At 54.4% G+C, this 57,186-nt stretch carries 54 protein-coding genes and 1 riboswitch (2 of these 55 running past the window's edge); of the genes, 28 read left to right on the forward strand and 26 right to left on the reverse strand.

Translation table 11 applies throughout. The features are described 5' to 3' along the window. Nucleotides 1-1,180, reverse strand: partial view of a TonB-dependent vitamin B12 receptor BtuB gene (gene btuB / locus AC6I8J_RS18000; RefSeq protein ID WP_161733038.1) — the 5' portion only. It extends 698 nt beyond the left edge of the window; 1,180 of the gene's 1,878 nt are visible here — the first part of the coding sequence; its start codon is at nt 1,178-1,180; its stop codon lies beyond the left edge, outside the window. A gap of 70 nt (nt 1,181-1,250) precedes the next feature. Continuing rightward, nucleotides 1,251-1,433: riboswitch (cobalamin riboswitch) on the reverse strand. Nucleotides 1,434-1,543: 110 nt separating this feature from the next. Here btuB and trmA point away from each other — a divergent pair. Further along, nucleotides 1,544-2,647, forward strand: coding sequence for a tRNA (uridine(54)-C5)-methyltransferase TrmA (trmA, locus tag AC6I8J_RS18005; protein WP_222924846.1), 1,104 nt, complete (start codon nt 1,544-1,546; stop codon nt 2,645-2,647). A 40-nt stretch (nt 2,648-2,687) separates the two neighbouring features. On the opposite strand, the gene AC6I8J_RS18010 is transcribed toward trmA, so the two are convergent. Together AC6I8J_RS18010 and fabR are read right to left on the reverse strand one after the other, a co-directional pair. Further along, the gene (locus AC6I8J_RS18010; RefSeq protein WP_161733034.1) at nt 2,688-3,041 is read right to left on the reverse strand and encodes a YijD family membrane protein; all 354 of its coding nucleotides are present in this window, start codon (nt 3,039-3,041) and stop codon (nt 2,688-2,690) included. Between the two features lie 14 nt (nt 3,042-3,055). Further along, on the reverse strand, nt 3,056-3,703 hold the full coding sequence (gene fabR / locus AC6I8J_RS18015) for an HTH-type transcriptional repressor FabR (RefSeq protein ID WP_013359449.1): 648 nt from the start codon (nt 3,701-3,703) through the stop codon (nt 3,056-3,058). 192 nt (nt 3,704-3,895) lie between these two features. On the opposite strand from fabR, the gene sthA reads away from it, so the two are divergent. After that, on the forward strand, nt 3,896-5,296 hold the full coding sequence (gene sthA / locus AC6I8J_RS18020) for a Si-specific NAD(P)(+) transhydrogenase (protein WP_013359450.1): 1,401 nt from the start codon (nt 3,896-3,898) through the stop codon (nt 5,294-5,296). Here the strand turns inward: sthA and oxyR are convergent. Next, nucleotides 5,279-6,196 carry a DNA-binding transcriptional regulator OxyR gene (gene oxyR / locus AC6I8J_RS18025; protein WP_033734435.1) on the reverse strand — a complete coding sequence of 306 codons (918 nt, stop codon included), beginning with the start codon at nt 6,194-6,196 and terminating at the stop codon, nt 5,279-5,281. The genes sthA and oxyR overlap by 18 nt on opposite strands. Before the next feature lie 124 nt (nt 6,197-6,320). Between oxyR and AC6I8J_RS18030 the strand changes: the two genes are divergently transcribed. The 3 genes from AC6I8J_RS18030 (at nt 6,321) to AC6I8J_RS18040 (ending at nt 8,292) form a co-directional block, all read left to right on the forward strand. Then, entirely contained in the window at nt 6,321-7,055 is a 735-nt protein-coding gene (locus tag AC6I8J_RS18030; protein ID WP_161733032.1) for a glutathione peroxidase, read from the forward strand. 531 nt (nt 7,056-7,586) lie between these two features. Next, nucleotides 7,587-7,892, forward strand: a complete 306-nt coding sequence (locus AC6I8J_RS18035; RefSeq protein ID WP_161733030.1) for a DUF5862 family protein — start codon at nt 7,587-7,589, stop codon at nt 7,890-7,892. Nucleotides 7,893-7,986: 94 nt separating this feature from the next. Then, nucleotides 7,987-8,292 (forward strand): DUF5862 family protein, encoded by a 306-nt coding sequence (locus tag AC6I8J_RS18040; RefSeq protein WP_202604887.1) that lies wholly within the window; start codon nt 7,987-7,989, stop codon nt 8,290-8,292. A gap of 177 nt (nt 8,293-8,469) precedes the next feature. Here AC6I8J_RS18040 and argH read toward each other — a convergent pair whose 3' ends face one another. From argH to argC, 4 genes are all read right to left on the reverse strand, one after another. Beyond that, nucleotides 8,470-9,843 carry an argininosuccinate lyase gene (gene argH / locus AC6I8J_RS18045; RefSeq protein ID WP_222924845.1) on the reverse strand — a complete coding sequence of 458 codons (1,374 nt, stop codon included), beginning with the start codon at nt 9,841-9,843 and terminating at the stop codon, nt 8,470-8,472. A gap of 90 nt (nt 9,844-9,933) precedes the next feature. Beyond that, a complete protein-coding gene (locus tag AC6I8J_RS18050) occupies nt 9,934-11,151 on the reverse strand; it encodes an argininosuccinate synthase (protein WP_253420441.1) in 1,218 nt (405 codons plus the stop codon). Nucleotides 11,152-11,175: 24 nt separating this feature from the next. Continuing rightward, nucleotides 11,176-11,952 carry an acetylglutamate kinase gene (gene argB / locus AC6I8J_RS18055; protein ID WP_161733024.1) on the reverse strand — a complete coding sequence of 259 codons (777 nt, stop codon included), beginning with the start codon at nt 11,950-11,952 and terminating at the stop codon, nt 11,176-11,178. A 14-nt stretch (nt 11,953-11,966) separates the two neighbouring features. Beyond that, on the reverse strand, nt 11,967-12,971 hold the full coding sequence (argC, locus tag AC6I8J_RS18060; protein WP_161733022.1) for an N-acetyl-gamma-glutamyl-phosphate reductase: 1,005 nt from the start codon (nt 12,969-12,971) through the stop codon (nt 11,967-11,969). A 167-nt stretch (nt 12,972-13,138) separates the two neighbouring features. On the opposite strand from argC, the gene argE reads away from it, so the two are divergent. Next, entirely contained in the window at nt 13,139-14,287 is a 1,149-nt protein-coding gene (gene argE / locus AC6I8J_RS18065; protein ID WP_497825614.1) for an acetylornithine deacetylase, read from the forward strand. A 352-nt stretch (nt 14,288-14,639) separates the two neighbouring features. Beyond that, nucleotides 14,640-17,291 (forward strand): phosphoenolpyruvate carboxylase, encoded by a 2,652-nt coding sequence (ppc, locus tag AC6I8J_RS18070; RefSeq protein WP_161733018.1) that lies wholly within the window; start codon nt 14,640-14,642, stop codon nt 17,289-17,291. Between the two features lie 95 nt (nt 17,292-17,386). Here ppc and metF read toward each other — a convergent pair whose 3' ends face one another. The 3 genes from metF to metB form a co-directional block, all read right to left on the reverse strand. Further along, nucleotides 17,387-18,289, reverse strand: coding sequence for a methylenetetrahydrofolate reductase (gene metF / locus AC6I8J_RS18075; RefSeq protein ID WP_253420451.1), 903 nt, complete (start codon nt 18,287-18,289; stop codon nt 17,387-17,389). Between the two features lie 202 nt (nt 18,290-18,491). Continuing rightward, a complete protein-coding gene (locus AC6I8J_RS18080) occupies nt 18,492-20,927 on the reverse strand; it encodes a bifunctional aspartate kinase/homoserine dehydrogenase II (RefSeq protein ID WP_161733014.1) in 2,436 nt (811 codons plus the stop codon). Nucleotides 20,928-20,929: 2 nt separating this feature from the next. Then, nucleotides 20,930-22,090: a cystathionine gamma-synthase gene (gene metB, locus AC6I8J_RS18085; RefSeq protein WP_161733011.1), complete on the reverse strand. Its 1,161-nt coding sequence runs from the start codon at nt 22,088-22,090 to the stop codon at nt 20,930-20,932. 273 nt (nt 22,091-22,363) lie between these two features. On the opposite strand from metB, the gene metJ reads away from it, so the two are divergent. From metJ to AC6I8J_RS18100, 3 genes are all read left to right on the forward strand, one after another. Next, a complete protein-coding gene (metJ, locus tag AC6I8J_RS18090) occupies nt 22,364-22,681 on the forward strand; it encodes a met regulon transcriptional regulator MetJ (protein ID WP_009088019.1) in 318 nt (105 codons plus the stop codon). 286 nt (nt 22,682-22,967) lie between these two features. Beyond that, complete coding sequence (locus AC6I8J_RS18095; protein ID WP_497825615.1) at nt 22,968-24,683, forward strand: ShlB/FhaC/HecB family hemolysin secretion/activation protein; 1,716 nt, start codon at nt 22,968-22,970, stop codon at nt 24,681-24,683. Nucleotides 24,684-24,749: 66 nt separating this feature from the next. Then, nucleotides 24,750-26,354: a filamentous hemagglutinin N-terminal domain-containing protein gene (locus AC6I8J_RS18100; RefSeq protein ID WP_497825616.1), complete on the forward strand. Its 1,605-nt coding sequence runs from the start codon at nt 24,750-24,752 to the stop codon at nt 26,352-26,354. Nucleotides 26,355-26,429: 75 nt separating this feature from the next. On the opposite strand, the gene rpmE is transcribed toward AC6I8J_RS18100, so the two are convergent. Continuing rightward, nucleotides 26,430-26,645 carry a 50S ribosomal protein L31 gene (rpmE, locus tag AC6I8J_RS18105; protein WP_003851227.1) on the reverse strand — a complete coding sequence of 72 codons (216 nt, stop codon included), beginning with the start codon at nt 26,643-26,645 and terminating at the stop codon, nt 26,430-26,432. A 225-nt stretch (nt 26,646-26,870) separates the two neighbouring features. Here rpmE and priA point away from each other — a divergent pair, with 225 nt between their 5' ends. From priA to rraA, 6 genes are all read left to right on the forward strand, one after another. Continuing rightward, complete coding sequence (priA, locus tag AC6I8J_RS18110) at nt 26,871-29,066, forward strand: primosomal protein N' (protein WP_161733005.1); 2,196 nt, start codon at nt 26,871-26,873, stop codon at nt 29,064-29,066. 164 nt (nt 29,067-29,230) lie between these two features. Beyond that, nucleotides 29,231-30,268: a DNA-binding transcriptional regulator CytR gene (gene cytR, locus AC6I8J_RS18115; RefSeq protein WP_161733003.1), complete on the forward strand. Its 1,038-nt coding sequence runs from the start codon at nt 29,231-29,233 to the stop codon at nt 30,266-30,268. 152 nt (nt 30,269-30,420) lie between these two features. Then, nucleotides 30,421-31,434, forward strand: a complete 1,014-nt coding sequence (gene ftsN, locus AC6I8J_RS18120) for a cell division protein FtsN (protein WP_497825617.1) — start codon at nt 30,421-30,423, stop codon at nt 31,432-31,434. An 88-nt stretch (nt 31,435-31,522) separates the two neighbouring features. Further along, the gene (hslV, locus tag AC6I8J_RS18125) at nt 31,523-32,053 is read left to right on the forward strand and encodes an ATP-dependent protease subunit HslV (protein ID WP_003851234.1); all 531 of its coding nucleotides are present in this window, start codon (nt 31,523-31,525) and stop codon (nt 32,051-32,053) included. 10 nt (nt 32,054-32,063) lie between these two features. Further along, nucleotides 32,064-33,401: an ATP-dependent protease ATPase subunit HslU gene (gene hslU, locus AC6I8J_RS18130; protein ID WP_013359469.1), complete on the forward strand. Its 1,338-nt coding sequence runs from the start codon at nt 32,064-32,066 to the stop codon at nt 33,399-33,401. Nucleotides 33,402-33,559: 158 nt separating this feature from the next. Continuing rightward, a complete protein-coding gene (rraA, locus tag AC6I8J_RS18135) occupies nt 33,560-34,045 on the forward strand; it encodes a ribonuclease E activity regulator RraA (RefSeq protein WP_009088032.1) in 486 nt (161 codons plus the stop codon). A 53-nt stretch (nt 34,046-34,098) separates the two neighbouring features. Here rraA and zapB read toward each other — a convergent pair whose 3' ends face one another. Next, entirely contained in the window at nt 34,099-34,338 is a 240-nt protein-coding gene (gene zapB, locus AC6I8J_RS18140; RefSeq protein WP_003851242.1) for a cell division protein ZapB, read from the reverse strand. A gap of 405 nt (nt 34,339-34,743) precedes the next feature. On the opposite strand from zapB, the gene AC6I8J_RS18145 reads away from it, so the two are divergent. The 3 genes from AC6I8J_RS18145 (at nt 34,744) to glpX (ending at nt 38,247) form a co-directional block, all read left to right on the forward strand. Continuing rightward, the gene (locus tag AC6I8J_RS18145) at nt 34,744-35,598 is read left to right on the forward strand and encodes an MIP/aquaporin family protein (RefSeq protein WP_010258182.1); all 855 of its coding nucleotides are present in this window, start codon (nt 34,744-34,746) and stop codon (nt 35,596-35,598) included. A 30-nt stretch (nt 35,599-35,628) separates the two neighbouring features. Further along, complete coding sequence (gene glpK / locus AC6I8J_RS18150) at nt 35,629-37,140, forward strand: glycerol kinase GlpK (RefSeq protein ID WP_033734465.1); 1,512 nt, start codon at nt 35,629-35,631, stop codon at nt 37,138-37,140. A 96-nt stretch (nt 37,141-37,236) separates the two neighbouring features. Beyond that, nucleotides 37,237-38,247, forward strand: coding sequence for a class II fructose-bisphosphatase (glpX, locus tag AC6I8J_RS18155; protein WP_497825618.1), 1,011 nt, complete (start codon nt 37,237-37,239; stop codon nt 38,245-38,247). Here glpX and emrD read toward each other — a convergent pair. Continuing rightward, on the reverse strand, nt 38,237-39,430 hold the full coding sequence (gene emrD, locus AC6I8J_RS18160; RefSeq protein WP_013359474.1) for a multidrug efflux MFS transporter EmrD: 1,194 nt from the start codon (nt 39,428-39,430) through the stop codon (nt 38,237-38,239). The genes glpX and emrD overlap by 11 nt on opposite strands. Nucleotides 39,431-39,703: 273 nt before the next feature. Between emrD and fpr the strand changes: the two genes are divergently transcribed. Next, nucleotides 39,704-40,450 carry a ferredoxin--NADP(+) reductase gene (gene fpr / locus AC6I8J_RS18165; RefSeq protein ID WP_253420464.1) on the forward strand — a complete coding sequence of 249 codons (747 nt, stop codon included), beginning with the start codon at nt 39,704-39,706 and terminating at the stop codon, nt 40,448-40,450. On the opposite strand, the gene AC6I8J_RS18170 is transcribed toward fpr, so the two are convergent. Beyond that, the gene (locus AC6I8J_RS18170; RefSeq protein WP_222924837.1) at nt 40,441-40,875 is read right to left on the reverse strand and encodes a DUF805 domain-containing protein; all 435 of its coding nucleotides are present in this window, start codon (nt 40,873-40,875) and stop codon (nt 40,441-40,443) included. The genes fpr and AC6I8J_RS18170 overlap by 10 nt on opposite strands. 98 nt (nt 40,876-40,973) lie before the next feature. Between AC6I8J_RS18170 and AC6I8J_RS18175 the strand changes: the two genes are divergently transcribed. Then, a complete protein-coding gene (locus tag AC6I8J_RS18175) occupies nt 40,974-41,564 on the forward strand; it encodes a DUF1454 family protein (protein ID WP_161732993.1) in 591 nt (196 codons plus the stop codon). Nucleotides 41,565-41,684: 120 nt separating this feature from the next. Continuing rightward, nucleotides 41,685-42,452, forward strand: a complete 768-nt coding sequence (tpiA, locus tag AC6I8J_RS18180) for a triose-phosphate isomerase (RefSeq protein WP_497825619.1) — start codon at nt 41,685-41,687, stop codon at nt 42,450-42,452. Between the two features lie 28 nt (nt 42,453-42,480). On the opposite strand, the gene AC6I8J_RS18185 is transcribed toward tpiA, so the two are convergent. From AC6I8J_RS18185 to cpxP, 6 genes are all read right to left on the reverse strand, one after another. Continuing rightward, nucleotides 42,481-43,254 carry a CDP-diacylglycerol diphosphatase gene (locus AC6I8J_RS18185; RefSeq protein ID WP_260060011.1) on the reverse strand — a complete coding sequence of 258 codons (774 nt, stop codon included), beginning with the start codon at nt 43,252-43,254 and terminating at the stop codon, nt 42,481-42,483. 160 nt (nt 43,255-43,414) lie between these two features. After that, nucleotides 43,415-44,404: a sulfate ABC transporter substrate-binding protein gene (locus AC6I8J_RS18190; protein WP_161732987.1), complete on the reverse strand. Its 990-nt coding sequence runs from the start codon at nt 44,402-44,404 to the stop codon at nt 43,415-43,417. Between the two features lie 142 nt (nt 44,405-44,546). Further along, nucleotides 44,547-45,509 carry a 6-phosphofructokinase gene (gene pfkA / locus AC6I8J_RS18195; RefSeq protein ID WP_003851263.1) on the reverse strand — a complete coding sequence of 321 codons (963 nt, stop codon included), beginning with the start codon at nt 45,507-45,509 and terminating at the stop codon, nt 44,547-44,549. 207 nt (nt 45,510-45,716) lie between these two features. Beyond that, nucleotides 45,717-46,619 carry a CDF family cation-efflux transporter FieF gene (gene fieF, locus AC6I8J_RS18200; RefSeq protein WP_161732985.1) on the reverse strand — a complete coding sequence of 301 codons (903 nt, stop codon included), beginning with the start codon at nt 46,617-46,619 and terminating at the stop codon, nt 45,717-45,719. A 237-nt stretch (nt 46,620-46,856) separates the two neighbouring features. Further along, nucleotides 46,857-47,012, reverse strand: coding sequence for a con-10 family general stress protein (locus AC6I8J_RS18205; RefSeq protein ID WP_010258211.1), 156 nt, complete (start codon nt 47,010-47,012; stop codon nt 46,857-46,859). Nucleotides 47,013-47,468: 456 nt separating this feature from the next. Next, nucleotides 47,469-47,978: a cell-envelope stress modulator CpxP gene (gene cpxP / locus AC6I8J_RS18210; RefSeq protein ID WP_161732983.1), complete on the reverse strand. Its 510-nt coding sequence runs from the start codon at nt 47,976-47,978 to the stop codon at nt 47,469-47,471. 148 nt (nt 47,979-48,126) lie between these two features. Here cpxP and cpxR point away from each other — a divergent pair, with 148 nt between their 5' ends. Genes cpxR through trmL form a run of 3 tightly spaced genes read left to right on the forward strand, consistent with a single transcriptional unit; the run spans nt 48,127 to nt 50,710 of the window. Next, a complete protein-coding gene (gene cpxR, locus AC6I8J_RS18215) occupies nt 48,127-48,825 on the forward strand; it encodes an envelope stress response regulator transcription factor CpxR (protein WP_009088062.1) in 699 nt (232 codons plus the stop codon). Next, nucleotides 48,822-50,201: an envelope stress sensor histidine kinase CpxA gene (cpxA, locus tag AC6I8J_RS18220; RefSeq protein ID WP_013359484.1), complete on the forward strand. Its 1,380-nt coding sequence runs from the start codon at nt 48,822-48,824 to the stop codon at nt 50,199-50,201. The genes cpxR and cpxA overlap by 4 nt, the downstream gene beginning before the upstream one ends. A 35-nt stretch (nt 50,202-50,236) precedes the next feature. Then, on the forward strand, nt 50,237-50,710 hold the full coding sequence (gene trmL, locus AC6I8J_RS18225) for a tRNA (uridine(34)/cytosine(34)/5-carboxymethylaminomethyluridine(34)-2'-O)-methyltransferase TrmL (protein ID WP_161732982.1): 474 nt from the start codon (nt 50,237-50,239) through the stop codon (nt 50,708-50,710). Here trmL and cysE read toward each other — a convergent pair. From cysE to AC6I8J_RS18250, 5 genes are all read right to left on the reverse strand, one after another. After that, nucleotides 50,707-51,528, reverse strand: a complete 822-nt coding sequence (gene cysE / locus AC6I8J_RS18230; protein ID WP_090967199.1) for a serine O-acetyltransferase — start codon at nt 51,526-51,528, stop codon at nt 50,707-50,709. The two genes, trmL and cysE, sit on opposite strands and share 4 nt — an antisense overlap. A gap of 68 nt (nt 51,529-51,596) precedes the next feature. Next, nucleotides 51,597-52,613, reverse strand: a complete 1,017-nt coding sequence (gene gpsA, locus AC6I8J_RS18235) for an NAD(P)H-dependent glycerol-3-phosphate dehydrogenase (protein WP_197061506.1) — start codon at nt 52,611-52,613, stop codon at nt 51,597-51,599. Then, nucleotides 52,613-53,083 carry a protein-export chaperone SecB gene (gene secB / locus AC6I8J_RS18240; RefSeq protein ID WP_161732980.1) on the reverse strand — a complete coding sequence of 157 codons (471 nt, stop codon included), beginning with the start codon at nt 53,081-53,083 and terminating at the stop codon, nt 52,613-52,615. The genes gpsA and secB overlap by 1 nt, the downstream gene beginning before the upstream one ends. A gap of 38 nt (nt 53,084-53,121) precedes the next feature. Continuing rightward, on the reverse strand, nt 53,122-53,376 hold the full coding sequence (gene grxC, locus AC6I8J_RS18245; protein ID WP_008926942.1) for a glutaredoxin 3: 255 nt from the start codon (nt 53,374-53,376) through the stop codon (nt 53,122-53,124). A gap of 19 nt (nt 53,377-53,395) precedes the next feature. After that, a complete protein-coding gene (locus AC6I8J_RS18250) occupies nt 53,396-53,827 on the reverse strand; it encodes a rhodanese-like domain-containing protein (RefSeq protein ID WP_161732978.1) in 432 nt (143 codons plus the stop codon). Between the two features lie 252 nt (nt 53,828-54,079). Between AC6I8J_RS18250 and envC the strand changes: the two genes are divergently transcribed. From envC to AC6I8J_RS18265, 3 genes are all read left to right on the forward strand, one after another. Next, complete coding sequence (gene envC, locus AC6I8J_RS18255) at nt 54,080-55,381, forward strand: murein hydrolase activator EnvC (protein ID WP_497825620.1); 1,302 nt, start codon at nt 54,080-54,082, stop codon at nt 55,379-55,381. Nucleotides 55,382-55,384: 3 nt separating this feature from the next. Then, on the forward strand, nt 55,385-56,287 hold the full coding sequence (locus tag AC6I8J_RS18260) for a divergent polysaccharide deacetylase family protein (RefSeq protein WP_161732975.1): 903 nt from the start codon (nt 55,385-55,387) through the stop codon (nt 56,285-56,287). A gap of 103 nt (nt 56,288-56,390) precedes the next feature. Further along, nucleotides 56,391-57,186, forward strand: partial view of a glycosyltransferase gene (locus tag AC6I8J_RS18265; protein WP_253420491.1) — the 5' portion only. It continues 434 nt past the right edge of the window; only the first 796 of its 1,230 coding nucleotides appear in the window; its start codon is at nt 56,391-56,393; its stop codon lies off the right edge, out of view.

Consider the following 57,186-nt stretch of genomic DNA (forward strand, 5'->3'; position numbering starts at 1 on the left):
GATTGTTGTCATCACTGCGTACCGCACCTTCAAGGGTAACGCTGCCAAACTGCTGCTGGCCAGTCAGGTAGAGACCGGTATTTCGCTGCTCATAGCCCTCTGATAAATAGTTCGTGCCAGGCTCGGTCGTCTCTTTCTGCCAGTCGACACCGGCGCTGATCGCCCCCTGCCCCACCTGCACGGTGTTGCCCCACTGCAGATTGTACTGGGTGACATCATCAAAGGTGGATGCAGCGCCATAGCGACCATTGCGCGGATCGTAGTTAATGTCTTTGGTATGACCGTAACTGGCGATGAGCTGAGTAGAGTAAATGTCACGGTTGAAGCGTAACCCGGTGTCCCAGGTCTGGCTGTAGAGCTGACGGGTATCCGCCAGCCCGATAATATTGGAATTATTATCGTAGGTATATGAACCGTCGTAGGCGGTGCGGTTATCAAACCCGTAGCCGCGCACAAAACCACTGAGCTCATCGCTGAACTGATGCTCAAGGTTGCCATACAGAGTTTTACTCATGAAGCCGTCGCGATCGTGCTGTGCCGGACCATAGTCATTGGGGTAGCCCGCCACCACATCATACCCTTTGGTATAGGTGTAGTTGCCAGCCAGGGTAAGCTTTGTTGCGTCGCCCAGCATCTGCTGGGTTGACCCGTCATACGATTGATAGCCGCTGGACCCGACGCCCGCCGTCAGCGTGGTGCCGGGTTGCGATCGACCCGTAATGATATTCACCACGCCGCCAATCGCATCAGAACCGTAAACCGCAGACCGCGAGCCGCGAACATATTCGATGCGCTGCACCAGCGACAGAGGGATCTGGCTGAGATCAGACGAACCGCTGATGCCCGCCTGATTAAGCCGGATACCATCAATCAGGATCAGCACATGTCGGGACTCGGTTCCCCGGATAAACAGTGAACTTTGCTGCCCCAATCCACCATTCTGCGCGACATCGACACCTGGCAGACGCCGCATCACATCCGTCAGGCTTTTGGCCTGCCAGCGATCAATCTCATCACGCGTGACGACGGTGGTCGGTGCCAGCACACCTGAAACGGGTTCTGCAAAACGGTTGGCGGTAACGATTTGCGTATCATCATTTCCCTGCGCAAAACCGTTTTGCGCCCAGAGGGAAATCGCCGTTGCGCTCAGCGCGAACAGCGATGCGGTTTTTTTAGTCATTTTTAATCGCATCCATAAGACGAAGCAGGATGCCGCGGGCCGACAATCAATAGAACGCGATGATTGAACGAGTAGCGACGTTACACCGGCAGGTCTTCGGGCTGGGAACCATAAGTGATGATGACTTCCCATCCCAGAGGACAGTGTCTGCAATTGCACTCATCACGACATTCCTTACCGCTGCGCGTCAGCTCCAGATTCACACTGGATTCCCTATTAACTCGGGCTTGAGGCCGGCGTCTGCAGTCTACGGAGTGGAGATACGGAAGTCCAGACTGCTAAATATCTTCTCGCTGCAGGACTGGACATCAGCAAGTGAATGCCTACAATCGCCCGCTGGTAAGCTATTAATCAGGATTGCTCATGACACCCGAACATCTCCCCATTGAAGAGTATGACGCACAGCTGGCGGAAAAAGTCAGTCGTTTAGAGACGATGATGACGCCGTTTGCTGCGCCCGACGTGGAGGTGTTCCGTTCGCCGGTCAGCCACTATCGGATGCGCGCCGAATTTCGCCTGTGGCACGACGGCGATGATATCTATCACATCATCTTTGATCAGCAGACACGCGAGCGGATCCGTGTTGATCAGTTCCCGGCGGCCAGCCAGCTGATCAACCAGCTGATGCCAAAGATGATCGCCGCGATCCGTGATAACCGCACCCTGCGCCATAAACTGTTTCAGATCGACTATCTGTCGACCCTGAGCAATCAGATTGTGATTTCACTGCTCTATCACCGCAAGCTGGATGATGAGTGGCAGCAGGCAGCGGCGGCGCTGCGTGACCAGCTGCGCGCTGAAGGGCTGGATGTGCAGCTGATTGGCCGTGCGACCAAAACCAAAATCTGTCTGGATCGCGACTATGTAGACGAGCGTCTGCCGGTGGCGGGTCGTGAGATTATCTATCGTCAGGTCGAGAACAGTTTTACCCAGCCCAATGCGGCGATGAATATTCAGATGCTGGAGTGGGCGCTGGATGTGACGCAGGATTCACAGGGTGATCTGCTGGAGCTTTATTGCGGCAATGGTAACTTCTCACTGGCACTGGCGCGCAATTTCCGCCGCGTGCTGGCGACTGAAATCGCCAAACCCTCTGTTGCCTCGGCGCAATACAACATTGCAGTGAACCAGATTGATAACGTGCAGATTATTCGCATGGCAGCGGAAGAGTTTACGCAGGCGATGAATGGCGTACGCAGCTTTAATCGTCTGGAAGGGATTGACCTGACCAGCTACGAATGCGAGACAATTTTTGTCGATCCGCCGCGCAGCGGACTGGATGAAGAGACGGTGAAAATGGTGCAGGCGTACCCGCGCATCCTTTACATCTCCTGTAACCCGCAAACTCTGAGCGACAATCTGCAGACGCTGTCAGAAACGCATGAGGTAACGCGGCTGGCGCTGTTTGATCAGTTCCCCTATACCCACCATATGGAATGCGGCGTTTTGCTGACGCGTAAAGCGTAAACAAAAACGGGAACCCTGAGGTTCCCGTTTTCATTCATAACTACTGATTGCGCTTGCGCTTAAATCGCGTCGCAATCCAGAACACCAGCGCCACCATCAGAACGGTGGGAACAAAGTTAGATCCAATGTCCGGGTATTCCGCCCGCACCAGCGCGCTATACACCAGAATCCCCAGCAGGAAAAACGCCGCAGCCAGACCTGGCATGCCGTCCGGCATGTTGGTGTTGAGGTAACGCTGATGCAGACACCAGGCCGCCAGACCCAGCGCAATCAGCGGAAAAATCGAAAAGGGAACAAAAGCGCTGAACAGCACAGAAAACGAGCCGTTAATCGCTAAGCCGGTAATAAAAGCCAGTGCCAGAGTGCTTTTATCGCGAATACCTGGTTGGGTCATGGACGGATCCTTACTCATTGCTCTTCGGGTTTTTCCAGGGTAACTGCCAGTCGTTCCTGCTCACGGCGATACCAGTAATAAGCGCCTTTGGCGATCATACGCAGCTGCAGTACCAGCCGATCCTCAAGCTTCCGTCGCTGCTCAGCATCAACATCCAGTGCTTCTGCACCGGCGCTGAAAACAATGGTCACCATCGCTTCCGCCTGCGCTTCGGTAAAACTACGCGGCATGCGATTTTCGACCTCAAGATAATCGGCCAGTTCAGCGATAAAGTGCTGAATTTCACGCGCCACGGCGGCACGAAAAGCGGCGGAGGTACCGGAACGTTCACGCAGTAACAGGCGGAAAGCGTTGGGATTGTTGCCGATGAACTCCATAAAGGTCGCCACCGACGTTTTAATGATGCTGCCGCCTTTGGCGATACGCTGGCGCGCCTGACGCATCAGCTGTCGCAGCATCAGCCCGCTTTCATCCACCATCGTCAGACCAAGCTCATCAACATCCTTAAAATGACGATAAAAAGAGGTGGGTGCTATCCCCGCTTCACGGGCAACTTCCCGCAAACTCAGACTGGTAAAACTGCGTTCGGCGCTGAGCTGACTGAAAGCTGCTTCAATCAGTGTACGCCGTGTACGTTCTTTTTGTTGCGCTCTGACGCCCATGCTCTCTGCCTTTAGCGGTAATGAGTGGGCACTATAACAAAATTTTCAGCGTACAGATTGGCAATCTTTGTCACCGCCTGTGAACCTCACTCTTTGTCAAAATGTGATGAAAATCGCTGATAGAATTCAGAAGTGCGCGACGAGATGTTAGAATCTCGTTGTAAAAATGTATAAATAATAGGACGTATCGGTATGCAAAAGTCTTACGATTACGATGCCATTGTGATTGGCTCAGGGCCCGGCGGTGAAGGGGCGGCGATGGGGCTGGTAAAACAGGGAGCGCGCATCGCCGTGATCGAACGCTACCACAACATCGGCGGCGGTTGTACGCACTGGGGCACCATCCCTTCTAAAGCCCTTCGCCACGCCGTCAGTCGCATTATTGAATTTAACCAGAACCCACTCTACAGCGATCATACCCGACTGCTTCGCTCCTCTTTTGCCGACATTCTCAATCACACAGAAAATGTTATCAGCCAGCAGACAGCCATGCGTCAGGGCTTCTACGAGCGTAACCGCTGTGAACTTTATCAGGGTGATGCGCATTTTGTTGATGCTAATACCATTGAGATTGAGCAACCTGATGGCACGCGTGAGACGCTGACGGCAGAGAAGTTTGTTATCGCCTGCGGTTCACGACCTTACCATCCTGACGATGTCGACTTTACCCACCCCCGCGTTTATGACTCTGACTCTATCCTCAACCTGCACCACGAACCAGGTCACGTCATTATTTATGGCGCGGGTGTAATTGGCTGTGAATATGCGTCCATTTTCCGTGGCCTGAACGTCAAAGTTGATCTGATTAACACCCGCGATCGCCTGCTGGCATTCCTTGATCAGGAGATGTCTGACTCCCTCTCTTACCACTTCTGGAACAGCGGCGTAGTCATTCGTCACAACGAAGAGTTTGAGAAGATCGAAGGCGTGGAAGATGGCGTGATCATGCATCTGAAGTCCGGCAAGAAAGTGAAAGCAGACTGTCTGCTTTACGCCAATGGCCGTACCGGTAACACTGATTCGCTGTCGCTGGAAAATGTCGGTCTGGAAGCGGATGGTCGTGGCCTGCTGAAAGTGAACAGCATGTATCAGACCGCTCAGCCACACATCTATGCCGTGGGTGACGTGATTGGCTATCCCAGCCTGGCCTCTGCTGCCTACGATCAGGGCCGTATTGCCGCGCAGGCGATTATCAAAGGAGAAGCGTCAGCGCACCTGATTGAAGATATCCCGACCGGCATCTACACCATTCCGGAAATCAGCTCTGTAGGTAAAACCGAGCAGCAGCTGACGGCCATGAAGGTGCCTTACGAAGTGGGCCGCGCGCAGTTCAAACATCTGGCGCGGGCGCAGATCGTCGGCATGAACGTTGGCAGCCTGAAAATTCTGTTCCATCGCGAAACGAAAGAGATTCTGGGGATCCACTGTTTTGGTGAGCGTGCCGCCGAGATTATTCACATCGGTCAGGCGATCATGGAGCAAAAAAATGGTGGTAACACGATTGAGTACTTCGTGAATACCACCTTTAATTATCCGACCATGGCTGAAGCCTATCGCGTTGCCGCGTTAAACGGCTTAAACCGCCTGTTTTAAGGCAGCGTCGAAATAGTGCGCCATGTGGGTTTTAATCGCCTCTGCCAGCTGTTCATAACGGCTGCGCAGAGGTGACCCCGGGCGATAGACCAGCGCAATTGTACGCTGTGGCACCGGTTTGTAGCAGGGAAGATAGCAGACGCCATCGCGGACGCGTTCCGGCGGGACGGCAAGCGCCGGTAACAGCGTAATCCCGCTGCCAGCCGCCACCATATTGCGCAGCGTCTCAAGACTGGTTGCGCGGAAGTGGGTATCTTCATCCGCACCCGCCTCAAAGCAGAAACCCATCGCCTGGTCACGCAGACAGTGCCCGTCTTCCAGCATCAGCAACTTCTCGCCAGCCAGATCAGACATCGGTACGCGATCGCGGTCGCACCACGGATGATCGGCATAGACTGCCAGCTTCATCGGCTCATCAAATAACGGCACTTCGATAAAAGCCTGACTCTCTTTGACCAGCGCGATAATCGCGCAGTCCAGCTTGCCGCTGTCGAGCTGAGACAACAACTGTTGCGTCTGCGCTTCGTGCAGGTACATCTCCAGTTTCGGGAATGTCTGGTGCAGCGTAGGGATAATCTGTGGCAATAAATAGGGCGCGGTGGTCGGAATGAGGCCGATATGCAGCGGACCTGACATCGCTTCCCCTTGCTGACTGGCCATCTCTTTCAGCACTTTCACTTCACGCAGTACCGTTCGCGCCTGATCCACCAGCAGCAGACCTGCCTGTGTGAACAGCACTTTGCGGCTGGTGCGCTCCAGCAGCATCACACCCAGCTCATCTTCCAGCTTACGGATCTGCCCACTTAATGTTGGCTGACTGACATGACACGCATCCGCGGCACGGCGGAAATGACGGTGTTCAGCAAGCGAAACCAGATATTCAAGATCACGAATATTCATTATTACCCTCCAAACCACGATAGCCCGTGGCGATAGATAGAATAGCAATGAACGATTGGCCCTATCAAGGGTGGTTGGGAATAATGCGCGCATCAAATGGAACGCGGCAGGTCAGGAGCAAAAAATGTTTGCAAGTCAGGAAGGTAACGCTATTCCGTCAGTCACTTTTCACACACGTCAGGGCGATCGCTGGGTTGATGTCACCACAGAAGCGCTGTTTAAAGACAAAACGGTGATCGTTTTTTCACTGCCGGGAGCCTTTACACCCACCTGCTCCTCCAGCCATCTGCCGCGTTACAACGAATTAGCGGGTCTGTTTGCCCAACATGGGGTGGACAGCATTCTGTGCGTTTCAGTGAATGACACCTTTGTGATGAACGCCTGGAAAGCCGAACAGCGCGCAGACAACATTACTTTTATTCCCGATGGCAACGGCGAGTTCACGCGTGGCATGGAGATGCTGGTTGAGAAAGCCGATCTCGGTTTTGGCCCGCGTTCATGGCGTTACTCGATGCTGGTGCGTAACGGCATGGTCGAGAAAATGTTCGTTGAGCCGAACAAACCTGGTGACCCGTTTGAGGTCTCCGATGCTGACACCATGCTGCGCTATCTGGCGCCGGAGTGTAAAGCCCAGGAGTCGGTCTCCATATTCACTAAACCTGGCTGCACCTTCTGCACTCAGGCAAAACAGATGCTGATGGATCACGGTATTCAGTACGAAGAAATTGTGCTGGGGCAGGATGCGACAACCGTAAGTTTGCGTGCCGTATCAGGCCGGGCGACGGTGCCGCAGATCTTCATGGGCGGTCGTCACATTGGCGGCAGTGAGGATCTGCAACAATATTTGCTGTCAGCGTAAGAGAATCTGAGCGTCGGCCGGGAGAGCGGGCGCTTTGATGATGTGCCTATAAAAAAGTAGTAATTCTGAAGCTAGAGGTTGGCGGGCATTTAATGTGCCCGCTTTTTTTACCTGCTAAGCAGCTGACAACCACTTTTTCAGATCTCGCAATTATTACACGGAAAATAGTCAGATTAACTGGAGGACCTATAATAATGCCAGATAATAGGTAAGAACCCGCAACTTACACATACTCAACTCTCTGGGAAATTCTCTTCAGAAAAAACCTCACCCACGAAATAAGATAAACAACGTCAATTCGTTAAAATTACCATACTGCAACCCATGTAAAAATACGCACAGTGGATATAATTTGAAATTATTCATACTGAAATCCGCATAACAAAAATAAAATAATACCAGTGCGTAAAATGGAAATTATGCTATATACCATCTCCCATCACTCGGTTATTTTTGACTTCGTCGAATACCTTTATATGTTCAGACGAAAATCCTGGTCTATTGAGAAACAACTTTTTGATGGATATAATTATGCGTACTTTATCTTATGAAGAAACAAATGCAGTGAGTGGTGCTGACCTGCAAGGTGCACTCATCGGCATGGTAGATGGTGCAGCAACAGGTATGGCGATTGGGGGTAAATGGGGGGGAGCAGGTGGCTTCGGTTTCGGCGCCATAGCCCAGCTTGTTGGCCTGATTATTCCAACGATCATGGGTGGTGTCGCAGGCTTAGTTGTCGGCGCTGCCACCGATACCGCTTCAGTGCAAAGCCTGATTGCAGATTATCGTACCGCTTTCGGTCCAGGTAACGTTGATCATGGCGGCACGATCGGTTAATCCTCGCGACTAGTGACTCCAGGGGGCGATACAGTGTCTGAGAAACTTATCACTGCGCCCTTTTTTCTTCTGCAGAATAAAAATGGAATCTCGCATGAGAATGTTATCGATTAATGAATTTCAATATGTCAGTGGTGCGGCGGTAATTACTACTGAAACCTGGGCTTATATGGATCAGGTGCTGAGTAATACCTTAGATGGCGCATCTACTGGCATGGCGATTGGTGGAAAATGGGGAGGCGCAGGCGGCATTATATTTGGCGCTATATCTCAACTAGTCGGTCTTATTGTCCCCGCAATAATGGGCGGCATATTGGGCATGGTATCCAGCATTACGATAGGTTACGAGGCGACAGGGCTGTTACTAAATGATTATCGGGAAAAATTCGGCACTGCTTAATTTTTTCAAAAAAACAAACTAAAGACTACCGGTAATAGCAACTGATGTTGGTTTTCGCCCAAAGTTTTAGTACGATCGAATAATCAGCACACCCAGTGGTTAATAATTTCGCAAAGGTAATGCCCTTTACCTGACATTATAATAACGGGCAAAGCATTAACTCTGCCCGCTTCTCAATCACGCCAGACGCTGCTTAGCATCACCGATGGCACGCGCAACCTGCTGTGGCGAGACACCGCCCTGCGCATTACGCTTATCCAGACAGGATTGTAGCGCCAGAATCGGATAAACATCCTCGCCAATCACCGAGCTGAACTGCTGCAACTGCGCCAGCGACAACGCTTCCAGCGCCACGCCCTGCCCGATGGCAGCAACCACCACTTCCCCGACGATATGGTGTGCTTCACGGAATGGCACACCTTTAGCGACCAGATAGTCAGCCAGTTCGGTGGAGTTTGCGTAACCCTGTTCCGCCGCTTCCTGGCAGCGCGGACGCTTAACCTGCAGGCCATCCAGCACCAGTACGGACATATGCAGACAGTCGAGCCAGGTGTCGAGCGCGTCAAACAGCCCCTCTTTGTCTTCCTGCATATCTTTGTTGTAGGCAAGTGGCAAACCTTTCAGCGTCATCATCATGCCGGTCAGTGCGCCCTGCACCCGACCACACTTGCCGCGAATCAGCTCCAGCGCATCCGGGTTTTTCTTCTGCGGCATCAGCGATGAGCCAGAAGTGACTTTATCTGACAGCTCAATAAAGCCCGCTTCGCCGGTATTGAAGAAGATCATATCTTCAGCAAAACGCGACAGATGCACCATGCCAATGGCCGCATCAGACAGCAGCTCCAGCACGTGATCGCGATCTGATACCGTATCCAGACTATTGCGCGTTGCAGAAGCAAAGCCCAGCCAGCCAGCCAGTTGCTGACGATCGATCTCGTAAGCGGTACCAGCCAGAGCGCCACAGCCCAGCGGGCTGACATCAAGCCGCTTCAGGGTATCCTGCAGACGGCTCTCGTCACGCGCCAGCATTTCAACGTAGGCCAGACACCAGTGCGCAAATGTCACCGGCTGCGCACGCTGCAGGTGGGTGTAGCCAGGCATCACCGCATCCTGATTCACTTCCGCGGTGACCACCAGTGCCTGCTGAAGATCACGCGTGGCTCCCAGCAGCGCCTCAATCTGCACCTTGCACCACAGTTTCAGATCGGTCGCGACCTGATCGTTACGGCTACGGCCGGTATGCAGCTTTTTACCCAGCGCACCGACTTTGTCGATCAGCTTGCCTTCAACCCAGCTGTGGATATCTTCGGCGTCGCTCTGCAGGATCTGTTCAGGATTCTCACGCACGTCATCCAGTAACGCATTCAGCGCTGCTTCCAGCTGCTGCTGCTCATCCTGAGTCAGAACATTGACCGTCACCAGCGCTTTGGACCAGGCAACAGAGCCAATGATGTCCTGCTCAGCCAGGCGGTAATCGAAGCGCAGCGAGTCATTGAACTGTTTAAAACGTTGATCCGCTGCCTGAGTAAACCGTCCACCCCAAAGTGCCATGTGAAAACTCCTCTGAATCGTTAAACAAGAGGCGGCATAAATGCCGCCCCTGAATGAAAACTGTGAGGCGAGGCGCACCCCGCCTGAAAATTACTTCTTCTGCTCGTTCAGGGCGCGGATACGCGAAGAGAGCGAGAACAGACGGATAAAGCCGCCCGCATGACGGTGATCGTAGACCTCATCCTCACCAAAGGTGGCGAACTCTTCTGAATAGAGGCTGTTCGCGGAACGCTTCTGGGTGGCTGTCGCCTGGCCTTTATAAAGCTGCAGCACCACTTCACCGTTAACGTCTTCCGCCAGCGATTCAGCAGCAGCCTGAATTGACTTACGCAGCGGTGCGAACCAGCGGCCGTCATAAACCACGTAAGACATCTCGTGACCCAGCTGCTCACGCCATTTGAAGCTATCGCGATCCAGCACCAGCTGCTCAACCGCACGCAGCGCATTCACCATGATGGTGCCGCCCGGGGTTTCGTAGCAGCCGCGGGATTTAATGCCCACCAGACGGTTTTCAACGATATCGATACGGCCAACGCCATGCTTTGCGCCCAGCACGTTGAGTTTTTCCAGACACTGGAACGGACTCAGTTTTTCGCCGTTAACCGCCACAACCCGACCTTTTTCCACGGTTACGGTCACTTCTTCAGGCTGGTCAGGGGCGTCCAGCGGATCGACAGTCCAGACCCAGCAATCTTTATTCGGTGCATTGGCCGGGCTTTCCAGCACGCCGCCTTCGGTGGAGATGTGCCAGGCGTTTTCGTCACGGCTGTAGATTTTTTCCAGCGACGCGGTGGTCGGGATGTTGCGCTCTTTCAGGTAGTCCAGCAGCGCTTCACGTGAACGCAGGTTCCATTCACGCCACGGTGCCACCACTTTGAGCTGCGGTGCCAGCGCGGTGTAGGTGGTTTCGAAACGCACCTGGTCATTCCCTTTACCGGTTGCGCCGTGACACAGCGCATCTGCGCCCACTTTCAGCGCCAGCTCAACCTGGGCTTTAGCGATGATAGGACGCGCCATTGAGGTGCCCAGCAGATAGGTGCCTTCATACAGCGCACCGGTCTGCAGCACCGGATAGACGTAGTCGCTGATAAACTCTTCACGCAGGTCAACCACGTGGCATTCAGATGCGCCGGACTGCAGGGCTTTCTTCTCTACACCTTCCAGATCGCCGCGCTCCTGACCGATGTCCGCTACGAAAGCGACCACTTCACAGCCGCCGTAGTTCTCTTTCAGCCATGGAATAATGGCTGACGTATCAAGACCACCGGAGTAAGCCAGAACGATTTTTTTGATGTTTTGCGTTTGCATTTCGTAATCCTTGAATCAGAGTCGTTAAGCGAGAATCCGGGTGCCAATAGACACGCCGTTAAACAGGTCAGGCAGCCGCTCAGCGTGACGCCAGCTGGCAATATCCACCGGACGGCCCAGCGTACGCGCCGCATCAAGCGCAGCGTGCACTTTAACAATCATGCCGTCAGTAATAATGCCCTGGGTAATCAGCTGCTCAGCTTTGTCGGCGGTCATCTCTTCGATGCGCTGACCTTTGCCGTCGAGAATACCACTGACGTCTGACAACAGAACCAGATCGGCGCCCAGCGTTGAGGCCAGTGCAGTCGCCGCCTGGTCAGCGTTGACGTTCATCAGGTCGCCGCTGTCAGTAATGCCAATGGAGCTCACCACCGGCATATAACCGGCCGCCAGCAGGGTGTTCAGCAAGGCCGGATCTCCCGGCATTGCATGGCCAACATGGCCGAGTTCTTCATCAAACGGGGCGACATTGACGATGCCCGCATCGCCCAGGCAGAGGCCGACCGCGTTGATGCCCGATTTTTTCGCCCAGGCCAGCAGCGTTTTATTCGCGGTTCCCGCCAGCGCACCGGTAATAATGTCAATCTGATCGGCCGGGGTGACGCGCAGGCCATTTTTCTTCATCACCGGCAGCGCCAGCTTTTTCATCAGCTCATCCACCAGGCAGCCGCCGCCGTGGACGATGATCAGCGGACGCTGATGAGCGCTACGATAGTTAAGCAGTGCTTCAAACAAGCGCGCCAGCGCTTCTTCGCTGTCTAACAGCACACCGCCCAGCTTAATAATCAATGGATTGGTCATGGTTTAGTTACCCGTTAAATCAGTGACTGCGTTTCAGGGAAGCCGAACCGGATGTTCAGGCACTGTACTGCCTGCGATGCCGCCCCTTTCAGCAGATTATCTTCGGCTGCTACAACAATCAGATGTTCGTCCTGCACTTCAAAACCGATATCGCAGTAAGGCAGGCCGACAACGGCTTTCAGCGCCGGTACGCCCTTATCGTAGAGGCGCACCAGCGGCTTGTCGTCATAGGCACGATGGAAGACGGCAGCGATATCTTCGCGGCTGACACCCGCTTTCAGACGGCAGGTGATGGTCGCCAGGATACCGCGCGGGAAGCTCCCCAGGTGCGGTGTAAAGATCACTGGCGTACCGAGGTGCGCGACAATTTCCGGATGGTGACGATGATTGAACAGCCCGTAAGGCTGCAGGCTCACTTCGCAGAAGCTGGTCCCGACACTGGCTTTACGTCCGGCACCGCTCACGCCGCTGGTGGCGTTGATAACCGGCCACTGCGCATCGTTTAACAGTCCCGCATCCACCAGAGGTTTCAGTGCCAGCTGAGCCGCGGTCGGGTAGCAACCGGGTACCGCCACCAGCTGCGCCTGCTGAATTTTCTCATGCTGATATTCCGCCAGGCCGTAAACGGCTTTATCGAGCCAGTCGCCATGCTGATGCGTGAAACCGTAGAAACGGGTGTAAAAATCAGCGTCGTTAACGCGGAACGCACCCGACAGGTCGAATACCACACAGCCAGCCTTGAGAAATTCCGGGGCCAGGTCGTGGCTGACTTCGTGGGCCGTCGCCAGGAACACGACATCCACTTTGTCTGCCCACTCCTCCGCGCTGCTCAGCGGCTGCAGCGGTAAATCCACCACGCCTTTCAGCTGCGGATGGAGATCGGACAGGCGCTTGCCGGCATCAGGGCTTTGCGCCGAAACCGCCAAAGCGGTTATGTTGATATGTGGATGGCGATTCAGGAAGGTGGCAAGCTCAACACCAGCATAACCACTGGCACCAACGATCAGCGTATTCAACATCAGGCTGTAACCCTTTTTACAGTCGCACGTTCCGGGTCGCGGCCTTGCCCCGTTACCCACCCTGTCATCTGCAGTGATTTAAGGTTCCCTTGCAGAGGACGTTAATGTATTTTTATTCACTATTACTGCATGAATATGGATACATCCTAACCCAAGGACCGCCAACAGTGAAGACAAAATTACCGCCTTTTATTGAACTGTACAGCCAGTTAATCGCCACACCGTCGATCAGTGCAACCGATGCCGCACTGGATCAGAGTAATGAAACTTTAATCAATTTGCTGGCCGGCTGGTTCCGCGACCTTGGCTTCAGCGTTGAAGTGCAACCGGTGCCCGGCACCCGCAATAAATTTAACATGCTGGCGCGAACCGGCAACGGAGCGGGCGGCCTGCTGTTAGCGGGTCATACGGATACCGTTCCCTTTGACGATGGCCGCTGGACGCGCGATCCCTTTACCCTGACCGAGCACGACAACAAGCTCTATGGTCTGGGCACGGCAGACATGAAAGGCTTCTTCGCCTTTATTCTCGATACGCTGCGCGATGTGGATGTCAGCACACTGAGTAAGCCGCTCTATATCCTCGCCACAGCCGATGAAGAGACCACCATGGCGGGTGCCAAATATTTTTCGGAATCAACGCAACTGCGTCCCGACTGCGCCATCATCGGTGAACCGACCTCGCTGAAACCGGTGCGCGCGCACAAGGGCCATCTGTCCAACGTGATTCGTATTGAAGGGAAATCGGGCCATTCCAGCGATCCGGCGCGTGGCGTCAATGCCATTGAACTGATGCATGAGTCGATCACCCATCTGATGCAACTGCGTAACACGCTGCAGGAGCGTTATCACCATGACGGCTTTGCTATTCCCTATCCCACCATGAATTTCGGCCATATTCATGGCGGCGACGCCGCTAACCGTATTTGCGCCTGCTGTGAACTGCATATGGATATCCGTCCGCTGCCAGGCCTGTCGCTGAGCGATCTGGATGGGTTACTGAACGAGGCGCTGGCACCCGTGAGTGCACGCTGGCCGGGCCGTGTCACGGTGGCCGAACTGCATCCGCCGATTCCGGGCTATGAGTGTCCGGCAAACCATGAGTTAGTGAGCGTGGTAGAGAAATTGCTGGGTACGCCAACCGAGGTGGTGAACTACTGCACCGAAGCGCCGTTTATTCAACAGCTCTGCCCGACGCTGGTCCTGGGTCCAGGTTCGATTAATCAGGCACACCAGCCAGATGAATTTATCGATACGGCATTTATTAAGCCGACCCGGGCGCTTATCAGTCAGGTTGTGCAGCATTTTTGTCACTGATTGACAGTAAATGGGGCATTTCACTGTATTAACAGCAAAATGCCCCCTCATTCTGCGGGAATTAACAATAAGAATAACTTATCCCGCTTCCTTCCCGATAAATTCTGTGAATTTCCGTTAGTTAGCGCCATCTTCAGCGCACTTTAACGCATTTGACGAACGCAACATTACGTGGCTAGATAAAAGACGATGTTATGCCCACCGGGTGATTATCCAGAACGTTTCAGAATGCGGACAGGCGGCAACGGAGCCGGTTCCCTTTAGAGTATCGGGAACACGATGTTGCTGATTTTTTGCTGCCTGAAAGGTCGGGTGTAGAAGTTTTTAAAGACGATAAGGGTGTCAGGGTCCAATGAACGAACAATATTCCGCAATGCGAAGTAATGTCAGTATGCTCGGCAAACTGCTCGGGGATACGATTAAGGATGCACTGGGAGAGAACATCCTCGACCAGGTGGAAACCATCCGTAAGCTCTCCAAGTCATCCCGTGCAGGCAATGATACTCATCGTAAAGAGCTGCTCAATACGCTGCAGAACCTCTCCAACGAGGAGCTTCTGCCGGTTGCACGCGCATTCAGCCAGTTTCTGAACCTCACCAACGTGGCTGAGCAGTATCAGACCATCTCGCAGAGCGGCGAAGGTGAGAACCATCCTGAACTGCTGAAAAAGACCTTTGATACCCTGAAGCAGCAGAAAGATATCAGCGAAACCGACATTCTGGCGGCCATTGAGTCGCTGTCGCTGGAGCTGGTGCTGACTGCGCACCCGACCGAAATCACCCGCCGTACGCTGATTCACAAGCTGGTTGAAGTGAACAGCTGTCTGAAACAGCTCGACCACAGCGACGTCTCCGACTACGAGCGTAACCAGATTATGCGCCGTCTGCGTCAGCTGGTGGCACAGGCGTGGCACACCGATGAGATCCGCAAATATCGTCCGACCCCTGTCGACGAAGCCAAATGGGGCTTTGCCGTCGTGGAAAACAGCCTGTGGGAAGGCGTTCCGGCCTTCCTGCGTGAGCTGAATGAGCAGGTCGAAGAGGCCTTTGGCATTAAGCTGCCGGTCGATTTCGTGCCGGTTCAGTTCACCTCCTGGATGGGTGGCGACCGCGACGGTAACCCGAACGTCACGGCATCGATCACCCGCCATGTGATGCAGCTAAGCCGCTGGAAAGCCACAGACCTGTTCCTGCGTGATATCGGCGTATTGATTTCCGAGCTGTCGATGTCCGAGTGCAGCGAAGAGATCCGCGAGCTCAGCGGCGATCCGGAAGCGCTGGAACCTTATCGCGTAATCCTGAAACGCCTGCGCAGCCAGTTAATGTCTACCCAGTCATTCCTGGAACGCCGCCTGAAAGGTGAGCGTCTGCCGCGTCCGGCCGATTTGCTGGTCTCAAACGATCAGCTGTGGGACCCGTTGTATGCCATCTATCAGTCACTGCAACAGTGCGGCATGGGCATTATTGCCAACGGTCAGTTGCTCGATACGCTGCGCCGCGTGAAATGCTTCGGCGTGCCGCTGGTGCGTATCGATCTGCGTCAGGAAAGTACCCGCCATACAGAGGCGATTGCTGAAGTCACCCGTTACCTGGGCCTCGGCGATTATGAAAGCTGGTCCGAAGCAGACAAACAGGCCTTCCTGATCCGTGAACTGAACTCCAAACGCCCATTGCTGCCACGCAGCTGGGAACCCAGCGATGAGACGCGTGAAGTGCTGGAGACCTGTCGCGTTGCGGCTGAAGCCCCACAAGGCTCTATCGCCGCTTATGTTATTTCGATGGCGAAAACCCCGTCCGACGTGCTGGCCGTGCATCTGCTGCTGAAAGAAGCAGGTATCGGCTATGCGATGCCGGTTGCACCGCTGTTTGAAACACTGGATGACCTGAACAACGCAAACGACGTGATGAGCCAGTTACTGAGCATCGACTGGTATCGCGGCTTTATTCAGGGCAAACAGATGGTGATGATTGGCTATTCTGACTCGGCGAAAGATGCCGGTGTGATGGCCGCCAGCTGGGCGCAGTATCAGGCACAGGATGCGCTGATTAAAACCTGCGAAAAAGCCGGGATTTCACTGACGCTGTTCCACGGACGCGGCGGCAGCATTGGCCGTGGCGGCGCACCTGCCCATGCTGCGCTGCTGTCACAACCGCCAGGCAGCCTGCGCGGCGGTCTGCGTGTGACCGAACAGGGCGAGATGATCCGCTTTAAATATGGTTTACCAGCCGTGACGATCGCCAGCCTGTCGCTCTACACCGGCGCGATTCTGGAAGCGAACCTGATGCCACCACCGGAGCCAAAACGCGAATGGCGCGACATCATGGATCAGCTCTCTGCTGACTCCTGCGCAATGTATCGCGGGTATGTGCGTGAAAATGCAGACTTCGTCCCCTACTTCCGTTCGGCGACGCCGGAGCAGGAACTGGGTAAATTACCGCTCGGCTCACGTCCGGCTAAACGCCGTCCTACCGGTGGCGTGGAGTCGCTACGTGCGATCCCGTGGATTTTTGCCTGGACGCAGAACCGCCTGATGCTGCCTGCCTGGCTCGGTGCCGGTGCTGCCCTGCAGCAGGCGATGGCGGCCGGTCATCAGGATCAGCTGGAAGCGATGTGCCGCGACTGGCCGTTCTTCTCAACCCGTCTGGGCATGCTGGAGATGGTGTTCTCGAAAGCGGACCTGTGGCTGGCGGAATATTACGATCAGCGTCTGGTCGACAAATCACTCTGGCCGCTGGGCAAACAGCTACGCGATCAGCTTGATGCCGATATTAAAGCGGTACTGACCATCGCCAACGACTCGCACCTGATGGCTGACCAGCCGTGGATTGCCGAGTCGATTGCGCTGCGTAACGTCTATACCGATCCGCTCAACGTACTCCAGGCAGAACTGCTGCATCGTTCCCGTGCGCAGGAAGCGCGGGGTGAAGAACCGGATGCCCGCGTTGAGCAGGCTCTGATGGTGACGATTGCGGGTGTCGCAGCAGGCATGCGCAATACCGGTTAATCCTGATCAGGCACGGCCCCCACTCCGCGCCGCCGGAGAGCAGCAATAGAAAAGTCGGGAATTTCCCGACTTTTTTACGGGATCAGGCAGAGCGGTTAAGCCGCCGCCGCCGCAACCGGACGAACCCCTAACGTGTGGCAGATGGCGTAACTCATTTCGGCACGGTTCAGCGTGTAAAAATGGAAATCTTTCACCCCTTCGCGTGACAGGATTTTCACCATATCCATCGCGATATTTGCTCCCACCATTTTGCGCGTTTCCGGATCGTCATCCAGACCGGCAAACATCGCGCTCATCCAGCCCGGCACACGCACATTGGTCAGCGTGGCAAAGCGTTGCAATTGCTTAAAGTTAGAGACCGGCAGGATACCCGGCACAATTTCCACGTCAATGCCGGTGGCAACACAGCGATCGCGGAAACGCAGATAGCTTTCGACGTCGAAGAAAAACTGGGTAATAGCCCGATTTGCGCCTGCATCGATTTTTCGTTTGAGATTAATCAGGTCGGCTTGGGCGCTTTTCGCTTCAGGATGGACTTCCGGATAGGCGGCGACGGAAATATCAAAATCGCCAACCTCTTTCAGCAGCGAAACCAGATCGCTGCCATACATCTCTGGCTTGCCGCTACCAGGCGGCAGATCGCCACGCAGCGCCACAATATGGCGGATGCCGTTGTTCCAGTAATCCTGAGCGATGGTGCGCAGTTCATCGCGCGTCGCATCAACACAGGTCAGATGGGGTGCGGCTTCCAGGCCGCTGCGATCTTTAATGTCTTTGATAATGCTGTGGGTGCGATCACGTTCACCTGAGTTCGCACCGTAAGTGACAGAAACGAATTTCGGTTTCAGACTGCTCAGGCGGTCAATTGAGGTCCACAGAGTCTCTTCCATTTCGCTGGTGCGCGGCGGAAAGAACTCAAACGACACATTAATTTGCCCGTTCAGTTCAGCCAGACTCTGGTTTAGCGCTTCGCGCTGATTGGCATGAAAGAAACTCATCCTGCACCCTCACTGATTAATAATCGGCCTGAAAACATCTACACGTTTAGACGTCCAGATGTTCAAAATGACGCAATCTCAGTGTGCCGTCAACGTAAAAATGGTCAACTGACGTGATCAATTTTCAATCAACATGAAGGGATTTCAACAGGAAGGAGATAACGCTTTGAAAACAGGCGCCGAAGCGCCTGATGAGGAGGGATTACAGCAGTTGTGCGAGGCGATTAATATCTGACTGAATAGCGCCGGCGGTGACATCCCGGCCTGCGCCCGGCCCGCGGATCACCAGCGGATTATCGCGATACCAGCGGCTCTCAATGGCAAAGACGTTGTCGCACGGCAGCAGCGCGGCCAGCGGGTGCTCCGGTCGCACCGCTTCAACACCTACGCGCGCCTTGCCGTTAGCATCAAAACGGGCAACGTAGCGCAGCACCAGGTCCATCTCCCGCGCGGCTTCCAGCCGCTGCAGCATCTGCTCGTTCAGCTCTTCGCCATTTTCAAAGAAGTGGTCCACAGATCCCTGCTGACAGTTGTTCGGCACCAGCGATTCAACCCGCACCTGATCCGGCTCGATGTTGTAGCCCGCCTCACGGGCAAGGATCACCAGTTTGCGCATCACATCCTGACCCGAGAGATCGGCGCGCGGATCAGGCTCGGTTAACCCCTGCTGCCACGCCTGATCCACCAGCTCGGTAAACGGCACCGTGCCATCAAACTGCAGGAACAGCCACGACAGCGTACCGGAGAAGATCCCGCTAATCGCCAGAATGGTATCGCCGCTGTCGCGCAGATCGCGCACCGTATAGTTAATCGGCAGACCAGCACCAACAGTGGCGTTATAGAGCCAGTGACGCCCGGTTTTGGTAAAGGCATCGCGAATCTGCCGCCAGGTCTGGCTGTCAGACGCACCCGCAACCTTGTTGGCGCTGATCACATGAAAACCGTGGCTGGCAAAGTCAAGATACTGCTGCGCCAGGGGTGTACTGGCCGTGACATCCAGTACCACCAGGTCATCGAACGGGTGAGCACGCATCCACAGGAACAGCGACTCTTCATCGCGCTCCACCGCCTCATCATCAAAGAAGGCGAGTGCACGACTGGCATCCAGCCCGTCATAGCTCAGCAGGCTGCGGCTGCTGTCCGCGACGCCCGCCAGCACAAATTCAAAGCCGGTGCGCGCTGACAGCGTTTCCTGATCGCGGGCAAACAGTTCCAGCCAGCGTGAACCGATATTGCCTTTGCCAAACAGCATCAGACCGATGCGCTTTTCTGCGCGGAACAGTGACTGATGCAGTCCCTGAATCAGGTGCTGGGTCGGCCCGACGCGCAGCACCGCCACCACGCTGATGTGATCTTCTGACTGCCAGATGAATTCAACAGGCTGATCTTTTAACTGCTGCCAGAAGCGATGAGTATGCAGCGGGTTACGGGTAACGCCTGCTCCCACTAGCGCTACCAGTGCCAGGCCGTCGCGCAGCTGCAGATGACCCGGTAAACCGGCGTCCTGTAGCAACGTGAAGGCGCTGTTGACCACTTCGGAGGTATAACAGAGTTGCAGCAGCTGACGATCAGGATGGACGCCAAACGCCAGCGGGCGCAGTTGCGCGCGCTTCAGCAGCAGATCGATCTCTTTGTGCAGGATAGCGAAGTCATGCTGCTCTGGCAGCTGAATTTCAATCAGGCAAACATCATCGTGGCTGGTTACGATGCGCGCCCCGGTCCCCGAAGCCAGCACACGCTCGATGCGGGTTGAGCCCTGCTCTGGCTGATAGCTGCAGCGCAGTTGCAGGTCGATATCGCTGCCAGAAACCGGCTGCAGCGTGCGGGTATGCAGCACCGGAGCAGCCAGGCGAGCCAGCTCACTGGCTTCATCCAGCCTTAACAGCGGCAGCAGACAGGCATCAGAAACTTTGCGGGGATCGGCGCTGTAAACGCCCGCGACATCGCTCCAGATGGTCACGCGTCCTACACCCGCCAGCGCGCCAATCTGCGTGGCGGAATAGTCGGAGCCGTTGCGGCCAAGCAGGACGGTTTCACCGGCATCGTTGCGGCTGATAAAGCCGGTTACCACGATGCGCTTTTGCGGATGCTGCGCCAGCAAAGTCTGCAGCAGGGGCCAGGATTTACCCTCATCCACCTGCGGCTGAGCAGCACGTTCAGCACGCAGAAACTCACGCGCATCCAGCCAGCAGGCCTGCAGATCACGCTGGCTCAGTACCGCTGACATCAGGCGTGCCGACCATATTTCACCGTGCCCGACCACGTCGGCATAGACCGCATCGGTGATCGGCGCATCCAGCAGTACGGCCAGCTTTTCCAGATCGCGGATAAATGCAGTGATTAAGGGTTCGGCGATCTCAGCAGGCAGCAGCGCACCGATTAGCTCGCTCTGGTAGCGCCGTAAAGCCTGTTGCACCTGATGCGCAGAGAGCCGATCGTTCTGGCTCAGCTTCAGCCAGCTAATCAGCTGGTTGGTGGTTGAACCTGCCGCGGAGACCACCATCAGATCGCCCGGCTGGCTGTAGTCCGCCATAATGCTGGCAACGCGCTGATAGCAGCGCGCATCGGCCAGGCTGCTGCCGCCAAACTTGTGCAACTGCCTGATGTTCGGCGTTCCCGCGCCTGCTGAAATCGTCATGCTTAATCCTCGGCTGCGATCCGGAATGCATTATCCAGATCGGCAATTAAATCTTCGTGATCTTCAATACCAACAGAAACCCGTAGCAGCGTATCGGAAATGCCTGCTGCCGCGCGTGCTTCTGCCGACATCCCCGCGTGCGTCATGGTGGCGGTATGGGAGATCAGACTCTCTACGCCGCCCAGCGATTCCGCCAGCGTAAATAACCGCAACGCTTTCAGGAAGCGACGCAGCAGCGCCTCATCACCGTCGACCTCGAAACTCAGCATGGCGCCAAAGCCACGCTGCTGACGTACAGCATGTTCGTGTCCGGCGTTTTCCGGCAGCGAAGGATGATACAACTTTTTCACCCGCTTTTGCTGCTTCAGATAGTCCACAATCGCGAGTGCGTTGCGTTGAGCAGCGGCGATGCGCGGTGACAGCGTACGAATCCCGCGAAGCAGCAGATAACTGTCAAATGCCGCGCCGGTCACGCCAATGTTATTTGCCCACCAGGCCAGGTCGGTCGCCAGTTGCGGATCTTTGGCAATCACCGCGCCCGCCACCACATCGGAGTGACCATTGAGGTATTTGGTACAGGAGTGGATCACCAGGTCCGCACCCAGCGCGAGAGGATTCTGCAGCGCCGGACTCATAAAGGTGTTGTCTACTACGCTGACGGCACCCGCCGCGCGTGCGGCGGCGCAAATCGCGCTGATATCCACGACGCGCAACAGCGGATTACTGGGACTTTCAATCAGCACCAGTTTGGGGTTTTCATCCAGCGCCGCCTGCAGCGCCACCGGGTCGCCCTGATCGACAAATTTCACCCGATACGCGCCGCGTTTGCTCAGGCTGTCAAATAACCGATAGCTGCCGCCATAACAGTCGTGTGGCGCAACCAGCAGATCGCCAGGCTTCAGGAACACCGTCGTGACCAGGTGAATAGCCGACATGCCGGTATTGGTTAATACCGCACCCGCCCCGCCTTCCAGTTCCGCCAGCGTACGCTGTACGACATCACGCGTGGGGTTACCACGACGGGAATAGTCATGTGCACGAGGCTCATTGAAATCCAGGAAGTTATAGGTTGTAGAGAGGTGGATGGGCGGGACAACGCAGCCATATTGCTCGTCATCATTCAAACCGCTGCGCACTGCGATGGTTGCCGGTTTACGCGTCATGAGCGAATTGTTCCTGAAGAGTTAAAAAAATGTAGTCCACAGAATATCACCCTCTAATTAGACGTCAATACATCTGGACATCTAAATGTCTTTGCGTATAGATTGAGCACAAACGCAATAACCGCTAAAATTATGCGTCATCGCCTGGCGTTCCCCTCTGTAATGCAGAAGCGGCGAACGAAGAAAACCCGCCATATGAGGGGTCAGGCAGGAAAAAATCAGGCATAATCCGCTGATTTCCTCACATTTAACGTTTATTAATTAAGGTAACCCATGGCTGAATGGAACGGCGAATATATCAGCCCATACGCTGAGCACGGTAAGAAGAGCGAGCAGGTCAAGAAGATTACAGTTTCTATCCCATTGAGCGTGCTGAAGATTTTAACGGATGAGCGTACCCGTCGTCAGGTGAATAACCTGCGTCACGCTACCAACAGCGAGCTGCTTTGCGAAGCCTTTTTACATGCCTTTACGGGTCAACCGCTGCCGGATGATGTCGACCTGCGTAAAGAGCGTAGTGATGAGATTCCGGAAGAAGCAAAAGCAATCATGCGCCAGATGGGTGTCGACCCGGATACCTGGGAATATTAATTCCCGGGGCCGGTTTCGCTTAACCCCGCTTCAGAGGAGCAGGCTCCGCTCAGGGAGCCGCTTTCTGATCCGATGTGAAATGACCTTCCTGCTTTCCGTAATCTGACAGACCCTTCTGAATATTGCCCGCCAGACTTATCATAAAACTCCAGCCTGTTCTCCTATTATTCCGTTATTTCTGTTGCAATAAGAATGTCTTTTTATTCCGACAATAGAATAATTACTATTGTTCACTATTATCTGCATCCGTAAAATTTTGCCAGAGCGACTATTTCACGGAAAGAAAATGAGCATTAAATATAAAATAACGTCATCTGCATCCGCTTATCTTCTTATTTTTTTCGCTGCAGTAACCTTTTCCTTTCCTGATCAGGCGAAAGCTGCACCCGCTCTCACAGAGTCAAATGGGAATATCAATGCACTGCAACAGGATCGGGTACGCAAAGCGCAACTGATGCCTGAACCGCAGCGGGCAGCGTCTGAACAACAGCGCTTCCGGGCAGAAGAGATTCCCTTTCCGCATGAAGAAAAATGTTATCTTATCGATAAGGTCTTTTTAAAGCAGGATAACAAAAAACTTCACCTCGAAAAATTAAGGTATTTTACTTCTCAGGCAGAAGGAAAATGTCTGGGTATCGCGGGTATAAAACTGCTGGCAAAAACTCTGCAAAATGAAATCATCCGGGCGGGATATATCACCACACGTGTTAATTTACCGGAGCAGAACCTGTCAGGTGGTGAATTAAAATTTGATATTAATGCCGGTAAAGTGGGAAAAATCGTTCTTAATAAATCCGGAGACGATTATATTAATTTAACCAGCACATTACCGTTCAAAGCGGGTGATGTGCTTGAACTCAGCGACCTTGAACAGGGTAGTCTTAATCTTCAGCGAGTACCGGGATCGCAGGTTAACGTCAATCTGGTGCCTGGCAGTGGCAAAGGTGAAAGCGACATTTATATCCAGCGCAGGCAGGATAAATACTGGCAGGTGGGTGCATGGCTCAATGATGCTGGCTCGGTTGCAACAGGCCGATATCAGGGTGGTGCAGCGCTCTATCTGAATAATATTACCTCACTCAGTGACACCCTTTATGTCTCTTATGGCCACGATATTGCCCCGAAGCACACGATAAAAGGTAACAGTAATAAATCGATAGGTTATTCAATCCCCTGGGGATACTGGTGGCTCGATCTCTACGCCAGTCACAGTGACTACCGACAATTTATGACCGGAAACTGGGCAAAATGGACGCTGAATAATAAGAACCATTATTACAGTGCGCAACTCAATCGGCTGATTTCACGAACCGTACATCAGACCAGCACGGTTGGCCTGCAAATATTTGATACGGAATCGCGTTACTCTCTGGATGATTTTGACCTTGTCAGCATGCATAAAAGAAGTGCGGGCTGGAAAGCGGTGCTGCAACATCAAATCAATGTTGATAATGCAGGTCTCGCAACCACGCTAAGTTACCAAAGAAAGATGCCCTGGTTTAACAGCAGTAATACTGTTGAGCAGGAGTATGGACTCATTGATAAGCAAGGTCGGATTGCCACTTTAGATCTTGAGGGTTCCGTCAACTTTCGTGTCTATGAAAACTGGCTGAATTACTCCCCTCATATCAGCCTGCAATATTCGCCCGATAGCCTCTCGTCACTTAACCGCTTTTCGCTGGCAAACCGCTGGACGGTGCGCGGTTTCGATGGTGAATATTCTCTTCAGGACAATAAGGGAGGGTACTGGCGCAACGATCTTAGCTGGATAATCCCCGGCCAACCGATTCAGCCCTATATCGGTGTTGATGCAGGCCAGGTCTATGGCAATTACAACCAGCTGTATCATAAAGGAAAAACCGTCATAGGCAGCGTTGTTGGCCTGCGGGGAAAACTTCTGCAAACACGCTTTGATCTTTTTGCCGGTACCCCGCTAAAAAAACCACAAGCCTTTCACACTGATCCACTTACGCTGGGTTTTTCATTGCAATGGAAATATTAAAAAAGATGGACATTTTTTAATAAAAAAAACTTTAAAAAACACTCACACAGAAAAAGGATAGAAATAATGAAGAAGCATAAGTTTAACCTGTTATTCCTGGCTAGCGTGGCCACATTGTGCAGCCAGCCTGCGCTGGCTGCACTCAATACTTACACTCATGCAAATGGATCGACAGTTGTTAATATTAATCAGGCTGATGCAAATGGTCTTTCTCATAATATGTATCAGAATTTTAACGTCACCAGTGATGGAATGGTCCTGAATAGTAGCACGACAGATTTAGTGCGTGACAAAGGTGATCTTGCGCGAAACAGCAATCTGGATAAGTCAGCCAGCCTTATCCTGAATGAAGTTATCTCAAAAAGCTCATCTTCACTGAATGGCTATATTGAAGTCGCCGGTCAAAAAGCGGATGTCATTATCGCCAACCCGAATGGTATTACCTGCTCTGGCTGTAGCTTTATTAACACCGGACGCGCCACGCTGACCACCGGAACGCCCACCTTTACCGAGGGTGCATTGACTGGTTTCAATGTGGCGAAAGGCACGATTACGGTTAATGGTAATGGCCTGAAAGGTGCCGATTACACCGACCTTCTGGCGCAGAAAATTAATATTCAGGGACAGATCGCTACTACTCAATTACAAGCGATTGCTGGTATCTATGATTACAATATCGCTTCCGGTTCGGCGACAGCGACTGGAACGGCCAAAGCCTACGGCAACACCATTGATGTCAGCGCGCTGGGTGGGTCAACTGCGGGAATTATTCAGCTGCAGACTACTGATGCCGGAGCGGGTGTCAATAATAGCGGCATACTGAATGCGACTAATCTCTACATTGCAGCTAATGGCACATTAACCAATAGCGGCACGATTGAAACCGGACTGCTTAGCGCCACCGCAGGTGGCAGCATAACGAACAGAGGAACACTGTCTGCCAGCCAGGCTGTTCTGCAGACAACGGACGCGTTCACCAATAACGGCACCATTAAAACGACGGATTACGCCACCATCGTCAGCCTGGGAAAAATTTCTAACAACAATAATGCGCAAATTGATGCTGCTGGTGCTGTAAATATTGTTTCTCTGGCCGGTAATATTGAGAACAGAGGAACAATCACGACGCCAAAAACGTTGGCCATGCAGACCGGTTATAATACGGTTGACGGCGTCGTCACGGCTGTCGCCAACACCAGCCTGCTCAATTCAGGGGCAATTCAGGCTGGAAACCTGAGTATGAATGCCGTTAAAGAGGTCAGCCTCCTGTCTGGCGGAGACGTGACTTCACAGGGGACAGCCTATGTTTCTGCGATAAAGGTCTCTAACGCGGCGACTCTGACCGCTCAGAGTGCCTCTGTTATGGCGAATGAGGTCAGCAATCAGGGCGTCATGCAGGCAACCGGACTGTTAAACGTGTCGGGCAAAAACGGCATATCTAATAGCGGTACCATGAAGGCGGAAACGCTGACACTGGCGACAGACAAGAAAATCAGTAACTCATCCTGTTTACTCTGGGTGCTGTGCAGTAAAGGTACGATGTCAGCCGATAAAATCTCGATTACCGCACCGAAGATCGCCGCGATTGGTGATTTAGATGGTACTTATACGACGCAGGTACTTGAACTGAATAAGCCTGCGGCGACCCCGGGAACGGACACCAGCCTGTAACAGCCATAAAAAAAACCCAGCCGAAGCTGGGTTTTTTCTTGCCGCCGAACCCGCAGGTTCAGGTGCCTTTTAATCTTATTTTTTAGCGCCTGGCACGCTGAAACGCTTGTTAAAGCGGTCAACACGGCCACCAGTTGCCACTTCACGCTGCTTACCGGTATAGAACGGGTGGCATTTGCCACAAACGTCCAGGTTCAGTTCGTGAGTCAGTGTTGAACGGGTGTGGATCTCGTTGCCGCAGGTACATTTGATAGTAACTGCTTCGTATTTCGGGTGAATACCTTGTTTCATGGGAAACCTCATAGAAGGCCGTGTCGCTCTCCGTGCCAGGCGTTAACCTGCACAGCACCACACGCGGTTGAACATTATAGGGTGTACTCCGGCCAGATTTTCTCACCGAAGGGGGCATATTATACAGGTAAGTCTGGATTGCTGCAAATATATGCTGAGATACCCGCCACAGGGGGTCAGCGTGTACACTAGCTTCCCCGATGATTGAGCCGGAAAGAGAGAGTTATGCCCGTTGTTCAGGTTGCCCTGCCCGTCCCCTTGCCCCGCCTGTTTGATTATCTGCCGCCTCAGGGTGTGCAGCCGGTCATTGGCGGGCGCGTGAGTGTGCCCTTTGGCAATCGCAGAATGATCGGGATTGTGGTCGCCTTTCGTGACAGCAGCGATCTGCCGGAAGCACAGCTCAAGCGCGTGGTTGAGGTGCTGGACAGTGAGTCTCTCTATCCCCCGTCGCTGTGGCGCATCCTGAACTGGGCCGCCAGCTACTACCACTCGCCGCAGGGTGAAGTGCTGAGCCACGCGATTCCGGTGCTACTGCGCCAGGGCAAAGCGGCGCAGGACAATCCCCTGTGGCGCTGGGAAATTACCGAGCAGGGCCGTGAAACCGCGCCGGAAAGTTTAAAGCGCGCCCCGAAACAGCAGCAGGCGCTGGCAGCACTGCGTCAGCAACCGCTCTATCGGCATCAGGTCAGTGAACACGATCTTACCGAGGCAACATTACAGGCATTGCGGGCTAAAGGATTATGCGAACTGCATGAGCATCAGCCGCAGATGCACGACTGGCGCACCACTTATGCTGTAAAAGGCGAACGGCTGCGACTGAATACCGATCAGGCGATGGCCGTGGGTGCGATTCGGGCAGATGATGAACACTATGCCGCCTGGCTGCTGGCGGGCATCACCGGCTCCGGCAAAACTGAGGTTTACCTCAGCGTGCTGGAAAATGTGCTGGCACGTGGTAAACAGGCGCTGGTGCTGGTGCCGGAGATTGGCTTAACCCCACAAACGATTGCCCGCTTTCGGGAACGTTTTGATGCGCCCATCGATGTGCTGCACTCTGCATTAAATGACAGTGAACGGCTGGCGGTCTGGTTACGTGCCCGGCGCGGCGAAACGGCGATTGTGATTGGTACCCGCTCGGCACTGTTTACGCCGCTGGCTCGTCCTGGCGTCATCATTATTGATGAAGAGCATGACAGCTCCTATAAACAGCAGGAGGGCTGGCGCTATCAGGCGCGCGATCTGGCCGTCTTCCGCGCACATGAAGAAGATATTCCGATTGTCATGGGATCGGCGACGCCCGCTCTGGAGACGCTGCACAATGTCCGCAGCGGCAAGTATCGCCAGCTCGACCTGACAAAACGCGCCGGCAATGCCAGACCGGCACTGCAACAGCTTATTGACTTAAAAGGCGTGCAGCTGATCGGCGGCCTGGCACCGGGTCTGATTGGTAAAATGCGCCAGCATCTGCAGGCCGACAATCAGGTGTTGCTGTTTCTTAACCGCCGCGGCTTTTCACCCGCCCTGCTCTGTCACGACTGCGGCTGGATTGCCGAGTGTACCCGCTGTGACCGCTACTACACCCTGCATCAGCACCACCGTCAGCTACGCTGCCATCATTGCGACAGCCAGCGTCCGCTACCTAATCAGTGCCCGCAGTGTGGCTCAACCCATCTGCTGCCGGTCGGCGTCGGTACTGAGCAGCTGGAGCAGCAGCTCGGCACACTCTTCCCTGGCGTGCCGGTGTCGCGCATCGATCGCGATACCACCAGCCGCAAAGGTGCCCTGGAGCAGCATCTGGCTGACGTCCATCGTGGCGGCGCACGTATCCTGGTCGGCACCCAGATGCTGGCCAAGGGCCACCACTTCCCCGATGTCACACTGGTCTCGCTGCTGGATGTTGATGGTGCCCTGTTCTCAGCCGATTTCCGTGCGGCGGAGCGCTTTGCTCAGCTCTACACCCAGGTCGCCGGCCGTGCTGGCCGTGCCGGAAAGCAGGGTGAGGTGATGCTGCAGACTCACCATCCGGAACACCCCTTACTGCAGACACTGCTGCATCAGGGTTATTCAGCCTTTGCCCAGCAGGCGCTGCTGGAGCGACAGGCGGTTCACCTGCCACCCTGGAGCCGCCATGCGCTGTTCCGCGCGGAAGATATGGATAACCAGCAGGCAGCCGAATTTTTGCAACAACTTCGTAACCTGCTGGAGGCGAGCCCGCTGAATGACAAGGCGATGTGGTTTATGGGTCCGTTGCCCGCTTTGCAGCCCAAACGCAGTGGACGCTGGCGCTGGCAACTTCTGTTGCAGCATCCTTCCCGGCAACGTCTGCAACAGTTACTGAGCAGTTCGTTGCCGCTGGTTTCAACGCTCCCCGCTGCGCGCAAAGTGAAATGGACGCTGGATATCGACCCGACCGAGAGCTGATTTTTACTGACACTGCGAGCCAGATCGAAAAACGTCGCATAAGTCACAATTTTTATGCAAATTAAGTAACAACCAGCCGGGCAATCGTTAACAATGTTGCCCGGATTGCTTTCAGGTCAGGCAAAAACAGAATCGAACGCGCCATAACGCGTCAGGAGCATGTGTTGGAGCAGAATCAACAACCGCCCGCCGCCACGATGAAGGATGTCGCGGAGCATGCGGGCGTCTCAACCGCCACCGTATCGCGTGCGCTCATGAATCCGGAGAAGGTTTCTGCGGCGACCCGCCAGAAAGTCGAGCAGGCCGTTGCCGCCGTCGGCTATGCAGCACATGGCCCAACGCGCAACGCACGGCGTAACGAAACGCGAACCATCCTGGTTATTGTCCCTGACATCTGCGATCCCTTCTTTAGTGAAATCATTCGTGGCGTCGAAGTCACGGCAGCCGAAGAAGGCTATCTGGTCCTGATTGGTGACTGTGCTCATCAGAATCAGCAGGAGCGAACCTTTCTCAATCTGATGGTCACACGACAGATCGATGGCATGGTGCTGCTCGGGTCACAGTTGCCCTTTGATGCCAGCATTGATGAGCAACGTAACCTGCCGCCCATGGTGATGGCGAATGAGTTTGCGCCGGAAATGTCGCTGCCCACGGTTCACATCGATAACCTGACCGCCGCATTTGAAGCGGTGAATCATTTACTGCAGTTAGGCCACTCGCAGATCGCCTGTATCGCCGGGCCGGAAGAGATGCCGCTCTGTCAGTATCGGTTGCAGGGCTATGTACAGGCGATGCGTCGCAGCGGGCTGACGGTCGATCCCACCTATATTGTGCGCGGTGATTTTACGTTTGAAGCAGGCGTGGCCGCCATGAATCAGCTGATGACCCTGCCGCAACCGCCGCGCGCCCTGTTCTGCCACAGCGATATTATGGCGCTGGGGGCGATGAATCAGGCCAGACGCTGTGGACTGCGGATACCGGAGGACCTCTCTGTGGTCGGATTCGATGACATTGAGCTATCACGTTACTGCGAGCCGCCGTTGACCACGGTCACGCAGCCACGTTACCAGATAGGCCGGGAGGCGATGCTTCTGCTGCTGGATGAGTTAAATGGCAAACGGGTCATCAGCGGATCGCGGCTGCTGGATGCCGGTTTAACCATTCGTGGCAGCACGGCGCGAGCAAAAAAGCGTGAAAAATAAGCGTATTTGTCTGATTTTTTCAGTAGATTCTTAAGGCGAACACTGCTGGTCAAAGTTCCGACCCTTGAGTAACATGGCGGACTCCTTGCCGGGCGCGTAAAAATCATCATTTCGCCCAACTGGCACTATTTTTGAAGGGTATAAGAACGAGAGTGGCACAAAAAGATTACGTAGGCCGCGGGCGTTCAACAGGGACGCGTCGCAAAAAAAGCCCCAGCCGTGGCAAGAAGAGCAAAAGCGGTTCGGGAACATCTAAATTGATGATTGTACTGGCGGTCGCAGTGTTGGTGACCTTTGCCGGTGGTTTATGGTTCCTGGCGCATCACAAGAAAGAAGACGTGCCGGTCATTACGGATCATAAAGCCAACGGCAATGGCTTGCCGCCGAAGCCAGAAGAGCGCTGGAAATATATTAAAGAGCTGGAGAACCGTCAGGTCACCGTGCCGACGCCTATCGAACCCTCTTCAGGTGGCGAAGTGAAGTCGCAGACACAGCTGACCGATGAGCAGCGCCAGTTGCTGGAGCAGATGCAGGCAGATATGCGTCAGCAGCCGACGCAGCTCAACGAAGTGCCGTGGAACGAACAAACCCCGGCGCAACGTCAGCAGACGCTGCAGCATCAGCAGCAGTTGCAACAGCTGCAACGCCAGCAGCAGGTTCAGCAACAACAGCAGCAGCAACATCAGCAACAACAACAGGTTCAGCAACAGCGCCAGCAGTTGCAGGCCCAGCAGCAACAGCAACGCCAGCAGCAGTTGCAGCAACAACAGCAGCGTCAGCAACAGCAGCAATTACAACAACAGCAACGTCAGCAGCAGCAGCAGCAGCAGCAGCAAAACGTACAGCGCCAGACGCAGCCTGCACCGATCACGCGGGAGCCGGACATACAGTCAAAACCGCAGGAGACCGCGAAGGCGAAAACAGCGGAGAAAGCCTCTTCGCAGCGCTGGATGGTGCAGTGTGGTTCGTTCAAAGGCACTGACCAGGCTGAATCGGTGCGTGCAGGCTTAGCCTTTGAAGGTTTTGAAAGCCGTATTACGACCGGTGGCGGCTGGAATCGTGTGGTTATCGGTCCGTATAAAGACCGCGCCTCCGCTGACAGCACCCTGAAACGCCTGCGCAGTTCCGGACACTCCAGCTGTATTCCACTCTCCGTCGGGGGTTGAAACCCGTCAAACCCGCCCCATATCTGTTGCATGATACTCCGCGCCCCGTGCGCGGAGTCCTTTTCCGACTGCAACAAGGGGTCTGCCCGTGACAACAATAGTAAGTGTACGACGCAACGGCCAGGTAGTGATTGGCGGTGATGGCCAGGCTACGCTCGGCAATACCGTGATGAAAGGCAACGTTAAAAAGGTGCGTCGTTTATACAACGATAAGGTGATTGCCGGATTTGCTGGCGGCACCGCAGACGCCTTTACCCTGTTTGAACTTTTCGAACGTAAACTGGAAATGCATCAGGGCCACCTGGTAAAAGCCGCGGTGGAACTGGCGAAAGACTGGCGTACCGACCGCATGCTGCGTCGCCTTGAAGCTTTACTGGCCGTCGCAGATGAGTCAGCCTCTCTGATCATCAGCGGTAACGGTGACGTCATCCAGCCTGAAAACGATCTGATCGCCATCGGCTCCGGTGGGCCTTTCGCCCAGGCAGCAGCACGTGCGCTGCTGGAGAATACCGAAATGGGCGCACGCGACATCGTCGAAAAGTCGCTGAATATCGCGGGTGATATCTGCATCTACACTAACCACAACGTTAATTTCGAAGAATTAACGTCTAAGGCGTAAGGGTATAAATATGTCTGAGATGACTCCACGCGAAATCGTCAGCGAGCTGAACCGCTTTATCATCGGCCAGGACAGCGCCAAGCGCGCCGTGGCTATTGCACTTCGCAACCGCTGGCGCCGCATGCAGCTCGACGAAGAGTTGCGCCATGAAGTGACGCCAAAAAACATCCTGATGATCGGTCCGACCGGTGTCGGTAAAACTGAGATCGCGCGTCGTCTGGCTAAGCTGGCCAATGCACCGTTCATCAAAGTCGAAGCGACTAAATTTACCGAAGTGGGATATGTCGGTAAGGAAGTAGATTCTATCATTCGTGACCTGACCGATTCGGCCATTAAGATGGTGCGCAGTCAGGCGATTGAAAAGAACAAATACCGTGCCGAAGAGATGGCCGAAGAGCGCATTCTCGATGTGCTGATTCCGCCTGCGAAAAACAACTGGGGCCAGGCAGAGCAGAGCGCTGAGCCGTCTGCGGCGCGCCAGTCGTTCCGCAAAAAGCTGCGCGAAGGCCAGCTGGACGATAAAGAGATTGAGATCGATCTGGCCGCCAGCGCGCCTGGTGTTGAGATCATGGCGCCTCCTGGCATGGAAGAGATGACCAGCCAGCTGCAGTCGATGTTCCAGAACCTCGGCGGTCAGAAGCAGAAAGCGCGCAAGCTGAAGATCAAAGAAGCGATGAAGCTGCTGATCGAAGAAGAAGCGGCAAAGCTGGTTAATCCGGAAGAGCTTAAGCAGGACGCGATTGATGCGGTTGAGCAGCACGGTATCGTGTTTATCGATGAGATCGACAAAATCTGTAAGCGCGGCGGCCAGAATGCCGGCGGCCCGGATGTTTCTCGCGAAGGTGTTCAGCGCGACCTGCTGCCGCTGGTTGAAGGCTGTACCGTTTCGACCAAGCATGGCATGGTGAAAACCGACCACATTCTGTTTATCGCTTCAGGCGCGTTCCAGGTTGCCAGCCCTTCTGACCTGATTCCGGAACTGCAGGGTCGTCTGCCCATCCGTGTAGAGCTGCAGGCACTGACCGTGAATGATTTCCAGCGCATCCTGACCGAGCCGAATGCCTCCATCACCGTGCAGTATAAAGCGCTGATGAATACCGAGGGCGTGAACATCGAGTTCACCGAAGAGGGTATCCGCCGGATCGCTGAAGCCGCATGGCAGGTCAACGAAACCACCGAAAACATCGGTGCGCGCCGTCTGCATACGGTGCTGGAACGTCTGATGGAAGATATATCGTATGACGCCAGCGATCGTCACGGTGAATCCGTGACCATTGATGCTGATTATGTCGGCAAACATCTGGATGAACTGGTGGCTGACGAAGACCTTAGCCGCTTCATTCTCTGATTCACTGAATCAGCGCATTTCAGAAGCCCAGCCCATCCGGCTGGGCTTTTTTATGCATGTTCTTGATCGAACGATGCTTTTTTCATACTGATGATTTTGCCAACAATCTGCATATAGCGATATACTTACCCTTCCTGTGGCAAACAGACGAAACCCTTATGAAATACGATACATCTGAACTCTGCGATATCTACCATGAAGAAGTGAATGTTGTTGAACCGCTTTTTTCAAACTTTGGTGGGCGCACTTCATTCGGTGGTCAGATTACCACAGTGAAATGCTTTGAAGACAACGGCTTACTCTACGATCTGCTGGAAGAGAATGGCCGGGGTCGCGTCCTGGTAATCGATGGCGGCGGCTCCGTGCGTCGTGCGCTGGTCGATGCGCAGCTGGCACGCCTGGCGGCAACTAACGAGTGGGAAGGCCTGGTGATTTACGGTTCGGTACGCCAGGTTGATGAGCTGGAGGAGCTGGAGATTGGCATTCAGGCCATTGCCGCGATTCCGGCAGGCGCTGCGGGTGAAGGGATTGGTGAAAGCGATGTGCGCGTCAATTTCGGCGGCGTCACCTTCTTCTCCGGCGACCATCTTTATGCCGATAACACCGGTATCATTCTGTCAGAGGATGCGCTGGACCTCGAATAGGCCGGACATGAAAACGGGTGCCTGAGCACCCGTTTTTCACATCAGCTGAGGCTTCAAACCTCTTCCATTTTTCCCAGCAAGGCACGCAGACGTTCCTGCCATACGTGTTGCTCTTCTTTCAGGTGCTGATTTTCACGCATCAGCGCATCGTGGTTGCCCGCGACTTGTTGCGCATCGTTACGCAGTGAGTTGTTCTGCTCTTTCAGCTCTTCGATTTCCATCTGCAACAGGGTGATGGTATCAATCGCCTGCTGTACTTTCGCTTCCAGTTTCTCAAACACTTCAAATGACATCTTTCTGACCTCTCCTAAATTCCTGCAAGGCGTTGATGATGCCAGCTTAAGCCAGCAACGTTGTCCCGATTGTATGTAGCCTCACCCCGCAAGTCCAGCAACGCGGCCTTTGCGGGCGTAGTCTGTAACACTTTTCAGCCAATCCCTGAATTTACGCTGCGCTTACTGCAGCTGCGTTCTGGCACTGGCCCGTTATCACTGCAATGAGGCGCGAATAATGGGTTAAGAAAGCCAGAATACGCGAAAACGCGCATTTTTATGACGCAGTACACAAAAAACGATTTCGCTATTTCTCGTTTATGTTCGTTAACGATAAATTCACATCAGCCCTACATAAAAGCTGGGTGCCTCATGGACTGAGAACAAAAACTGATAAAATTTAACCTCGCTTCAGGAACCACTATTATGAGTCAGACAACTAACACGCTCAAAGGTCAGTGTATTGCCGAATTTTTGGGGACAGGCTTGATTATTTTCTTCGGCGCAGGCTGTGTGGCTGCTCTGAAACTCGCCGGTGCCGCCTTCGGTCAGTGGGAGATCTGCATCATCTGGGGTCTTGGCGTTTCCATGGCCGCCTACCTCACCGCAGGCATTTCGGGCGCGCACCTGAATCCGGCAATTACCGTTGCACTCTGCCTGTTTGCTAATTTTGAAGGACGTAAAGTTCTGCCTTATATCGTATCGCAGATTGCCGGTGCCTTTTGTGCCGCGGCGCTGGTATACGGTCTCTACTACAGCCTGTTTTTTGATTATGAGCAGAGCCACCAGATGGTGCGCGGCACGGTTGAAAGTCTCGACCTGGCAGGCATCTTCTCAACCTACCCTAATCCACATATCGGTGTCGGCCAGGCCTTCCTGGTTGAGATGGTCATCACTGCAGTATTAATGGCGGTGATTATGGGTCTGACGGATGACGGCAACGGCATTCCGCGTGGCCCACTGGCTCCACTGCTGATTGGCCTGCTGGTTGCGGTTATCGGTGGCTCCATGGGTCCTCTGACCGGCTTCGCCCTTAACCCGGCACGTGATTTCGGACCGAAGATCTTCGCATGGCTGGCAGGCTGGGGTAACGTTGCCTTTACCGGTGGTCGTGACATCCCTTACTTCCTCGTGCCGATTTTTGGCCCGCTGGTCGGTGCCTGCCTGGGTGCAGTAGGTTATCGCACACTGATTGGTCGCTACCTGCCAGGTACCGCCCAGGAACCTGCAAGCGTTCCAGCAGACAAACCAGTTGCACGCGCTCAGCAGCGTAAAGCGTAAGTTTCACCTTTTATCATCAGGACTGAATTTATGACTACCACAGATAAAAAATATATTGTCGCGCTCGATCAGGGAACAACCAGCTCACGCGCCGTCGTTCTCGACCACGACTCTAATATCGTTGCGGTATCGCAGCGCGAATTTACTCAGATCTACCCGAAAGCGGGCTGGGTTGAGCATGATCCAATGGATATCTGGGCTTCACAAAGCTCTACGCTGGTTGAAGTGCTGGCCCATGCCGATATCCGTTCTGATGAGATTGCGGCAATTGGTATCACTAACCAGCGCGAAACCGCCATCGTGTGGGAAAAAGAGACCGGTAAACCTATCTATAACGCCATCGTCTGGCAGGATCCCCGCACCGCCGACTACTGTAACAAACTGAAGAAAGAGGGTCTGGAAGAGTACATCCAGCACACCACCGGGCTGGTAATTAACCCCTACTTCTCCGGAACGAAAGTGAAGTGGATCCTGGACCATGTTGAAGGCTCACGTGAGCGTGCGAAACGTGGCGAGCTGCTGTTCGGTACCGTTGATACCTGGCTGGTCTGGAAAATGACTCAGGGCCGCGTTCACATTACTGACTATACCAACGCCTCACGTACCATGATGTTTAACATTCACAAGCTCGAGTGGGATCAGCGCATGCTGGATATCCTGGATATCCCACGTGAAATGCTGCCGGAAGTGAAGTCCTCGTCTGAAGTCTACGGTCAGACCAACATCGGTGGTAAAGGCGGTACACGTATTCCTATCGCCGGTATTGCCGGTGACCAGCAGGCCGCGCTGTATGGCCAGCTGTGTGTACAGCCTGGCATGGCGAAAAACACCTACGGCACCGGCTGCTTTATGCTGATGAACACCGGTACTGAAGCGGTGACCTCGACCCATGGCCTGCTGACCACTATCGCCTGTGGCCCGCGCGGTGAAGTGAACTATGCGCTGGAAGGTGCCGTATTTATCGGGGGTGCCTCTATTCAGTGGCTGCGCGATGAGATGAAGCTGATCAGTGAAGCGGCTGACTCTGAATACTTCGCGATGAAAGTGAAAGATACCAATGGCGTTTACATGGTGCCTGCTTTCACCGGCCTGGGCGCACCTTACTGGGACCCGTATGCCCGTGGCGCAATCTTCGGTCTGACGCGCGGCGCGAACGCTAACCACATCATCCGTGCGACGCTGGAGTCGATCGCTTATCAGACGCGTGACGTGCTGGAAGCGATGCAGAATGATGCCAACACCCGCCTGCAGGCGCTGCGTGTGGATGGTGGTGCGGTATCCAACAACTTCCTGATGCAGTTCCAGGCTGACATCCTCGGCACCCGTGTTGAGCGTCCGGAAGTGCGTGAAGTAACGGCGCTGGGTTCTGCCTATCTGGCGGGTCTGGCTGTCGGCTTCTGGCAGGATCTGGATGAAGTGCGCGCTAAAGCGGTTATTGAGCGTGAGTTCCGTCCAAGCCTGGAAACGACCGAGCGTAACTTCCGCTATGCCGGCTGGAAAAAAGCGGTTGCCCGCGCACAGGCGTGGGAAGACCAGGAGTAATCTCTGTGCCCGCGACGCTGGCCGTTGCGGGCCTTTTCCCCGCCCTGCTGCCCCGCTGTGTTACACTGCCTGCCGGTTTTTTGTCAGGTAGATGCCATGAAACGAGAACTTGCCATTGAATTTTCCCGCGTAACCGAAGCTGCCGCCCTGGCAGGCTATCACTGGTTAGGACGCGGCGACAAAAATGCAGCTGACGGCGCGGCTGTCCATGCCATGCGTCATGTCCTGAACTCCATTGAAATTGACGGTCAGATTGTGATCGGTGAAGGCGAAATCGATGAAGCGCCGATGCTCTATATCGGTGAAAAAGTTGGTACCGGTCGCGGTGATGCGGTCGATATTGCCGTCGATCCGATTGAAGGCACCCGCATGACGGCACTTGGCCAGGCTAACGCGCTGGCCGTGATGGCCGTCGGCGATAAAGGCAGCTTTCTGCACGCCCCTGACATGTACATGGAGAAACTGATTGTCGGTCCGGCAGCGCATGGCGCTATCGATCTCGACCAGCCGCTGGAAACCAACCTGCGTAATATCGCGATAGCGATGAACAAGCCGCTGTCGCAGCTGACCGTATCGATTCTGGCAAAGCCACGTCACGATGCGGTGATCGGCCAGTTGCAGCAGCTGGGCGTACGGGTCTTTACCTTCCCGGATGGCGATGTCGCCGCCTCGATTCTGACCTGCATGCCGGACAGCGAAGTGGATGTGATGTACGGCATTGGCGGCGCACCGGAAGGCGTGGTCTCTGCGGCGGTGATCCGTGCACTGGACGGCGATATGCAGGGCCGCTTGCTGGCACGTCATCATGTGAAAGGCGACAGCGCTGAAAACCGTCGGCTTGGCGAGCAGGAGCTGCAGCGCTGTGCAGAGATGGGAATTGAAGCGGGTAAAAAGCTGACGCTGGGCGAGATGGCCCGTAACGACAACGTGGTATTTGCCGCCACCGGCATTACCAGTGGCGAACTCCTGAAAGGCATTACGCGTCAGGGCAATATTGCTACCAGCGAAACGCTGCTGATTCGCGGTAAATCACGCACCATTCGCCGCATCCAGTCGATTCACTATCTCGACCGTAAAGATCCGGCGCTCCATCCGTTTATCCTGTAACCGGCTGATTGCCGCGCTCCGGCTGACGTGAGAGCGGCAACCAGCAGAGCAGCATCACCAGCGCGGTAAAGAACATCAGCATGCCAAGGCTGAACTGATCGCGCTGCGGCATCATGGCTGAGAGCCACGCCACCAGGCCCGATCCCAGATTCTGCATGCCGCCAATCAGTGCGCCCGCGCTTCCCGCCAGCCACGCATACGGCTCCATCGCGCCTGAGGTCGCCAGCGGAAACAGCATACCGGCACCAAAGAAGAACAGCGCGGCGGGCACCAGCAGCGTCCAGATATTCATTACGCCGAACCATGCCGGGATCCACATCAGGATGCCCGCCAGCAGACAGCTATTCACGCCCCACCACATCAGGCTGTGCCATGAACCCTGCTCGCGCCCGGCAAACCACGCACCAAAGAACGCTGCCGGAATCGGCAGGATGAAAAGGATGCTGACGGTCAGGCTGTGCAGGCCGAGCACGCCGCCCAGCAGAACGCCACAGCTCGACTCAAAGACCGCAATCCCGGCCAGCGCGCCAATCAGCAGCACAATATAGCGGACGAAATTCGCGTCGCTGAGCAGGCGGGCGTAACGTTTAAAGAAAGGGGTCACTTCCGCACTCTGCGGCCGGGTCTCCGGCAACCAGCGCGCCATGGAACCGGTCACCGCAAGACAGAGCAGCAGCAGAAAGGCGAAACAGGCGTGCCAGCCAAAGAGCTGGGTCAGCAGTGCGCCAATCACCGGTGCCAGCAGCGGGCTGACCAGAATGCCCATATTAAGCAGGCTGTTAGCGCGACGCAGCGCGTGCCCCTCGTAGAGATCACGTGGCATGGTACGGGCCATCACGCCTGCCACGCCGGTTCCCAGTCCCTGGATTGCGCTACCCAGCACCAGCATATCGAGAGAGGTCGCCATCAGAGCCGTGATTGCGCCGATCATAAAGATCATCATGCCCGCCAGGATCACCGGACGACGGCCCACACTGTCTGACAGCGGACCGTAGATCAGCTGGGATCCGCCATAGGTCATCAGATAGGCCGCCATCACCCGCTGCAGCGCGCCATCCCGCACATTCAGGGCGTCCGCCATCACCGACATCGCCGGGACGTAGATAGTCTGTGCCATCTGCCCGACAGCCACCAGCACAATGAGCATCACCAGCAGTGGGCGATTTTCCAGTTTACTAATCATGATTATGCAAAATTTCTTTCTGTGAAAGGAGGTTAAAACAGCGGTTCACCCGCCAGTCATCTTGTTATGGCGGGCAAAATATCAGGATTGGATGACAAAGCGAGAGGTAAGCGAAAAGGTCCGGGCTTGCGCCTGTCAAGTTTATGCTCCAGCCTGTAAAGACAAAGCAACAGTTTGTCGATTAGAGCCTTTGCCAGGGCGCAGGCTGGCAATCTCGCTGGCTAGTCGCGAAAATAGTGACCTGCCTGAATAATCAACAACCAGGGAGTGATTATGGCTGAGTGGGTCAATGGTGAAGTAAAGGAAGTCAAAAACTGGACGGATGCATTGTTCAGTCTCCGGGTAAAAGCGCCCATCGATCCTTTTATCGCCGGGCAATTTGCCAAGCTGGCGCTGGAAATCGACGGTGAGCGGGTGCAGCGCGCTTACTCCTACGTCAATGCGCCAAAAGATGACCTGCTGGAGTTTTACCTGGTCACGGTGCCAGAGGGCAAGCTGAGTCCGCATCTGCAGGCACTTCAGCCGGGCGATCAGGTGATGGTTACCAAAGAAGCCGCGGGATTCTTTGTGCTGGATGAAGTCCCGGAATGCAAAACCTTATGGATGCTGGCAACCGGCACCGCGATTGGTCCCTACCTGTCGATGCTCCAGCAGGGCGAAGGGCTGGATCGCTTTGAAAACATCGTGCTGGTGCATGCCGCACGCTATGCGGCCGACCTGAGCTTTTTGCCACTGATGCAGCAGCTGCAACAACATTATCAAGGTAAGCTGCACATCCAGACGGTGGTGAGTCGCGAAGCGATCGCCGGTTCGCTGACGGGCCGGGTCCCGGCGCTGATCGAAAACGGTGAGCTGGAGCGCGCCACCGGGTTAAGCCTGGATGCCGACAGCAGCCACGTGATGCTGTGCGGCAACCCGCAGATGGTGCGCGATACCCAGCAGTTACTGAAAGAGACGCGCGAGATGCGCAAACACCTGAAGCGTAAGCCGGGCCATATCACCAGTGAACATTACTGGTGAGTCGTTTGCCGGTATCGCACCGGCTGCGTCGCGGTACCAAACCGGTTAGCGCCGGGGGTACCGCGAAAGACGCCGAGATCCAGCAGCAGACCAGCGATTAATGCAAGCGGAATGGCGCGGCCCAGCAGCCAGGGCAGAACCCCACCCAGCATGGTCCAGTTTCCCGCCACCAGCAGCCAGGCAACAATCACCAGAAATCCCCAGTAGCCGCGTCGATTGCGATCGTGCAGCCGTTTAACCATAACCGCGCTGGCGGGCCATAGCAGGCAGACCACGCCAAAGGCCGCCATCTGGCTATCAATCCAGTCGTTTGCTGCTAAGACGAATAACAGTGTCGTGGTCAGCAACCAGACGGCCTGCCAGATCCAGAAATCACGTCGTCCCAGTCGGCCGCGCCAGGAAAAACACCATTGTTGTAACGTCATGCATTATCATCCAGAGAGAAGAGAACCGCCGCACTTTTGACCTCGCGGATAAAAACCGTTTTAATTTGCGCCTGAGTTTACGGGTTAGGATCGACAAAATGAAGAATTTGCCTGGCGCACTGCTGTTATCGTTTGCGCTGACGGTTCCGGTCTTTGCCGCCGATCCGCCACCGCCAGAACGGCCCGATGCGTTGCCCACCGCGCCTTATCTGCTGGCGGGCGCTCCCACCTTTGATATGACTATCGGCCAGTTTCGCGAAAAATATAATCTGGCCAATGCAGCATTGATGCTGCCGGAGTATCGCGCTATTGATAACCGGGGTGATAAAAGCAACCTGACGCGCGCCGCCAGCAAAATCAATGAAACGCTCTATGCCTCTACCGCGCTGGAACCCGGCACCGGTAAAATCAAGACGCTGCAGATCACCTGGCTGCCACTGCCTGGCCCGGACCAGAGCGCCTCACAGCAAAAAGCGCTGGCTTATATGACCGCCATGCTGCGCTTTTTTGTACCAGGATTAAGCGCCGAGGAAGGGCGTAAAAAGCTGGAGAGCCTGCTGAAGGAAGGTAAGGATTTACCCTACTTTGCGCAGGTCGACGGCGCGCTGCGTTTTGTGGTCGCTGACAACGGCGACAAAGGACTGACCTTCGCGATTGAACCGGTCAAACTGGCGCTCGCGAGCCCCTGATGATGTGGCTGAAAATGACGAAAAGCAAAGCCATCACTACATTTGATCTCTATACTGTCTGGCAGACAACGCTGCCGGCTGGCAGCGATTTTTCATGTATCGCGTTATGCGGAGGATAGAATGCGACATCCACTGGTTATGGGTAACTGGAAGTTGAATGGCAGCAAGCAGATCACAGCTGAACTGATCGCGGGTCTGCGTAAGGAACTCTCTGGCGCTGAGGGTTGTGGCGTTGCCATTGCACCGCCAGCGCTCTATCTCGAGCAGGCAAAACACGCCATCTCCGGTAGCCACATCGCACTGGGTGCGCAGAACGTGGACGTTAACCTGTCTGGCGCATTTACCGGTGAAGTTTCCGCAGAGATGCTGAAAGATATCGGCGCGAAATATATCATTATCGGTCATTCAGAACGCCGCACTTACCACAAAGAGAGCGACGAGTTTATCGCGAAGAAATACGCGGTACTGAAGTCAGTGGGCCTGGTTCCGGTGCTGTGCATTGGTGAAACCGAAGCAGAAAACGAAGCGGGTAAAACCGAAGAAGTCTGTGCGCGTCAGCTGAATGCCGTTCTGGAAACCCAGGGCGCTGAAGCGTTCAAAGATGCGGTTATCGCGTATGAGCCCGTCTGGGCCATCGGTACCGGCAAATCTGCGACCCCTGCTCAGGCTCAGGCCGTGCACAAATTCATCCGTGATCATATCGCGAAGAAAGATGCAGCTATCGCTGAACAGGTCATCATTCAGTACGGCGGCTCTGTTAACGACAAGAATGCTGCTGAGCTGTTCACCCAGCCTGACATCGATGGTGCGCTGGTTGGCGGTGCGTCACTGAAAGCAGATGCTTTCGCGGTAATCGTTAAAGCTGCGGCGGCTGCAAAAAACGCTTAAGCATTAGCATTCCGGGCAGAGGCGGCGCTTAAGCCGCCTTTTTTATGGGCGCGATCAGCTCACAGGCGTGATCCTGCAACTCCTCCGCCGACCCACTGTTCAGCAGCAGCCAGTTTCGCTGAATCGCCATCAAGACCAGTCGCCCATCGCTTAATTCAGCCAGTGCCAGCCCATATTTCCCCATCTCTGTGCGTGCCTCTGGCCGTTCATCGGCCAGTCGGATAAATGCACTCTGCTGAGTCAGCTCATCGGCCGTCAGGGCTCGCAGCCAGTAGCGGTGCTTACGCAGCATGATGTCCTGCCACTGACCGCTAAGCTGCGGCGTCAGCTCGTCGAGCTTTTGACGCACATCGGCCCGCAGACAGGAGAGATGAATATGGAGCTGATTCTGCGTGCGGCCATATTGTGAATTGATCGCCAGTGACAGGACCCGATCATCAATGGGTGAGCCGCGTCGCTGTGCAAGCAGGGTTCGTTCATGCCACGCAAGGGCAAAGTAGTCAGGCGTCGCGGGTTGCAGTAACTGCGGGCTTTCGATACCGGTGATTTTGTCGAGCGGAATCAGCAGATACTGCAACGGCCCGTTCATATCTTTCAGCATGGCATAGCGATGCGGCTGGTCAACACGCTGGCAAGGCGCAGGGTCTCTGCTGCTCTGCTGATGAGGCACACATTTCTGGCTGACAATCTGCCAGAGTGCATCACTGTTCTTTTTGAAATGCAGTGCGGCAGCCAGTATTCCCGCAATGAGCAGCACCAGCAGAACCGCAACCAGGCTGGTTGCACGACGATTTGTCGGCATAACAACGCTTCCCGAATGGTTTAGCAGCCTGCATCCTCGCCTGGCGGGAAAAAAATGTCACGGGGAATTCGGGCAGATAACCCAGCGGCTGGGCAGAGAAGAGAAAAGACGTGAGGGTGGCGGATAAGCGGTCAGCGCAGAGCGCGCTGACCGCAATACGTTATGGTTTCATGACCTGGTCATAGCTGCCGCCATCGGCGAAGTGGGCTTTCTGAGCCTGCGCCCAGCCACCAAACTTGTCCTGAATGGTGAACAGCTTCACGGGTGCAAAGGTGCTGGCAAATTTCTTCGCGATTTCAGCATCACGCGGGCGATAGTAGTTCTGTGCAGCGATGGTCTGGCCTTCTGGCGAGTAGAGATATTTCAGATAAGCGTCAGCGACTTTACGCGTGCCCTTTTCATCCACCACTTTATCGACCACCGACACGGTCGGTTCAGCCAGAATCGATTCGCTCGGGGTAACAATCTCGAACTTGTCTTTACCCAGTTTGTTAACCGCCAGATAAGCTTCGTTTTCCCAGGCGATCAGCACATCGCCAATCCCGCGCTCAACGAAGGTGTTGGTGGCGCCGCGTGCACCCGAATCCTGCACTTCAACGTTTTTGAACAGCGCTCTGACGTAAGCCAGCGCTTTAGCCTGATCACCGTTGTTATGATCCAGTGCCCAGCCCCAGGCCGCCAGATAGTTCCAGCGGGCGCCGCCGGACGTTTTCGGGTTAGGCGTAATCACAGATACGCCTGGCTTCGTCAGGTCGCTCCAGTCATGGATACCCTTCGGGTTATCTTTACGAACCAGGAAGACGATGGTCGAGGTGTAAGGCGCAGAGTTGTCCGGCAGACGTTTGATCCAGTCCTTATCAATACGACCGCGTTCGGCAATGGCATCAACATCGGATTGCAACGCCAGTGTGACCACATCCGCCCGGATGCCGTTAATCACGGAGGTCGCCTGCTTTCCGGAACCGCCATGCGACTGGCGGACCACGACATTGTCGCCGGTTTCCTGTTTGTAGTGCGCACTGAACGCTTTGTTGTACTGTTCGTACAGTTCACGCGTTGGATCGTAGGATACGTTTAACAGCTGAATGTCTTTCGCCAGAACGCTGGTTGAGGCCAGCAACAGGGTAACGCCAATACTCCACTTGTTCATTACGCACTCTCCCAATGTCGTTATGGGCTAAGCGTGACATAAACCATTACAGAGCTAAAAGAATTAAAAATAAGCTGTTATAACCGAGGGGAATATGCAAGGAGAATGCTGGGGCATGCCGTGCAGCACACCCCGCCTGTAATTAATAGAGTTTTTTCGCCGTGTCGAGCCAGTCACGCTTGAAGGGACGTTTCATGTTTTCAATTGCGTCGACGATGTCGTGATGCACCATCTTCTCGTTCTGAATACCCACACAACGGCCGCCGTAACCTTGCATCAGCAGTTCAATGGAGTAAGCGCCCATGCGTGAGGCCAGGATACGGTCATACGCACAAGGTGCACCGCCACGCTGAATATGGCCCAGAACGGTCGAACGGGTTTCACGTTTGGTTTCTGTTTCAATGAAACGGGCCAGATCGTCGATATCGCAGATGTGTTCGGTAATCGCCACGATAGCGTGCTTTTTACCTTTGGCGATGCCCGCTTTGATTTCCGCAACCAGCTCTTCGCGGGTATACGGGAACTCTGGCAGGACGATGAACTCGCAGCCACCGGCAATCGCCGCCGCCAGGGTCAGATCGCCACAGTAGCGGCCCATCACTTCAACAATCGAAATACGCTGATGCGAAGAAGAGGTGTCACGCAGGCGGTCAATCGCTTCAACCACGGTTTCCAGCGCAGTGAAATAACCGATGGTGTAATCCGTTCCGGCCACGTCGTTATCGATGGTGCCTGGCAGACCGATGCATGGGAAGCCCATTTCAGTCAGGCGCTTAGCACCCATGTAGGAGCCGTCACCACCAATCACAACCAGCGCATCAATACCGCGCTTTTTCATGTTCTCAATGGCAACCTGGCGCACATCTTCATTACGGAACTCAGGGAAACGCGCTGAGCCCAGGAACGTGCCACCACGGTTAATCATGTCGGAGACGCTGTAGCGATCAAGATTAATCATGCGATCTTCGTACAATCCCAGATAACCGTCATAGATCCCAAAAACTTCCAGTCCTTCACTCAGCGCGGAACGTACCACTCCACGAATAGCTGCGTTCATGCCTGGGGCGTCACCGCCACTGGTCAATACACCAATTTTTTTGATCATGACAACCTCTGGATTGTTCAAAACTAAGGGTTAATCCTGCCTGTCGATCGCTGCTGAAGATCATTTTACGATTAGCGCGACATGTGATGGCAGATAGTATATCAAAGGCTTGCTGCTGAATTGATTCAGGTCAGACAACTTTTCACTATTTTTTGCAGCAATGTTAGCGTTACGTCATTCCTTTCGTATCGATTTGATTCATTTACGTTAAAAACCTAAAGAATCTTCTCTCTCGAACGGTACCACAGAACAGGGATCCTGATGGATAATTACGTCTGACCCAGGAAATTCTTTGCGTAATGCCTTCTCAACCTGATCGGCTACCCGGTGCGCCTGCACCAGTGGCAACTGGTCTTCCAGTTCCAGATGTAGCTGAATAAATTTAGTGGGGCCGGACTGGCGGGTTCGCAGATCGTGGACGCCCTGCACCTGTGGCCAGTTTGTCGCCAGTGTCAGAATCTGCTGCCGCTCCTCTTCAGGTAGCGCGCGATCCAGTAATGACTGCACCGCCTCATAGCCCATACGCAACGCACTGTAGAGAATGAAAATGCCAATCCCCAACGCGAACAGGGCATCAGCCCGGACAAAGCCATAGCTGCTCAGGACCAGCGCGATCAGAATGGCACCATTCATGATGACGTCCGACTGATAGTGCAGCATGTCAGCCCTGATGGCCTGACTGCGGGTTTTACGCACCACCCAGCGCTGAAAGGCGACCAGCACCAGCGTTGAACTCAGTGCCAAAACGGTCACCACAACGCCAACGCCGGGCGCCCGCATCTCACTGGGCGAGGCAAGATGCTGCAGGCCAGTCAGAAACAGAAACAGCGCCGAGCCGGAGATAAACATACTTTGCGCCAGCGCCGCCAGCGATTCCGCTTTGCCGTGCCCGAAAGTATGATCTTCGTCAGCCGGTTGCAGCGCATATCTCACCACCAGCAGATTGGTCAGGGATGCGGCGATATCCACCAGCGAGTCTACCAGTGAAGCCAGCAAACTCACCGAACCGGTGTACCACCAGGCAAAAATTTTCACGATTAACAGCACAGAAGCAAGAATGGTGGCGGCCAGCGCAGCACGCTTTACCAGTCGGCCATAAGAGGATCGCATGCCAGATTCCCTTTGCAGCATCAGCAATGATGCGTACTCAAATAAAAGAATGGCTAAAGTTTAACACCAGGAGGCGGGCAGTGCTTAGCGGGTCATTCAACGACTTAGTCTCTTTTGCAAAAGCGTGGCAGGCATAAAAAAACAAGCCCCGACCTCGGGGAGGACGGGGCAAAGTGTCATACACATCAGTGTCAGACCACAGTCATGTGCTGGTCTGGGCTGAGAAAGACGCGGCGCTTACTTTTTGCCGCCCTTTTTCCCTGCTTCTGATGCTTTTTCACGATCGTTTTTGAAGTTTCCGCCGCCGCTGCTCTGGCCGCCTTTCTTACCGGCTTCAGACGCTTTTTGCGGATTATCTGCGAAATTACCTGAACCACCACGATGCTCTGCCATAACTTACTCCGTTAATAGATTCATTCAGGACTACATAATGTGGTTGTTGCTCCCTGAGACTTCGCAAAGACACTTAACTTCCCTGCAGTGACAGGATTAAGTGTAGAGGGTGCGCCTGAACCGGCAAGCGTAACGCGGGAAAAGCAACACGTTGAAAGTTAAGATAAAAGCTTATATGAGAAGGCCGTAAATCTATTAGTTTCAGTGGCTTAAATTATTTTGACAGCCTTAAGATGCTTACCGGTACGCTTAAATTTACGTGATGGCCTGAATAGTCAATAATCATCGAGCCTGACAAACTAACGTTAAACAAGCGCTAATAAAATGGGGGTTTTGTTGCGTGGTGATGATTCCGGTCAAATTAAAAAAAGTGAAAAAAAGATAAAAAAAAACCCCCACCATCATGGCGGGGGAAGACAGGGATGTGTCTATGGCAAGGAAAACAGGGATACTATGTTACTGGTTACTGCTGGTACTACTCACTGCCTGCAGCGATGACGCTGACTGCAGATTCGAAAACTGTCGCAGCTCATTAAGTCGCCGCTGGTAATTCTTCTGCAACGTGGCCTGCTGGTCCGGCGTTAGCAGTTGAAACATTTGATTCTGTACGCGCGCCATCTCAACCTGCTGTTCAACCTGAACTCTGGCGATGACTTCCGCCTTTGCGCGGATGGCCGCTTCGTTAAACTGGTCTGCAGTCACCAGGTCGTGTAATGCTGCGATATCGTCAATATGAACGACCGGGCGCTCATGTCGGGCCTGTTGCATCAGGTCTCGCATCTGCTGACGCTGCACTTCAGTCAGCTCGATACCATCGAACATGTGGCTTTGCGGATTTTGCGTCATACTGCCTGTCGGCAATCCGCCATGATGCATCTCGTCAATCGTCGTCGCATCTTTAGCACCTGCGCTGGCGACACTCAGAGCCATCGCTGAGGCAAGGACGACGGCGGTTAATTTGCGCATCGTGTACTCCAGTTCGTTCCGTTTTGCGATTCAACGAGAGCCAGTGTACGGCGACAGCTGCAAACATCCGTCAGGGGGTGTAAAACTACGTAAAGCGATAGATAGGTGCGCCAGGAACACGGTATTTTGCCTGCGGAGGGCTACAAAAATGAATAAAATCCTGTTGGTAGATGACGACCGCGAATTAACTTCGCTTTTAAAAGAACTGTTAGAAATGGAAGGGTTTGAAGTGGTGGTGGCCAGCGATGGTGAACAAGCACTGAACCTGCTCGATAACTCTATTGATTTGCTTTTACTGGATGTCATGATGCCGAAGAAAAACGGTATCGACACCCTGAAAGAACTGCGTCAGCAACATCAAACCCCCGTCATCATGCTCACGGCGCGCGGCAGCGAGCTGGATCGCGTACTGGGCCTCGAACTCGGTGCAGATGACTATCTGCCTAAACCGTTTAACGATCGCGAACTGGTGGCGCGTATCCGCGCTATTCTGCGCCGCTCAAACTGGAGTGAACAGCAGCAGCAACACGACAATAGCTCGCCCACACTGGAAGTGGACTGCCTGCGGCTCAATCCTGGCCGTCAGGAAGCGAGTTTTGATGATGTCACGCTGGATCTCACCGGCACGGAGTTCACCCTGCTTTATCTGCTGGCGCAGCATCTGGGCCAGGTCGTCTCGCGTGAACATCTGAGTCAGGAAGTGCTGGGCAAGCGCCTGACACCTTTTGACCGCGCCATCGATATGCATATCTCGAATCTGCGCCGCAAGCTGCCTGAACGCCGTGACGGTCATCCCTGGTTTAAAACCTTACGTGGCCGCGGCTACCTGATGGTTTCGGCATCATGATTGGAAGTCTGACCACCCGTATCTTCGCCATCTTCTGGTTAACGCTGGCGCTGGTGTTGATGCTGGTGCTGATGGTGCCCAAGCTCGATTCACGACAGATGACCTCGCTGCTGGAAAGTGAACAGCGGCAGGGCATCATGATTGAGCAACACGTCGAAGCAGAGCTGTCACAGGATCCCCCTAACGATCTGATGTGGTGGCGTCGTCTGTTTCGCGCCGTAGAAAAGTGGGCACCGCCGGGTCAGCGGCTGCTGTTAGTGACCAGTGAAGGTCGGGTGATTGGCGCGCAACATAACGAAATGCAGGTTATCCGCAACTTTATCGGCCAGTCTGATAACGCCGATCATCCACAGAAAAAGAAATATGGTCGAGTTGAGCTGGTAGGGCCTTTCGCCGTACGGGATGGCGAAGATAACTACCAGCTTTACATGATCCGTCCCGCCAACAGTTCCCAGCTGGATTTCGTCAATCTGCTGTTTGACCGTCCGTTGCTGTTGCTTATTGTCACCATGCTCATCAGCTCACCGCTGCTGCTGTGGCTGGCGTGGAGTCTGGCACGTCCGGCGCGTAAGCTGAAATATGCCGCCGATGAAGTGGCAAGCGGGAATCTGCGTCAGCATCCGGAACTGGAGTCAGGCCCACAGGAGTTTCTGGCGGCGGGTTCCAGCTTTAACCAGATGGTGAGTGCGCTGGAGCGAATGATGACCGGTCAGCAACGTCTGCTATCGGATATCAGTCATGAGCTTCGTACCCCGCTTACTCGTCTGCAACTGGCTACTGCGCTGCTGCGTCGGCGTCAGGGCGAAGGGAAAGAGCTGGAGCGGATTGAGATGGAAGCACAGCGTCTGGATGGCATGATCAACGACCTGCTGGTGTTGTCACGCACCCAGCATAAAAATGCACTGGTCAGCGAAGCGATGAAGGCGAATCAGTTGTGGAATGGGGTGCTGGAAGATGCCCGTTTTGAGGCTGAGCAGATGGGCAAGAAGATGGATATCCCCTACCCGCCTGGCCCATGGCCGCTCTACGGCAACCCTCATGCGCTGGAGAGTGCACTGGAAAACATCGTGCGCAATGCGCTGCGCTACTCACACACCCATATCAGCGTCAGCTTCTCCGTCGATATTTCCGGTATCACGGTACACGTTGATGATGACGGCCCTGGCGTGAGTCCGGAAGATCGTGAACAGATTTTCCGACCCTTCTACCGTACCGATGAAGCGCGCGATCGCGAATCAGGCGGCACGGGTCTTGGCCTGGCCATTGTTGAAACGGCAGTGCAGCAGCATCGCGGCTGGGTTAAAGCCGATGACAGTCCACTGGGCGGCCTGCGTCTGACCCTCTGGTTGCCGCTCTACTCCTCCGGTCGTCAATAATTTGCTATGCTTCGGCCCCTGTCATCGGGGGCCTTATGCTTAACATTGTCTTGTTTGAACCAGAAATTCCGCCAAATACCGGTAATATCATTCGCCTGTGCGCCAATACGGGCTTCCAGCTTCATCTGATTCAGCCGCTCGGCTTCGCCTGGGATGACAAGCGTTTACGTCGCGCCGGACTGGATTACCACGAATTCACGGCCATAAAATTCCATGCTGACTATCAGGCATTTATCGCCACGGAGTCGCCTGAACGTCTGTTTGCGCTGACGACCAAAGGTACACCCACACACAGTGCCGTCGCCTATCAGGCTGGCGATTATCTGCTGTTTGGACCTGAGAGCCGTGGACTGCCAGCGGAAATTCTGGCGGCGTTACCGGCGCAGCAGAAAATCCGCATCCCAATGAGAGCGGAAAGCCGCAGCATGAATTTATCGAATGCCGTTTCAGTAGTGGTCTATGAAGCGTGGCGCCAGCTGGATTACGCGGGCGCACTGATTAAAGATTAGATGCCGTCGCCAAACTGAAAACCGGCCAGGCTGCCATTGAAGTGCTGATCCATATCCATTGACGGCTTTTCACTGCCTGGCTTGCCGACGATACGCGCGGGTACGCCTGCTGCCGTGGTGTGTGGCGGCACAGGCTGTAACACCACAGAACCCGCGCCAATTTTTGCTCCCCTGCCGACTTCAATATTCCCCAGCACTTTCGCACCGGCACCAATCATTACCCCTTCACGGATTTTCGGATGGCGGTCGCCGCTGGTTTTGCCGGTACCGCCCAGCGTCACCGATTGCAGGATCGAGACATCATTCTCAACCACGGCGGTTTCGCCAATCACAATGCCGGTGGCATGGTCGAGCATAATGCCGTGACCAATGTTGGCGGCGGGATGAATATCAACGGCAAAAGAGACGGAGATTTCATTCTGCAGATAAACCGCCAGCGCACGCCGGCCTTCATTCCACAGCCAGTGACCAATGCGGTAGGCCTGAAGTGCATGAAATCCTTTGAGATAGAGCAGCGGCGTGGAGTATTTATCGACCGCCGGGTCGCGCTGGCGCACCGCCTGAATATCGTAAGCCGCAGACATAATCATCGACGGATCTTCACGGTAGGCTTCTTCAACGATTTCACGAATGGCGATGGCGGGCATAATCGGGTTAGCCAGCTTGTTGGCCAGCATATAACTCAAAGCGCTACCAAGATTTTCATGCTTGAGCAATGTCGCGTGGAAGAAACTGGCCAGCATCGGCTCACAATCAGCCAGGGCGCGCGCTTCTGCTTTGATATTATTCCAGACCAGTTCTAACTCATCAGACGACATTGCTGTTTTCTCCCGATAAAAAAAGCGCCTGAATGGGCGCTACAGGTGATGATGCTACGCGTCCTGCGTTAGCTGATGCTGTTTTCGTCCTTCCTTGTTCGTCCCAGCAGGCTCAATGCTGCATCTCTCGCCGGTTTTTCGCAATACAACACCTGATAAATCTGCTCGGTGATCGGCATTTCCACACCAAAACGCGCAGCCAATGCTTTGACTTCTTTGGTGTTTCTGTACCCTTCTACAACTTGTCCGATAATGCGTTGCGCGCTATCTACATCCTCGCCCTGGCCCAGCATCATGCCAAACCGACGATTTCGCGACTGATTATCGGTACAGGTCAGCACCAGATCGCCCAGACCTGCCATACCCATAAAGGTGGTGGGATCGGCACCCAGCGCTGCGCCCAGCCGACTCATTTCAGCCAGACCACGGGTGATCAGTGCAGTACGCGCATTCGCGCCAAAACCAATCCCGTCAGACATCCCGGCACCAATAGCGATGACGTTTTTTACCGCGCCGCCCAGCTGTACGCCGATGAAATCTGGATTGTTATAAACGCGGAAGCTTTTACCGCAGTGCAGCTTCTGCTGCAGGTCGTCAGCAAACTGCGCATCCGTTGCGGCCAGCGCGATGGCCGTCGGTAATCCTGCCGCCAGCTCTTTTGCAAAGGTCGGCCCGGAGATCACGGCCAGCGGAATAGCATCACCCACTATTTCACGTGCCACGTCCTGCAGCAGACGGCCCGTCTCTTTTTCCAGCCCTTTGGTCGCCCAGACAATACGCGAGTCTGGCCGCAGATGAGGTTTAATCTGCTGCAGCACATCGCCGAACACATGACTCGGCACCACGATTAATAAATCACGGCTGGCGGCAATGGTTTTGGTCAGATCAGGCTCAAGGGAGAGATTGTCGGGGAACGGTACATCGGGCAGGAAAGCAGTGTTGCAGCGGTCAGTCTGAAGTTGCGCCAGATGCGCCGGGTTATGTCCCCACAACAGCACCGGGTGGCCGTTACGGGCCAGCGTAATCGCCAAAGCGGTGCCGTAGGAACCGGCACCGATGACGCTAATCGAAGCGTGAGTTGTCATCAGGCATCCTGATGTGGTTCAGCACCTTCTTCACCTTGTTGCTGCTGCAGGTAGTTCATGAACAGCGCATCAAAGTTAACCGGTGCCAGGTTCAGCTGCGGGAAGGTACCACGTGATACCAGGCTGGTAATACATTCGCGTGCGTATGGGAACAGAATGTTCGGGCAGTATGCACCCAGGCAATGTGCCATCTGCGTTCCTTCGATACCGCTGATGGTGAAAATACCGGCCTGCTGAACTTCACACAGGAAAGCGGTCTCTTCGCCCACAGTTGCGGTTACAGTCACACGAAGTACCACTTCGTAAACGTCGTCAGCCAGCTGAGAAGATGCAGTATCCAGGTCCAGCTTAACGTCCGGTTCCCACTCTTTCTGGAAAACCTGCGGGGCATTTGGCGCTTCAAAAGAGATATCTTTAGTGAATACGCGCTGAATCTGGAACTGCATTTCGTTGGTGTTGTGTTCTGACATGTGACCAAATCCTATATATGAGGTTGTCCGGCGTAAAATTACGCCTGCAGTAAGGGATCTAAACCTTCGCGATTATCGAGTGCGAATAAGTCATCGCAGCCGCCAATGTGCTGCGCATCAATAAAAATCTGAGGCACGGTGGTACGACCGCTACGCTTGATCATCTCTTCGCGCTTCGCCATATCACCATCGATGGGAATTTCCTGAAACGAAACGCCTTTTTGCGTTAACAGCGCCTTCGCACGATGGCAGTAAGGACAGGTGGCCTTGGTATACATTTCAACGTTTGCCATGATCAGCACCTCTGTAAGATTATTTACCGCGAACCAACGGCAGATTTTCGCCGCTCCAGCCACTGATACCCTCTTTCAGCACTGAAACCTGCTCAAAGCCTGCCGCGCTGAGATGTGCAGCAGAATCGCCTGCGCTTTGTCCGGTTGCACACACCACAATTATGGGCTGCGCTTTATGCTTTGCCAGTTCGTCGATGTTGCCTTTTTTAATCTCAGCGGCTGCCACATTCAGCGCACCTGAAATATGCCCCCTGCGGAAATCGTCGCGCGAACGCACGTCTACTACTACCGCGTCCTCTTTATTAATCAGGCGGGTGGCTTCACCGCGGCTGATCGTTTTTACCTTAGAGAACATTCCTTTAACGGTAGTCACAATCACCATAACGAGTAAAACGACCCATGCCAGACTCAGGATGGGGTGATTGCTTGCAAACTGCATAATTTCTTGCATGAGGGGTAACGACTCCAGACCGGGCTAATAAGCTAAAACAAGGGTTCTGAGTATACCTGCGCCACTTCGCATGTACAGATGCTATGCGGCCAGAGTATCGATTTGTGCTCCATTTTCCAAAAAAAGTGGCTGAAAGGCAAAAATGGCGTAAGGGTTAATCCATGTCATGGCGAAAGTGGACATAACTGGAAAAGCAAATGCCCGCTGGCAGCACTGGTAAGCGGCGGTTCATCGTGGAATAATCATTGGCCTATGAAGGGAAAAACAACCGTTTCGCACACAAGGACCCGTCCCAACGGCGATAACCTGCCGTTGTTCACACACCTGTCCAGCTTCTCCCTTAGTCTGCTTTGTGCGGGAGCACTGTTGTTGCCTGCCGCTGTTCACAGCGCAGAGGACAGTAAATCTCAGTTGCAATCTATTCAGCAAAACATTGCTGCAAAAGAGAAAAGCGTTAAAGCGCAGAAACTGCAGCGCAGCAAACTGCTGGATCAGTTGCAGAGCCAGGAAAAAATCATCGCGCTGGCGAGCCGTCAGCTGCGTGACACCCGCAACAGCCTCACCGCGCTGAATGATGAGATCAGGCAGCTCGCTACCTCCATCGCTCGCCTGGAGAAACAGCAAACTCAGCAGGAAAGCCTGCTTTCTGAGCAACTTGATGCGGCATTTCGTCAGGGTCAGCACAGTGGCGTACAGCTTTTGATGGGCGGTGAAGAGAGCCAGCGCAGTGAGCGTATTCTGGCCTATTTCGGCTATCTGAACGCTGCCCGTCAGAAAAGTATCGAATCGCTGCAAAAGACACGTCAGGATTTGGATCAGCAACGTGCCTCGCTGGAGCAGAAGCAACAGCAGCAGAAAGAGTTATTAGCGCAGCAGCAGGGCCAGCAGCAGAAGCTGCAACAGGCGAGCGACGCGCGTAAAAAGACCCTGACGTCACTGGAAAGCGCGCTGGAAAAAGATCAGGCCGATCTGGTCGAGATGCGTCAGAACGAAAGCCGTCTGCAGGATAAGATCGCCCGCGCGGAGCGCGAGGCGCGTGAGCGCGCAGCACGTGAAGCCCGTGAGGCGGAAAAAGTGCGTCAGCGTCAGGCGCAGGCGAAAGCCAAAGGCTCCAGCTATCAGCCAACCCAGAGCGAACGTGAACTGGTCGCCCGCACCGGTGGACTCGGTCATGCAGGCGGACAGGCGTTGTGGCCGGTGCGCGGACGTATTGAACATCGCTTTGGTGAACAGCTCCAGGGTGAACTGCGCTGGAAAGGACTGGTGATTGATGCGCGGGAAGGCACCGAGGTGAAAGCTATCGCCGATGGTCGTGTGCTGATGGCCGACTGGTTGCAGGGCTACGGACTGGTGGTTGTGCTGGAGCACGGCAAAGGTGATATGAGCCTGTATGGCTATAACCAAAGTGCGCTGGTGAGCGTGGGTACGCAGGTGAAGGCAGGACAGCCTATCGCACTGGTGGGCACCAGTGGTGGCCGCGGTACCCCGTCGCTCTATTTTGAAATCCGACGTCAGGGACAGGCCGTCAATCCACTCCCGTGGTTAGGAAAATAAGTTTTGCTGCAACGTCGAAAAATCTCCATTCTGTTGAGCGCCTTACTGTTCAGCTACGCTGCACAGGCTGGCAAACTGGCTATTGTCATCGATGATGTCGGCTATCGCCCTGCCGAAGAGAACAAAGTCCTGCAGATGCCGCAGGCTATTTCAGTAGCGGTCTTGCCCAACGCACCCCATGCGCATGAAATGGCGACTAAAGCACATCAGAGTGGTCATGAAGTACTGATCCATCTGCCGATGGCACCGCTCAGTAAACAGCCGCTGGAAAAAGATACCTTAACGCCAGAGATGAGCAGCGAAGAGGTTACCCGCATCATGCGTAATGCGGTTAACAACGTGCCTTATGCCGTCGGTCTGAATAACCATATGGGCAGCAGAATGACCTCAAGCCTGCCCGGCATGCAGAAAGTGATGCAGGCGCTGAACCACTACAATCTTTACTTCCTGGATAGCATGACCATCGCTAACAGTCAGGCGATACCTGCCGCGCAGGGTACTCAGGTCAGGGTGTTAAAACGTCGGGTCTTTCTTGATGACAGCCAGGATATTAACGCCATCCGCCAGCAGTTCAATCGGGCGGTGAAGCTGGCGCAGCGCGACGGTTATGCGATTGCCATTGGTCATCCCCATCCGACTACCGTTCGGGTGCTGCAACAGATGTTACCCACGCTGCCAGCCGACATAACGCTGGTTCGTCCCAGCCAGCTGTTGAACGAATCACTCCGCAGCGGCTCACCGACGCCAGTGGCTCCGCCAAAACCGGTACCACCACGCTTCCAGCCTGCCAGCCTGTGTAAAGTGAAACAGCCACTGGCACCGGTTCCGGCGACCCGAGCCTTAGCCGTAATCGCTGAAAGTGTGAATCACAGCCCACTGTTTACCACGCTAAAAAATCTGTTCTGATTTGCTATGAATGCTAAGTCTCCGGCTTAGCGTTCATTTATACGCAGAAATTACTATAATCCAGGGTCGGACAATAACGGGCTGTGCGGAAACAGTGATAGGGATGACGATAAATAAACAAAAAATCCTGCTGCTGGATAACGGCAGAGAGTGGGGTGGCGGCACCAACAGTATGCTGGAGCTGCTGAAACGTATCGATCGTCAAAAATTTGATATCACCTGTTGCTTCTACCACAACTACAGCCGTGGTAACGACGAAACCATTGAGGCCACGCTAAATGCGCTGGCCATTCCGGTCTTTTTTATTCCGCAAATCAAACAGCCACGCTGGGCTAAATTTGTTAAAGAAGCCGTGCGCGCGCTGCTGTTTTTCAATAAAAAGCTCAAGAAGCGCGCTATTGATGAGATTGATACGCGCTGGCGAATTATGCCCAATGCCAGCAAAATCAATTCACTGCTACAGCTGGGTAATTTCGACACGCTCTACATGAATAACCAGCCCAGCACCAATGTGGAAGGTTATCTGGCCGCGCGCAGCCTTGACGTTGCGGTGGTTCAACACTGCCGTATCGATCCGGTTCTGGAACCGCGGCTGGTGAGCATGGTGAATCAGGATTGCCAGGCTGTGATTGCCGTATCGCAGGGCGTCAGGAATACCCTGCGTCGTCATGGTATCGATGCAGAACGCTGTTTTACCGTCAGTAATGCTATCGACGTTCACCAGACTCTGCCCGACCGCCTTGAAGTCCGCCAGCGTTTTAAACTCTCCCCTTCGACCTTTGTATTTGGCACTATCGGCTCCCTGATATTGCGCAAATCTAATCACCATATCCTGCAGGCGCTGGGCCGTTTTAAACGCGCCAATCCCGATGCAGACTGGCGGATGGTGATTGTCGGCG

This window comes from Pantoea sp. X-Soil-ISGK-355 (genome assembly GCF_059730805.1).

Excerpts from the sequence above, each read along its gene's own strand:
- trmA (WP_222924846.1), top strand. The coding sequence starts at position 1,544 with ATGACACCCGAACATCTCCCCATTGAAGAGTATGACGCACAGCTGGCG.
- AC6I8J_RS18010 (WP_161733034.1), bottom strand. The coding sequence starts at position 3,041 with ATGACCCAACCAGGTATTCGCGATAAAAGCACTCTGGCACTGGCTTTT.
- fabR (WP_013359449.1), bottom strand. The coding sequence starts at position 3,703 with ATGGGCGTCAGAGCGCAACAAAAAGAACGTACACGGCGTACACTGATT.
- sthA (WP_013359450.1), top strand. The coding sequence starts at position 3,896 with ATGCAAAAGTCTTACGATTACGATGCCATTGTGATTGGCTCAGGGCCC.
- oxyR (WP_033734435.1), bottom strand. The coding sequence starts at position 6,196 with ATGAATATTCGTGATCTTGAATATCTGGTTTCGCTTGCTGAACACCGT.
- AC6I8J_RS18030 (WP_161733032.1), top strand. The coding sequence starts at position 6,321 with ATGTTTGCAAGTCAGGAAGGTAACGCTATTCCGTCAGTCACTTTTCAC.
- AC6I8J_RS18035 (WP_161733030.1), top strand. The coding sequence starts at position 7,587 with ATGCGTACTTTATCTTATGAAGAAACAAATGCAGTGAGTGGTGCTGAC.
- AC6I8J_RS18040 (WP_202604887.1), top strand. The coding sequence starts at position 7,987 with ATGAGAATGTTATCGATTAATGAATTTCAATATGTCAGTGGTGCGGCG.
- argH (WP_222924845.1), bottom strand. The coding sequence starts at position 9,843 with ATGGCACTTTGGGGTGGACGGTTTACTCAGGCAGCGGATCAACGTTTT.
- AC6I8J_RS18050 (WP_253420441.1), bottom strand. The coding sequence starts at position 11,151 with ATGCAAACGCAAAACATCAAAAAAATCGTTCTGGCTTACTCCGGTGGT.
- argB (WP_161733024.1), bottom strand. The coding sequence starts at position 11,952 with ATGACCAATCCATTGATTATTAAGCTGGGCGGTGTGCTGTTAGACAGC.
- argC (WP_161733022.1), bottom strand. The coding sequence starts at position 12,971 with ATGTTGAATACGCTGATCGTTGGTGCCAGTGGTTATGCTGGTGTTGAG.
- ppc (WP_161733018.1), top strand. The coding sequence starts at position 14,640 with ATGAACGAACAATATTCCGCAATGCGAAGTAATGTCAGTATGCTCGGC.
- metF (WP_253420451.1), bottom strand. The coding sequence starts at position 18,289 with ATGAGTTTCTTTCATGCCAATCAGCGCGAAGCGCTAAACCAGAGTCTG.
- AC6I8J_RS18080 (WP_161733014.1), bottom strand. The coding sequence starts at position 20,927 with ATGACGATTTCAGCAGGCGCGGGAACGCCGAACATCAGGCAGTTGCAC.
- metB (WP_161733011.1), bottom strand. The coding sequence starts at position 22,090 with ATGACGCGTAAACCGGCAACCATCGCAGTGCGCAGCGGTTTGAATGAT.
- metJ (WP_009088019.1), top strand. The coding sequence starts at position 22,364 with ATGGCTGAATGGAACGGCGAATATATCAGCCCATACGCTGAGCACGGT.
- AC6I8J_RS18095 (WP_497825615.1), top strand. The coding sequence starts at position 22,968 with ATGAGCATTAAATATAAAATAACGTCATCTGCATCCGCTTATCTTCTT.
- AC6I8J_RS18100 (WP_497825616.1), top strand. The coding sequence starts at position 24,750 with ATGAAGAAGCATAAGTTTAACCTGTTATTCCTGGCTAGCGTGGCCACA.
- rpmE (WP_003851227.1), bottom strand. The coding sequence starts at position 26,645 with ATGAAACAAGGTATTCACCCGAAATACGAAGCAGTTACTATCAAATGT.
- priA (WP_161733005.1), top strand. The coding sequence starts at position 26,871 with ATGCCCGTTGTTCAGGTTGCCCTGCCCGTCCCCTTGCCCCGCCTGTTT.
- hslU (WP_013359469.1), top strand. The coding sequence starts at position 32,064 with ATGTCTGAGATGACTCCACGCGAAATCGTCAGCGAGCTGAACCGCTTT.
- rraA (WP_009088032.1), top strand. The coding sequence starts at position 33,560 with ATGAAATACGATACATCTGAACTCTGCGATATCTACCATGAAGAAGTG.
- zapB (WP_003851242.1), bottom strand. The coding sequence starts at position 34,338 with ATGTCATTTGAAGTGTTTGAGAAACTGGAAGCGAAAGTACAGCAGGCG.
- AC6I8J_RS18145 (WP_010258182.1), top strand. The coding sequence starts at position 34,744 with ATGAGTCAGACAACTAACACGCTCAAAGGTCAGTGTATTGCCGAATTT.
- glpK (WP_033734465.1), top strand. The coding sequence starts at position 35,629 with ATGACTACCACAGATAAAAAATATATTGTCGCGCTCGATCAGGGAACA.
- glpX (WP_497825618.1), top strand. The coding sequence starts at position 37,237 with ATGAAACGAGAACTTGCCATTGAATTTTCCCGCGTAACCGAAGCTGCC.
- emrD (WP_013359474.1), bottom strand. The coding sequence starts at position 39,430 with ATGATTAGTAAACTGGAAAATCGCCCACTGCTGGTGATGCTCATTGTG.
- fpr (WP_253420464.1), top strand. The coding sequence starts at position 39,704 with ATGGCTGAGTGGGTCAATGGTGAAGTAAAGGAAGTCAAAAACTGGACG.
- AC6I8J_RS18170 (WP_222924837.1), bottom strand. The coding sequence starts at position 40,875 with ATGACGTTACAACAATGGTGTTTTTCCTGGCGCGGCCGACTGGGACGA.
- AC6I8J_RS18175 (WP_161732993.1), top strand. The coding sequence starts at position 40,974 with ATGAAGAATTTGCCTGGCGCACTGCTGTTATCGTTTGCGCTGACGGTT.
- tpiA (WP_497825619.1), top strand. The coding sequence starts at position 41,685 with ATGCGACATCCACTGGTTATGGGTAACTGGAAGTTGAATGGCAGCAAG.
- AC6I8J_RS18185 (WP_260060011.1), bottom strand. The coding sequence starts at position 43,254 with ATGCCGACAAATCGTCGTGCAACCAGCCTGGTTGCGGTTCTGCTGGTG.
- AC6I8J_RS18190 (WP_161732987.1), bottom strand. The coding sequence starts at position 44,404 with ATGAACAAGTGGAGTATTGGCGTTACCCTGTTGCTGGCCTCAACCAGC.
- pfkA (WP_003851263.1), bottom strand. The coding sequence starts at position 45,509 with ATGATCAAAAAAATTGGTGTATTGACCAGTGGCGGTGACGCCCCAGGC.
- fieF (WP_161732985.1), bottom strand. The coding sequence starts at position 46,619 with ATGCGATCCTCTTATGGCCGACTGGTAAAGCGTGCTGCGCTGGCCGCC.
- AC6I8J_RS18205 (WP_010258211.1), bottom strand. The coding sequence starts at position 47,012 with ATGGCAGAGCATCGTGGTGGTTCAGGTAATTTCGCAGATAATCCGCAA.
- cpxP (WP_161732983.1), bottom strand. The coding sequence starts at position 47,978 with ATGCGCAAATTAACCGCCGTCGTCCTTGCCTCAGCGATGGCTCTGAGT.
- cpxR (WP_009088062.1), top strand. The coding sequence starts at position 48,127 with ATGAATAAAATCCTGTTGGTAGATGACGACCGCGAATTAACTTCGCTT.
- cpxA (WP_013359484.1), top strand. The coding sequence starts at position 48,822 with ATGATTGGAAGTCTGACCACCCGTATCTTCGCCATCTTCTGGTTAACG.
- trmL (WP_161732982.1), top strand. The coding sequence starts at position 50,237 with ATGCTTAACATTGTCTTGTTTGAACCAGAAATTCCGCCAAATACCGGT.
- cysE (WP_090967199.1), bottom strand. The coding sequence starts at position 51,528 with ATGTCGTCTGATGAGTTAGAACTGGTCTGGAATAATATCAAAGCAGAA.
- gpsA (WP_197061506.1), bottom strand. The coding sequence starts at position 52,613 with ATGACAACTCACGCTTCGATTAGCGTCATCGGTGCCGGTTCCTACGGC.
- secB (WP_161732980.1), bottom strand. The coding sequence starts at position 53,083 with ATGTCAGAACACAACACCAACGAAATGCAGTTCCAGATTCAGCGCGTA.
- grxC (WP_008926942.1), bottom strand. The coding sequence starts at position 53,376 with ATGGCAAACGTTGAAATGTATACCAAGGCCACCTGTCCTTACTGCCAT.
- AC6I8J_RS18250 (WP_161732978.1), bottom strand. The coding sequence starts at position 53,827 with ATGCAAGAAATTATGCAGTTTGCAAGCAATCACCCCATCCTGAGTCTG.
- envC (WP_497825620.1), top strand. The coding sequence starts at position 54,080 with ATGAAGGGAAAAACAACCGTTTCGCACACAAGGACCCGTCCCAACGGC.